The 57,671-nt window shown below is 40.1% G+C and carries 57 protein-coding genes, 2 pseudogenes and 1 riboswitch (1 of these 60 running past the window's edge); of the genes and pseudogenes, 52 read left to right on the forward strand and 7 right to left on the reverse strand.

Features of this window, described 5'->3' with window-relative positions; all coding sequences use genetic code 11:
- Positions 1-200: 200 nt before the first annotated feature.
- From D5F11_RS15685 to D5F11_RS15705, 6 genes are all read left to right on the forward strand, one after another.
- Positions 201-1,028: a CPBP family intramembrane glutamic endopeptidase gene (locus D5F11_RS15685; RefSeq protein ID WP_120117076.1), complete on the forward strand. Its 828-nt coding sequence runs from the start codon at positions 201-203 to the stop codon at positions 1,026-1,028.
- Between the two features lie 78 nt (positions 1,029-1,106).
- Positions 1,107-1,343 carry a hypothetical protein gene (locus D5F11_RS15690; protein WP_120117077.1) on the forward strand — a complete coding sequence of 79 codons (237 nt, stop codon included), beginning with the start codon at positions 1,107-1,109 and terminating at the stop codon, positions 1,341-1,343.
- A 240-nt stretch (positions 1,344-1,583) separates the two neighbouring features.
- Positions 1,584-1,745 carry a hypothetical protein gene (locus tag D5F11_RS26605; protein ID WP_185830736.1) on the forward strand — a complete coding sequence of 54 codons (162 nt, stop codon included), beginning with the start codon at positions 1,584-1,586 and terminating at the stop codon, positions 1,743-1,745.
- A 219-nt stretch (positions 1,746-1,964) separates the two neighbouring features.
- Positions 1,965-2,672, forward strand: coding sequence for a cytochrome c biogenesis CcdA family protein (locus tag D5F11_RS15695; RefSeq protein ID WP_120117078.1), 708 nt, complete (start codon positions 1,965-1,967; stop codon positions 2,670-2,672).
- A gap of 41 nt (positions 2,673-2,713) precedes the next feature.
- Positions 2,714-3,244 (forward strand): thiol-disulfide oxidoreductase ResA, encoded by a 531-nt coding sequence (gene resA / locus D5F11_RS15700; RefSeq protein WP_120117079.1) that lies wholly within the window; start codon positions 2,714-2,716, stop codon positions 3,242-3,244.
- Between the two features lie 40 nt (positions 3,245-3,284).
- Entirely contained in the window at positions 3,285-4,013 is a 729-nt protein-coding gene (locus D5F11_RS15705; RefSeq protein WP_120117080.1) for a cytochrome c biogenesis CcdA family protein, read from the forward strand.
- A 78-nt stretch (positions 4,014-4,091) separates the two neighbouring features.
- Here D5F11_RS15705 and D5F11_RS15710 read toward each other — a convergent pair.
- Positions 4,092-4,264, reverse strand: a pseudogene (locus D5F11_RS15710) (four-helix bundle copper-binding protein); the annotation flags it as partial.
- A gap of 200 nt (positions 4,265-4,464) precedes the next feature.
- Between D5F11_RS15710 and D5F11_RS15715 the strand changes: the two are divergent.
- Positions 4,465-5,040: a hypothetical protein gene (locus tag D5F11_RS15715; RefSeq protein ID WP_120117081.1), complete on the forward strand. Its 576-nt coding sequence runs from the start codon at positions 4,465-4,467 to the stop codon at positions 5,038-5,040.
- 450 nt (positions 5,041-5,490) lie between these two features.
- On the opposite strand, the gene D5F11_RS15720 is transcribed toward D5F11_RS15715, so the two are convergent.
- Both D5F11_RS15720 and D5F11_RS15725 read right to left on the reverse strand, forming a co-directional pair.
- Positions 5,491-6,168, reverse strand: coding sequence for a response regulator transcription factor (locus D5F11_RS15720; RefSeq protein ID WP_120117082.1), 678 nt, complete (start codon positions 6,166-6,168; stop codon positions 5,491-5,493).
- Positions 6,161-7,546 (reverse strand): HAMP domain-containing sensor histidine kinase, encoded by a 1,386-nt coding sequence (locus D5F11_RS15725; RefSeq protein ID WP_425470832.1) that lies wholly within the window; start codon positions 7,544-7,546, stop codon positions 6,161-6,163. The genes D5F11_RS15720 and D5F11_RS15725 overlap by 8 nt, the downstream gene beginning before the upstream one ends.
- 146 nt (positions 7,547-7,692) lie before the next feature.
- Here D5F11_RS15725 and D5F11_RS15730 point away from each other — a divergent pair, with 146 nt between their 5' ends.
- From D5F11_RS15730 to D5F11_RS15765, 8 genes are all read left to right on the forward strand, one after another.
- The gene (locus tag D5F11_RS15730; RefSeq protein WP_120117084.1) at positions 7,693-7,887 is read left to right on the forward strand and encodes a hypothetical protein; all 195 of its coding nucleotides are present in this window, start codon (positions 7,693-7,695) and stop codon (positions 7,885-7,887) included.
- A gap of 227 nt (positions 7,888-8,114) precedes the next feature.
- Positions 8,115-8,555, forward strand: a complete 441-nt coding sequence (locus D5F11_RS15735; protein WP_120117085.1) for an NUDIX domain-containing protein — start codon at positions 8,115-8,117, stop codon at positions 8,553-8,555.
- A 571-nt stretch (positions 8,556-9,126) separates the two neighbouring features.
- Positions 9,127-10,041: a DoxX-like family protein gene (locus D5F11_RS15740; RefSeq protein WP_120117086.1), complete on the forward strand. Its 915-nt coding sequence runs from the start codon at positions 9,127-9,129 to the stop codon at positions 10,039-10,041.
- The gene (locus D5F11_RS15745) at positions 10,041-10,652 is read left to right on the forward strand and encodes a DUF4166 domain-containing protein (protein WP_120117087.1); all 612 of its coding nucleotides are present in this window, start codon (positions 10,041-10,043) and stop codon (positions 10,650-10,652) included. The genes D5F11_RS15740 and D5F11_RS15745 overlap by 1 nt, the downstream gene beginning before the upstream one ends.
- Complete coding sequence (locus tag D5F11_RS27460; RefSeq protein WP_245998230.1) at positions 10,621-11,424, forward strand: YndJ family protein; 804 nt, start codon at positions 10,621-10,623, stop codon at positions 11,422-11,424. Before D5F11_RS15745 ends, D5F11_RS27460 begins: the two co-directional genes overlap by 32 nt.
- Positions 11,425-11,478: 54 nt before the next feature.
- On the forward strand, positions 11,479-12,186 hold the full coding sequence (locus D5F11_RS27465) for a hypothetical protein (protein ID WP_245998231.1): 708 nt from the start codon (positions 11,479-11,481) through the stop codon (positions 12,184-12,186).
- Positions 12,187-12,878: 692 nt separating this feature from the next.
- A complete protein-coding gene (locus tag D5F11_RS15760) occupies positions 12,879-13,259 on the forward strand; it encodes a P-loop NTPase family protein (RefSeq protein WP_120117088.1) in 381 nt (126 codons plus the stop codon).
- A gap of 117 nt (positions 13,260-13,376) precedes the next feature.
- Positions 13,377-13,820: a hypothetical protein gene (locus tag D5F11_RS15765; RefSeq protein ID WP_126646613.1), complete on the forward strand. Its 444-nt coding sequence runs from the start codon at positions 13,377-13,379 to the stop codon at positions 13,818-13,820.
- Positions 13,821-13,947: 127 nt separating this feature from the next.
- On the opposite strand, the gene D5F11_RS15770 is transcribed toward D5F11_RS15765, so the two are convergent.
- Genes D5F11_RS15770 through D5F11_RS15780 form a run of 3 tightly spaced genes read right to left on the reverse strand, consistent with a single transcriptional unit; the run spans position 13,948 to position 15,088 of the window.
- Positions 13,948-14,292 carry a hypothetical protein gene (locus D5F11_RS15770; protein ID WP_120117090.1) on the reverse strand — a complete coding sequence of 115 codons (345 nt, stop codon included), beginning with the start codon at positions 14,290-14,292 and terminating at the stop codon, positions 13,948-13,950.
- Between the two features lie 6 nt (positions 14,293-14,298).
- Entirely contained in the window at positions 14,299-14,709 is a 411-nt protein-coding gene (locus tag D5F11_RS15775) for an SHOCT-like domain-containing protein (RefSeq protein ID WP_120117091.1), read from the reverse strand.
- Between the two features lie 13 nt (positions 14,710-14,722).
- The gene (locus D5F11_RS15780; protein WP_120117092.1) at positions 14,723-15,088 is read right to left on the reverse strand and encodes a DUF2089 domain-containing protein; all 366 of its coding nucleotides are present in this window, start codon (positions 15,086-15,088) and stop codon (positions 14,723-14,725) included.
- Positions 15,089-15,647: 559 nt separating this feature from the next.
- On the opposite strand from D5F11_RS15780, the gene D5F11_RS15785 reads away from it, so the two are divergent.
- The 28 genes and pseudogenes from D5F11_RS15785 to D5F11_RS15910 all read left to right on the forward strand — a co-directional run bounded on the left by D5F11_RS15785 (position 15,648) and on the right by D5F11_RS15910 (position 47,572).
- Positions 15,648-16,295 (forward strand): TetR/AcrR family transcriptional regulator, encoded by a 648-nt coding sequence (locus D5F11_RS15785; protein ID WP_120117094.1) that lies wholly within the window; start codon positions 15,648-15,650, stop codon positions 16,293-16,295.
- Positions 16,296-16,452: 157 nt separating this feature from the next.
- The gene (locus D5F11_RS15790) at positions 16,453-18,771 is read left to right on the forward strand and encodes an ABC transporter permease (RefSeq protein WP_120117095.1); all 2,319 of its coding nucleotides are present in this window, start codon (positions 16,453-16,455) and stop codon (positions 18,769-18,771) included.
- A gap of 3 nt (positions 18,772-18,774) precedes the next feature.
- Positions 18,775-19,533, forward strand: a complete 759-nt coding sequence (locus tag D5F11_RS15795) for an ABC transporter ATP-binding protein (protein WP_120117096.1) — start codon at positions 18,775-18,777, stop codon at positions 19,531-19,533.
- 274 nt (positions 19,534-19,807) lie between these two features.
- Positions 19,808-20,500, forward strand: a pseudogene (locus tag D5F11_RS15800) (DUF3885 domain-containing protein).
- Positions 20,501-20,616: 116 nt separating this feature from the next.
- The gene (locus D5F11_RS26610) at positions 20,617-20,772 is read left to right on the forward strand and encodes a hypothetical protein (RefSeq protein WP_185830737.1); all 156 of its coding nucleotides are present in this window, start codon (positions 20,617-20,619) and stop codon (positions 20,770-20,772) included.
- Between the two features lie 338 nt (positions 20,773-21,110).
- On the forward strand, positions 21,111-22,061 hold the full coding sequence (locus tag D5F11_RS15805) for a cation diffusion facilitator family transporter (RefSeq protein ID WP_120117097.1): 951 nt from the start codon (positions 21,111-21,113) through the stop codon (positions 22,059-22,061).
- A 975-nt stretch (positions 22,062-23,036) separates the two neighbouring features.
- Entirely contained in the window at positions 23,037-23,306 is a 270-nt protein-coding gene (locus tag D5F11_RS15810; protein WP_126646614.1) for a hypothetical protein, read from the forward strand.
- Positions 23,224-24,132 carry an EamA family transporter gene (locus D5F11_RS15815; RefSeq protein ID WP_120117098.1) on the forward strand — a complete coding sequence of 303 codons (909 nt, stop codon included), beginning with the start codon at positions 23,224-23,226 and terminating at the stop codon, positions 24,130-24,132. Before D5F11_RS15810 ends, D5F11_RS15815 begins: the two co-directional genes overlap by 83 nt.
- 63 nt (positions 24,133-24,195) lie before the next feature.
- Positions 24,196-24,924: an oxygen-insensitive NADPH nitroreductase gene (nfsA, locus tag D5F11_RS15820; protein ID WP_120117099.1), complete on the forward strand. Its 729-nt coding sequence runs from the start codon at positions 24,196-24,198 to the stop codon at positions 24,922-24,924.
- Between the two features lie 237 nt (positions 24,925-25,161).
- Positions 25,162-25,245: riboswitch (cyclic di-GMP riboswitch) on the forward strand.
- A gap of 74 nt (positions 25,246-25,319) precedes the next feature.
- Complete coding sequence (locus D5F11_RS15825) at positions 25,320-26,039, forward strand: EAL domain-containing protein (RefSeq protein ID WP_120117100.1); 720 nt, start codon at positions 25,320-25,322, stop codon at positions 26,037-26,039.
- A 43-nt stretch (positions 26,040-26,082) separates the two neighbouring features.
- Positions 26,083-26,421 (forward strand): hypothetical protein, encoded by a 339-nt coding sequence (locus tag D5F11_RS15830; protein WP_120117101.1) that lies wholly within the window; start codon positions 26,083-26,085, stop codon positions 26,419-26,421.
- 229 nt (positions 26,422-26,650) lie between these two features.
- Positions 26,651-27,958 (forward strand): globin-coupled sensor protein, encoded by a 1,308-nt coding sequence (locus tag D5F11_RS27815; protein WP_120117102.1) that lies wholly within the window; start codon positions 26,651-26,653, stop codon positions 27,956-27,958.
- A gap of 135 nt (positions 27,959-28,093) precedes the next feature.
- Positions 28,094-29,689, forward strand: coding sequence for a methyl-accepting chemotaxis protein (locus D5F11_RS15840; RefSeq protein ID WP_120117103.1), 1,596 nt, complete (start codon positions 28,094-28,096; stop codon positions 29,687-29,689).
- Positions 29,690-29,766: 77 nt separating this feature from the next.
- Positions 29,767-31,368: a methyl-accepting chemotaxis protein gene (locus D5F11_RS15845; protein WP_120117104.1), complete on the forward strand. Its 1,602-nt coding sequence runs from the start codon at positions 29,767-29,769 to the stop codon at positions 31,366-31,368.
- A 184-nt stretch (positions 31,369-31,552) separates the two neighbouring features.
- The gene (locus tag D5F11_RS15850) at positions 31,553-33,154 is read left to right on the forward strand and encodes a methyl-accepting chemotaxis protein (RefSeq protein WP_120117105.1); all 1,602 of its coding nucleotides are present in this window, start codon (positions 31,553-31,555) and stop codon (positions 33,152-33,154) included.
- A 504-nt stretch (positions 33,155-33,658) separates the two neighbouring features.
- On the forward strand, positions 33,659-35,260 hold the full coding sequence (locus D5F11_RS15855) for a methyl-accepting chemotaxis protein (protein WP_120117106.1): 1,602 nt from the start codon (positions 33,659-33,661) through the stop codon (positions 35,258-35,260).
- A gap of 304 nt (positions 35,261-35,564) precedes the next feature.
- The gene (locus tag D5F11_RS15860) at positions 35,565-36,008 is read left to right on the forward strand and encodes a chemotaxis protein CheW (protein WP_120117107.1); all 444 of its coding nucleotides are present in this window, start codon (positions 35,565-35,567) and stop codon (positions 36,006-36,008) included.
- Between the two features lie 31 nt (positions 36,009-36,039).
- Positions 36,040-37,629: a methyl-accepting chemotaxis protein gene (locus D5F11_RS15865; RefSeq protein ID WP_120117108.1), complete on the forward strand. Its 1,590-nt coding sequence runs from the start codon at positions 36,040-36,042 to the stop codon at positions 37,627-37,629.
- A gap of 360 nt (positions 37,630-37,989) precedes the next feature.
- The gene (locus tag D5F11_RS15870; RefSeq protein ID WP_120117109.1) at positions 37,990-38,415 is read left to right on the forward strand and encodes a chemotaxis protein CheW; all 426 of its coding nucleotides are present in this window, start codon (positions 37,990-37,992) and stop codon (positions 38,413-38,415) included.
- 14 nt (positions 38,416-38,429) lie between these two features.
- The gene (locus D5F11_RS15875) at positions 38,430-40,523 is read left to right on the forward strand and encodes a chemotaxis protein CheA (protein ID WP_120117110.1); all 2,094 of its coding nucleotides are present in this window, start codon (positions 38,430-38,432) and stop codon (positions 40,521-40,523) included.
- A gap of 25 nt (positions 40,524-40,548) precedes the next feature.
- Entirely contained in the window at positions 40,549-40,908 is a 360-nt protein-coding gene (locus tag D5F11_RS15880) for a response regulator (RefSeq protein ID WP_120117111.1), read from the forward strand.
- A 287-nt stretch (positions 40,909-41,195) separates the two neighbouring features.
- Positions 41,196-41,987, forward strand: a complete 792-nt coding sequence (locus tag D5F11_RS15885; RefSeq protein ID WP_120117112.1) for a CheR family methyltransferase — start codon at positions 41,196-41,198, stop codon at positions 41,985-41,987.
- A gap of 11 nt (positions 41,988-41,998) precedes the next feature.
- The gene (locus D5F11_RS15890) at positions 41,999-43,075 is read left to right on the forward strand and encodes a protein-glutamate methylesterase/protein-glutamine glutaminase (protein ID WP_120117113.1); all 1,077 of its coding nucleotides are present in this window, start codon (positions 41,999-42,001) and stop codon (positions 43,073-43,075) included.
- Between the two features lie 147 nt (positions 43,076-43,222).
- Positions 43,223-43,384, forward strand: coding sequence for a hypothetical protein (locus tag D5F11_RS26615; RefSeq protein ID WP_185830738.1), 162 nt, complete (start codon positions 43,223-43,225; stop codon positions 43,382-43,384).
- Positions 43,385-43,387: 3 nt separating this feature from the next.
- The gene (locus D5F11_RS15895; protein ID WP_120117115.1) at positions 43,388-44,980 is read left to right on the forward strand and encodes a methyl-accepting chemotaxis protein; all 1,593 of its coding nucleotides are present in this window, start codon (positions 43,388-43,390) and stop codon (positions 44,978-44,980) included.
- A 125-nt stretch (positions 44,981-45,105) separates the two neighbouring features.
- Positions 45,106-46,176 (forward strand): tartrate dehydrogenase, encoded by a 1,071-nt coding sequence (locus tag D5F11_RS15900; protein WP_120117116.1) that lies wholly within the window; start codon positions 45,106-45,108, stop codon positions 46,174-46,176.
- A 40-nt stretch (positions 46,177-46,216) separates the two neighbouring features.
- Positions 46,217-46,729, forward strand: coding sequence for a flavin reductase family protein (locus tag D5F11_RS15905; RefSeq protein ID WP_120117117.1), 513 nt, complete (start codon positions 46,217-46,219; stop codon positions 46,727-46,729).
- 90 nt (positions 46,730-46,819) lie between these two features.
- A complete protein-coding gene (locus D5F11_RS15910) occupies positions 46,820-47,572 on the forward strand; it encodes a (S)-benzoin forming benzil reductase (RefSeq protein ID WP_120117118.1) in 753 nt (250 codons plus the stop codon).
- A gap of 543 nt (positions 47,573-48,115) precedes the next feature.
- Here the strand turns inward: D5F11_RS15910 and shc are convergent.
- Entirely contained in the window at positions 48,116-49,996 is a 1,881-nt protein-coding gene (shc, locus tag D5F11_RS15915; RefSeq protein WP_120117119.1) for a squalene--hopene cyclase, read from the reverse strand.
- Between the two features lie 138 nt (positions 49,997-50,134).
- Here shc and D5F11_RS15920 point away from each other — a divergent pair, with 138 nt between their 5' ends.
- The 9 genes from D5F11_RS15920 to xsc all read left to right on the forward strand — a co-directional run.
- Positions 50,135-51,211 (forward strand): DUF2515 family protein, encoded by a 1,077-nt coding sequence (locus tag D5F11_RS15920; protein WP_245998234.1) that lies wholly within the window; start codon positions 50,135-50,137, stop codon positions 51,209-51,211.
- A gap of 34 nt (positions 51,212-51,245) precedes the next feature.
- Positions 51,246-51,608 (forward strand): CBO0543 family protein, encoded by a 363-nt coding sequence (locus D5F11_RS28165; protein ID WP_120117170.1) that lies wholly within the window; start codon positions 51,246-51,248, stop codon positions 51,606-51,608.
- A gap of 38 nt (positions 51,609-51,646) precedes the next feature.
- Positions 51,647-52,057, forward strand: coding sequence for an RDD family protein (locus D5F11_RS15930; RefSeq protein ID WP_120117121.1), 411 nt, complete (start codon positions 51,647-51,649; stop codon positions 52,055-52,057).
- 77 nt (positions 52,058-52,134) lie between these two features.
- Positions 52,135-53,046 carry a DMT family transporter gene (locus D5F11_RS15935; protein WP_120117122.1) on the forward strand — a complete coding sequence of 304 codons (912 nt, stop codon included), beginning with the start codon at positions 52,135-52,137 and terminating at the stop codon, positions 53,044-53,046.
- 118 nt (positions 53,047-53,164) lie between these two features.
- On the forward strand, positions 53,165-53,887 hold the full coding sequence (locus D5F11_RS15940) for a GntR family transcriptional regulator (protein ID WP_185830739.1): 723 nt from the start codon (positions 53,165-53,167) through the stop codon (positions 53,885-53,887).
- Between the two features lie 186 nt (positions 53,888-54,073).
- Complete coding sequence (locus D5F11_RS15945; protein WP_120117124.1) at positions 54,074-55,429, forward strand: aminotransferase; 1,356 nt, start codon at positions 54,074-54,076, stop codon at positions 55,427-55,429.
- Positions 55,430-55,492: 63 nt separating this feature from the next.
- Positions 55,493-55,618, forward strand: a complete 126-nt coding sequence (locus D5F11_RS27820; protein WP_280519744.1) for a hypothetical protein — start codon at positions 55,493-55,495, stop codon at positions 55,616-55,618.
- A 41-nt stretch (positions 55,619-55,659) separates the two neighbouring features.
- Positions 55,660-56,574, forward strand: coding sequence for a selenium metabolism-associated LysR family transcriptional regulator (locus tag D5F11_RS15950; RefSeq protein ID WP_120117125.1), 915 nt, complete (start codon positions 55,660-55,662; stop codon positions 56,572-56,574).
- A 73-nt stretch (positions 56,575-56,647) separates the two neighbouring features.
- Positions 56,648-57,671: the 5' portion of a sulfoacetaldehyde acetyltransferase gene (gene xsc / locus D5F11_RS15955; protein WP_120117126.1), read on the forward strand. 755 nt of this gene lie beyond the right edge of the window; the window shows 1,024 of its 1,779 coding nt (coding positions 1-1,024); the start codon lies at positions 56,648-56,650; its stop codon lies off the right edge, out of view.

Here is a 57,671-nt window from a genome sequence, read left to right on the forward strand (position 1 = left end):
TTAGGAATCTCCCACTTCAAACAGACCATAAGTATGTTAAGTGGGAGTAGTTCAATGATCTACTTCTGAGTCATTTGCGGGATAAAGTGAATACGGGATAAAATTATGCAAACATGTATTGACCTGTGAGTAACCCCTAGGTTTAAGCTGAAGGTATTCGGTAAAATGACGAAATACTTAGTTTGAAGCGGGGGGTATTTTTGAGTAGAGAAAAGAAGTTAAAAAAACCAATAGCAAGTTTTATTTTACTAACCAATATCATTTTTTTGCCACTTTTTCTTCTTGTAGGAGCTATACGCATATTTGGATTTCCCACATGGGTTTTTGATGTTGTGCACTGTATATCAGCATGGTCCTCAACCTTTGCTTTTGCCATCCTATTTAAAAAAATCTATCCTGGGCAGAGTTTTACACAATTTGTAAAAGAGAAATTCAAGCATAAACTTAAATTTTCTGTCATTCTTACTGCGATTATGATTCAAGCTTTCATATTTTTGATGATTTTGTTTATTGTATCTAATAATAGTGAAGTAGACTCTATTTTTACTATATCTTCATGGGGAATGCTGATCTATTTCTTTTTTAAAAATCTTTTGGCAGGGCCACTAGGAGAAGAAATAGGGTGGAGAGGTTTCGCTCAAATTGAGCTCCAAAAGAAGCACTCGCCACTAAAAGCTTCCATAATCATAGGGTTTTGGTGGGGGCTATGGCATCTCCCCATCTGGTTTACTACAGGGTTTATGGGCATTGATTTAATCAAATATATACTATTCTTTATGATTGCAATCATATCTACTAAGATCGTCATGACGGCCTTTTATAACTTAAATCAGAATTTAATCATCCCAATCATCATTCACCAATTCTTTAATTTTTTTATTGGCTTAATAAACGGCAACTTAATCGATTTAATCATGTATAACGCAATTTTTTATTTAGTAGTAGCAGTTTTAATCATCGTTATCAATCCAAAGAAAGTATTGTATGGAAAAGAAGATGCAAGCGTTATTAATTGTAATTTTCAGTAAGAATTAAAAGAGTAAATCGAAAGTAGTACATAATTTAACTTCATTCAGCAGAAGTCTCCCACTTCAGTAAGTGGTGAGATGAATGCATGTAGGGATTCCATTCAGCGGGGGGGCAAACCCCGGCTGAATAAAGTTAAAGCCTCCGGCGGATGGCACAGATTTTTAGAGGAAATTTATCGAGCGGAGCTCGATAAAATCTGGGCGCAAATACGCCAAGGCGCATTGATTGATAGTTTGAACAGCTATATGCTTAAACTATCAAGACGTTCGTTGAATAGGGTTGATAAAATTATCAAATTTTTTATAAAAAAATGAATAGATTACATTAAATAAGAGCATGTTTTGATTATTTTTTCAAAACATGCTCTTTATTTCAAGGTTATTAATAATAATTTAATCAAACTTTATTCCAAAGCTACGGACTTTAGTTTATTTACAACTTACTCGTGACCGAAAATTTTCTATATAAGCTTAGTAAAAATATGTGATCTGTTCTCATTAAGCTGATTAACTTCATTCAGCAGAAGTCTCCCACTTCTGTAAGTGGTGAGATGAATGCATATTGGGGTATTCCATTCAGTGGGGTTCAAACCCCGGCTGAATAAAGTCAAAGCCTCCGGCGGATGCCACAGATTTTCAGAGGAAATTTATCGAGCGAAGCTCGATAAAATCTGGGCGCAAATACGCCAAGGCGCATTTGATTTCCGTCATATTTAAGACCTTGGCGTCTTTTTTCTCTTACCTTATTCATGATAAGGATAAACTTTCTCCTACCCCCCACACAAAGATCTAGTGTATAATTTCAATCTTTTTTTAATGTTTTCTAACTTATTTTTGTCATTTATAAGTTTTGATGATAACTGCATAGTTTCTTCACATTCATGTCTTATCTTAATGATGCGTATGTTTATAAACCTTGGGAGGAGCACAGAGTTAATGGAGCAAGTCAATCTGTTTTTGGTTTTTGGCGCCGGCTTTTTATCATTTTTATCACCTTGCGCGCTCCCTTTATATCCAGCTTTCCTTTCTTATATAACGGGCATGTCCATCAGCGAAATAAAGGAAAGACAAGGGCTATTAAGAAAAAAAGCGTTTATCCATACCATCCTATTTTTACTGGGGTTTTCAATTATCTTTTTGGCACTCGGATTATCCACTTCCTTCATAGGATCTTTTTTTGCAGAATATCAAGATCTGTTAAGACAATTAGGCGCGATATTGATGGTATTTTTTGGATTGGCTCTTGCTGGTGTGCTCCGAGTTAATTTTTTGCTTTCGGATAAGAAAATTCAGCTTCGAAACCGGCCTTCTGGTTATTTTGGGTCGGTTTTGATCGGCCTCGGGTTTGCTGCAGGCTGGACTCCTTGTACAGGACCAATTTTGGCAGGCGTTATTGCTCTTGGCATTGCTAATCCTAGTATGGGTCTGGTCTATATGATGTTTTATGTACTGGGTTTTTCTATTCCTTTTTTAATCATGACCTTTTTCCTCGACAAGATGACCTTCTTAAAAAAACACGGAAACCGTTTTATGGTTTTTGGAGGGATTTTAATGGTTGTAATGGGGGTCCTCTTATATTTTGATTGGATGACGGTCATTATTTCATTGCTGATTCCTTTATTTGGCGGCTTTACTGGATTCTAGTATTTGGGGACAACTGGCTTTACACAAATTGGAGGTAAAAAATGAAGAAAAAGAAACGGTTGATGATGCGTAGCGTGATTTTAGCCATTATGCTGCTTGCTATTGTCTACACACTTTATGCTAATTTCACTAAGGAAACAAGAGGGCAAATGGCTGTAGGGGATAAAGCACCGGATTTTAATCTTATTGATATGAATGGAAATAAACATAAACTATCTGACTATAAAGGAAAAGGTGTGTTTTTGAATTTTTGGGGCACTTGGTGCAAGCCATGTGAAAGGGAAATGCCTTATATGAACAATCAATATCAAGTGTACAAAGATCAAGGGGTGGAGATATTGGCTGTTAACGTGGGGGAACCTGAATTCGCCATAAATAAATTTGTTCAAAAACACGGTTTGGACTTTTCTATTTTGAAAGATACCAATAAAGATGTCCTCAATTTGTACAAAATCAAACCTCTACCTACTACAATACTGATTGATTCAGAAGGTATAATGACGGCAATAGAATCAGGAGAACTTTCAGAAGCAAAAATTAAAGGAATGATGGAGAGCATCAAGCCTCGTTAAGAGATATAAAATGTAAAATTAAAAATATGAGGTTGATGATATGTATCAAGAGATCAGCAAAATTAGTCAATTTTTAAGTGAACCATTTATGTATTTTTATGATGGAACAGAAGCACCGATTGTTGTTGCTTTTGTACTTGGAGTGATAGGTGCACTGGCCCCTTGCCAGTTAACAGGAAATATAGGTGCCATTACACTCTATGGTAATAGAAGTTTGCAAATATCTCGTTACTGGGACGATGTGATTTGTTTTGTACTGGGAAAAATCGTGGTATTCAGCGGTTTAGGCCTCCTGGTTTGGGTATTGGGCCAAAGCTTTGAAGAGAAAATTACTCTTCTATTTCCTGTTTTCCGCAAAGCAATTGGCCCCTTTCTCATGTTCGTGGGATTCTTTTTACTTGGGTGGATCAAACTAAATATAATCAATAAAATCACAAATAAAATACCGGTAAGACTACGCAGCGGAAAAACGGGATCTTTCTTAATGGGAGCAGGTTTCTCTGTTGCTTTTTGCCCGACTATGTTTGTCATATTTTTCGTTATGCTCATGCCTGTTGTACTAACCTCTTCGTATGGTATGATTCTCCCTACAGTATTCGGCATTGGGACATCTATTCCAGTACTGATTGTTATTGGTGTGATTTCATTTTTAGGATTAAGTGGTTCCCTACTAAAAAGGAGTAGAAAAGTAGGTATTGCGATTCAACGAATTGCTGGAGCAACTCTTATTTTGATGGGTATATTAGATACGGCTACTTATTGGGCTTAGAAAAATCTAACCATCAATATATGCTAAAATAAATTCCCTTTGCTCATAAGTATACTGGCAAAAGGGAATTCTTTGTTTTTACGCAGCGATTTTCTTGCACTCCTCCGCACACTTGATACAAGCCTCTGCACATTTTTGACAGTGACCATGGTCTGTTTTTTACATTCGTTTCCGCATTTCTCACAGATTTCAGCGCATAATTGGCAGATTTGCCTTGCAAAGAGGCTACCGGACTGCATGGATTTGGCTGCAAGTCTATAAAAACACAAGGATAATCAAAAATAAGCCCTTGCCATTGGAATAACAAGGGGGGCTAACATCATGATGTTGAATGGAATATTTTATGCAGAATTTATGCATTTTATATGACAATTTATAAGTAAATGAGTATTCTGTGATAATTTCTATTTTGCAGCCCATATACATGTACAAAAATATGGAGCTGATTATGATGACTATGGGTTTAGTCTTTCTAGTTTCAATACTATTGCTATGTTTGGCAGGTGTTTCAGTGTCCGCATTTTTAGTTAGAAAACTGGTAACGATTATGCATGGAATGCTTTTCGCCATGTCAACAGCCATGGGAATCGGTTTATTTGCTGGAACGCTGTTCGGGATTTTATTTCAAGGTCATTTATTGCAATCAACAGTTATTGGAATATGTATAGGTTTAGTAACAGGAGCTATTGTCGGCTCTTATTACTCTTTTCTTGCCCTTTTAGAAGGGATGTTATCAGGTGTGATGGCTGGTATGATGGGGGCTATGCTCGGAGAGATGATAAAGCCAGTAGATTGGGACAAGGCCATTATGACCATGTTTACGCTTGCCCTCTCTATTTGCTTTTTCATCACCTATGAGGTTTTCACCCATCTGAAAAAACAACCAAAATGGATTCATCTTTTCCAAAATCCTTTTATTATTGGTTTGATTTTTATCCTGCTTTGTTTATTCCTCTATTCTCAAACGCCGTTTATTTTAAAACCCTTTAGCTTTGCCCTGCACACTCTCTGGACAAATTACATGTGAAATGTGTAAACCATAAAGAAGGGAGGGGAAACAGTATGATAATCATAATCACGAACATTCTCACCATTATAAAACATCTTCCACGTGCGTCTGACCATCACGAGCATCCAACATGGTGAGTAACTTAGGGCAGGATTTTTAACCGCATAACGGGAACGAAGGAGATCATGAAGATCATTCCCACGGGGGCTACAGGGAAAACATGATCATCGCACTCACATGTGGGGCATTGCTGTTGGTACGGAAACCGATGCAGCCATTGAAACAGAAGATGTTGTCTTTTTAAAAATCAATCCCATGAACTCTCAATAGTCACCTACAACAAGATGTTGCAAAGCTTATGGCGAGGTGCAGGATCCAATATTGTTGTCATTCCCCAATAGGAATATGGACGCTAGTCCCAAAACGTTCATTTTTGTTAATTTCATTGCTATCCTCCTACATCATCTATTATTCATTCTCCCATTTATAGCCTACCCCCCATACTGTGGTAAGGTGATAGTCAATCGGGAATCCGGCATTTCTTAATTTGTCTCGTATATTCCGGATATGTGAATCAATTGTTCTGTCTTCAGTTCCTGCTTCAAGTCCCCAAATGATTGTTAGAAGCTGGTCCCTTGTGAAGACACGGTTAGGATTTTTTAATAACAAACCAATCAGGGAAAATTCTTTAGGTGTGATCTGAATCGGTTTGTTTTGATAGTTCAGTGAATAGGAATCCGGATTCCATGTCAGGCCATTAAAGCTGATCTTAGTGTCTTCTTGAAGTTTAGCACGTCTAAAGATGGCTTCTATTCGAGCTAACAGTTCACCTGAGTCAAAGGGTTTTGTAATATAGTCGTCTGCTCCCGCACCTAAGCCTTTCACGATATCGGATTTATCTGTTCTTGCTGTCAGCATGATAATCGGAACATCCGAAATCTCTCTAATTCTTTTACAAGTTTCCCAGCCATCCATGTCTGGCATCATCACATCCAGAATGATGAGTGCACACGATTTCTTTGATAAATAACTTACAGCCTCGGCTCCCGATGCTTTAGGGACACATTCATATCCTGCCGGAGATAAATAAAGTGAGATCAAGTTTCGCATCCGTTCTTCATCGTCTACAATCAATATTTTACGCATAATCACGATCTCCTCTTGCTATGATGGTAAAAGTTGTTCCTTTATTGATCTCACTGGAAACTTCTATTTGCCAATTATGGGCGTCTATTAATTCTTTTACGATGGACAACCCAAGCCCTGTGCCCCCCAATTCTCTGGAGCGTGATTTATCCACCCGGTAAAACCGTTCAAAGATGAACGGAATATCATTATCTGGAATACCTTTTCCCTTATCGTGTATGGAGATCTTTATCTCGGTATCTTTTTTAGATATTTCTGTAGTCGTTATGGTTCCTTTGGAAGAGTACTTTCTTGCATTCTCCAACAAATTGAGGATGATTTGCTCAAACCGAATAGGGTCGGCATAAATCTGAATGTTCTCTGGACAAATAATAAGTAATTTTTTGGCTTCTTGCTTGAATGCTGGTAAGATTTTTTGCGAAATTTTTTTTAATGAGTCAGAGACATAAAACATTTCTTTCTGGATAGTGAAAGTATTATTATCCAATTGTGCCAGCTCCATTAGTTCGGTTACTAGCGTGGTCAATTTTGTTGCTTCTTCGGTAATGACAATTAAGTAATCCAAACGTTCATCTAAACTAAGGTGCTCTCTTTTGGCGACCTCTGCATATCCCTTGATATAAGTCAACGGTGTTCTCAATTCATGTGATATGCTCGCCAAAAACTCATTCCGTTCCGTTTTTAAATGGTTTAGTTCATTTGATAGAAGCTGTATGGATTCGGCAAGTTCTCCCAATTCATCGTTGCTTTTATTTTCAAGTTGAATGGAAAAGTTCCCTTGGCTTAACTCTTTGGTCGCTTCCTTCATTTTTATAAGAGGCCTGGCGATAATTCTTGAAAGGATTAATATGATAATGGCTGTAACAAAAGCAGTTGCTATACCGGCAATTAGGAAATGTCTATTTAACTGATTGATTAATTCCTTTAACTGGCTTGTATCCTGAAACATATAAACATATCCTTTATCGACACCTCCTTTAAAAGGGGTGACGGTTGCAATATATGGCTCAGACTTCCAATTATCCTCGATCACTTTTCCACTTCTGGGTACATCTTTTTTTTCTACATTTAACAAACTTTGAAATTGGTTTATTTCTGCAGAAGAAATGATCACCTTTCCTTGTTTGTTTGTGATCACTACCTCTGTATCAGATTTTACTTCCATTAATGCGATATGGTGGATTGTTTCCTCATTGTAGTATGTTTCCAATACGTCACGATGATTGTTTCCTCTGGTGACTAACGAAGAGAGTTGCTCGTCAATTCTAGAGTGAGCTATTTTCTGGTGCAATAAAAAAAATAGGCACACTTCCATTGTGAAAATTAAACAAAAAAAGAGAAGACCGATTTTTATAGAGATTTTCCTCAAACGAGACACCACCTACTCGATATTCTACAAATAGAATATCGAGAATTTATGCAGAAAGAAAGACGATTATTGGTATAGGGCTTATGTCAACATCTTGATTGAAAAAGTTATTTAACTTCATTCAGCAGAAATCTCCCACTTCTCTAAGTGGTGAGATGAAAGCTTATTGGTATTCCATTCAGTGGGGATTCAAACCCCGGCTGAATAAAGTCAAAGCCTTCGACGGATGCCACAGATTTTCAGAGGAAATTTATCGAGCGGAGCTCGATAAAATCTGGGTGCAAATACGCCAAGGCGCATTTGATTCTATTTGGTCCAAGAAACTCTCTTTTGAACTTTTTGAATGTTAGTTGTATAATAATGAAGTGTACAAAAAAATTAATAGTCGTTTATGAACTGGAAAACTGTAGCTAGGGTTCCGCTATTTATTAAGGTCTGTGACCGAGGGCTACATCTTTTACAAAATGTAAAAGGCACCTATTGACATAAAAGGTCCGAGGGGAAAGGTTCAACGTATTTGGTATGCGTTGAAATCTTTCCTTTCGGACTTTTTCTATTTTAAAGGAGGTTTTATGGTATGAAGAGAATTGATGAATTAAAAGCTGGAGTTGCTGTTATTATTTTCAATGAACAGAATCAAGTTTTGTTACAGAAAAGAGCTGATGTAGGGCTATGGGGTATTCCTTCAGGACATATCGAAATTGGAGAAACAGTTTCTGAGGCAGCCATCAGGGAAGTCAAAGAGGAAACTAATTTAGATATAAGAATTAAAAAGCTGATTGGTGTTTATTCTGATGTTAATTCACAAATTTTTACTTATCCCAATGGTAAAATAGTACATTTTATAACATCTTGTTTTCTAGCTGAAATTACAGGTGGAGAACTTAGATGCAATTCAGATGAATCACTTGAAATTAATTTTTTTGGACTAGAAGACCTACCGAAAGACCTATTGAAAATGCATCCTAAATGGTTAGAGGATGCTCTTGCTAAACGAGATTTGGCTTTCATTCGGTAGAATCCCCATTGAGATGGAGATAGCTTTTCTATCATTAGCTGGATAAAGGGTAATAATGTCGTGAACAATTTATTTTGGGTAGACAAGATAGGGTTATTGTACTCTAAAATCGGATTAACCCCCAAATTTTGGACATAAGCTCACTTATTCTCTGATTATCTTACTTTATAGCTTTTACGATCTTCTTTTCGTGTTTCGGCAAAACGCCCGAGTGGCTTGACATGGAGCCTCTGCGGACATGATTCTGCTGCCAAGAGACCCCCTTATAAGGTTGGCTGCACTGAACGAGGTATCATGCCCGCCACTCCATATAAAGCCGTGAAGTAGTGGATGACTTGTTGAAAGGACGAGAAAAAAGGGATGTTTAGTGATGTATGAAATAGTATCACTTTTTATACATAATCGGGCGCGTTTATATTGGAACGGCGTCTTTTCGATGTTGGGCTAATAATTGAATAATAAAATAAGATAATAAATGGATTTAAAACTCCAATATTTTTAACAACAATTTCACGAATTCCGACAATAGGTATGGAGGGATATGTTACTTTATTAGTAGAGGTGACAATTTATGCTAGCCAAACCCATTTATGTGGAAATACCCATTCAGGCAACTATAGACGAAGTATGGGAGATGACTCAAAATCCTAAATTGCACGAACAATGGGATTTACGTTTTTCTTCTATTACCTATTTGCCGAAGAATTCAAATGATGAGCCGCAATCTTTTTTATATGAGACGAAATTGGGATGTGGGGTAAAAGTTGCGGGCTGGGGTAAAAGCATCGGTATGCATAGTAAGAAGGATGGTACCAAAACATCTTCTCTTCACTTTGGTACTGATCAAAAAATTTCTCCCATTTCTGAAGGGAAAGGATATTGGCAGTATATACCGACAAATAAAGGTACTAAATTTCTCACTCAGTATGACTATGATGTACGTTTTGGTTCATTTGGGCGCCTTTTAGACCTCGTATTTCGCCCCGTGATGGGGTGGGCGACGGCTCTTAGTTTTGATGTCCTGAAACGCTGGATTGAAAAAGGGGAGTTGCCACGAACACAATATATACGTGTCTTTATTAATGTTATAGTAACGATGCTTTTTTTCTTTGTTTGGCTTTATCATGGACTAGTTCCAAAAATCATTGTTAAAAGCCCTGAGGAAGTATCAATGCTGTCTAGTTTAACTTCCTTGGAGGGGACTGCTGTTATAAAGGGTGTAGAAATAATAGGCTTTCTTGAGATTGTATTTGCGGGGGTTTGGGTTTTTTATCGAAAGAAAAGACATTTACATGCTCTGCAGATCATTGTTTTTCCGATATTAACGATTAGTGCATTAATCGCCAGTCCTTCGATTTCATTACATCCGTTTAATCCTGTGACCTTTAATGCAAGTCTTTGGATCCTTTCCATTATTGGTTTCTTAATATCAAGGGATTTGCCATCGGCAACCAGTTGCAAGAGGACAAGAAAGGGTGTTACATAGTGACAATTTATAAAGATCTCTTGGGGGAGGATTTTCAAAGGCTTCATCCAAAGCTGCAATCCCGTTATTCATTTCCGATAGGTGAGTCGTTTGATGGGATTGGAACGATGACAAAAATTGAAACGGGTGGTATCTGGCTAAAACCCTTTTTAAAATTAGCAGCCCGCTGGCAATTTCTGTTTCCCGAAAACGGAAAGGATGTGCCGTTTACAATCAAAAATACCTGTCGATCATTGCCGACCGGTGAAGCGGAATTATATTGGGAACGTACTTTTTATTTTGAAAAGGTTACTCGTCATTTTAATGCATTTATGACCCTTGATCCAAAGCGTAGGGTCGTGAAGGATTATTTAGGGGAACCGAGCTTATTCTATTCCGATTTAACATTTAGGGTGACACCTGAGGGTCGAATGCGTATTTCCTCTGGTGCTCAACGTGTTGTGATGGGCAACTTAGAAATCCCAATTTTTCGCTTGTTAGAAGGCGTGGTGACTGTTGAGGAAGGATATGATGATGTCCGGGGAGCATTTACGATCCAAGTCGACATACATAACCGAATCATAGGAAGGTTGATGGCTTATGAAGGCGAATTTAAAGAGCAGTCTCTTTAATTCAATCACCCTTGTAGGTATGTTCTTTTTCATAGCAAGCAGCATTTTAACAGCAAAACCTTACTTGTTAATGCTGACGGTTGCACAGTTGGTTTTCGTTCCAATTATGCTCCAGTTACTATTTGAAACAAAAAGGAAACATATTATTTTCACTTGGATTGCTATGCTCTCCATCTTTTTATTGCAAGTTGTTCCGTCAAGTACAGGGCAAATGGTCCTCGCTTTTATTTATGTAATCTTTACCTTTTTTGTAGCATTTTATGGGCTAAAGCGATTTTTCAACCGTGGGTTTACAAATTGGGCTGAAATTTCAATCGACATAGGCATGATGTATCTATTTTTAGGAGGACTATGGTTCTTTGCATATGTTGCAAAAATTGATACAGGTTTCAGTCCTTTGATCACTTGGTTAACAGCTATACACTTTCATTACTCCGCCTTTTTACTACCCATATCTCTTGGGTTTTTTGGACGCTTACACGATTCAAAATGGTACCGTTTGATTGTACCAATTATCTTAGCGGGTCCTATGCTCGTCGCGATCGGCATCACAGCATGGCCTTTACTTGAATTCATCTCCGTATTGCTATACATCTTTGCCATTTTCAGCTTGATCGTACTTGCATACCGAACTTGTTTTGCTTCAACCGTGCAGGCAGTTTTGATAAGGATCTCATACAGTGTACTTGGGATTACAATCATTTTTTCATTGCTTTATGCGACACAAAACGCGTTTGGACATTGGTTTGTTAGTATTGATTTTATGCTATGATTCCATGGCTTATTTAACAGTATACTATTTGGCATGTTAGGCGTAGCCGGCTGGATGCTGGCACCACCTGAAACGAAGCAGAAGGTCTATAACTTTCCAGTGAGCCAAATGCGAGGAACGCTAAAAGGAGCAGGCAGGTCACAACCAGGACTAGTGGATGATTTAAGTGTTTTCGTAAATACAAAAGCATTACCTAAAACAATCGTTGATTTTTATGAGCAAACCGATCAATATCAATTATTTGCTTCTGTAAAATGGGCAACCTGGTTTAAACCGTTAGCAAGTTGCTACAAAATAATAAGTACGCAACTTCAGCAGTTAAATTTGCCCATATCGAGTAACCTTACTGAGATGACATTCAAAATACAAGCTGTTGATCCAACAGTTGATGGAAGGAAAAATCCACGTGCATGGATTCGCCGGGTGAAGAATAATATCGTATTTGTAGCCATTTACTCTCAGCATGAAACGAAGGGCAGGACGTATATGAATATAGCACTTCCTCTGCCCTATTCATCAATGATAGGTATTTTGCAGCTTGAAGTTGTTGATGGTATTCTGATCCTCTCGAGTGAGGGAAAAGGGGACCCAGGTATTTATTTAGCAGTTGGCAAAACTCTTTTCAAGCTACCGTTGTCTGAGAACTTCTTGATAAAAGAGACAGGTGCGGGATCACTTATAGCACAACACAAAATGCGAATTTTTGGGATCCCTTTCTTACAAATTGAATACACTATAATTCAAAATATACGTGCCAGCTAGTTAAGGACATGAATGATTAAAGGTTATATGAAGTAGACCGGATGATTACATACTTAAAGACTCTCCATCCTTTAAGAGGCGTATTTACACCACCTCAAATGAAACATTTAAAAAGAAATCTTGGGTAAAATTTGATTTGGGAATCATCTTTGAAACAATGATCAAGCATGTTCAACGATTCAGATGGCCAAGGATAAAAAAGAGAAATTAAATCATTTTTTTATGTCTAAAAAGGGTGTTTTCAATGAGAAAAGTAAAAAATTAAAAAACACAGTGCGTTTCAATAAAGATGAGTCAATATTTATATGTCCACGCTGTAAAAATTCAGTCAACGTTGTTATGAGCTAGTAACCATATATTTTGTTTTGAAAAATAGGGATAAATGATGTTACAAAAATGGGGTATTCGGATTATCGTGTGGAATATAACTAAGCAGTTTTTTGATGTACCGCTTACCTATCTTTAAAAACTAGATAGTAAAGGAAAATTAAAAAAATGCTAATAGCATGAAAAGAAATCAATACAAATTCTAATAACTCCCCGCACTTCAAGAAATTAGCCAATTTACAGTTTTAAACCATGCTTACAGTAGAGTTTATTTATTTTTCAAACCCTGACATAGTGTTGTCAGGGTACTTCTGTATAATGACCTTTAATATTATATAATGCTAACTTTACAGGAGTGGTTAATTATGGTTGAGAATCAATATATTAAACTTGTTGGCTTAAAGGAAAATAACTTAAAAAATGTAACACTAACTATTCCAAAAAAGAAAATCACTGTATTTACGGGCGTTTCTGGATCTGGAAAATCATCAATCGTATTTGACACAATCAGTAAGGAAGCCCAACGTCAATTAAATCAGACATTTACGACGTATATTCAAAATCGGTTACCAACATACAGTCAACCAGACGCATTGTCCATTGAGAACCTTTCTCCCGCCGTGGTGATTGATCAAAGACACTTAGGGGGGAAATGTACGTTCAACGCTTGGTACGGTCACAGATATTTACTCATTATTGCGATTATTATTCTCGCGTATTGGAAAGCCATTTATTGGCGAATCTGATGTTTTTTTTACAATCCGAAAGGGATGTGTCCGGAGTGCCAGGGAATTGGACGAAAGGTTGAGCCCGATATAGAGAAACTATTCGATAAAACAAAATCACTTAATGAAGGAGCGATTTTGTTTTCCACGTTCACCGTCGAGACTTGGTATTGGCAAAAACATTTAGTCTCAGGCATATTCAATCCGGATAAAAAATTGATGGGATACACGAATACAGAGTGGGAAACGTTACTACATGGAAAAGACAAGAAAATCGTATTACCTTTAAAAAACGAACCCGTCAAGTATTTTGAAGGCGTTGTAGACAGATTTAGACGCATGTACTTGAAAAAAAAAATCAATCAATTATCGAATAATGTTAAGAAATTTATCACCATAACACATTGTAAGGCTTGCAATAGAGCTCGGTTAAGTCAACAGGTATTAAATTGCGAAATAAATGGTTATAACATTGCTCAATTCGCAGCTATAGAAGTAGGAGAATTGATAAAGGTAATCGAAACAATAAAAGACCCAATAGCAAAACCGATCATTTCCAACATAAAGACTGAAAGCTGTTGAAGGAACGAACGGATTTTCGTATCTTTTAATCTCTAAGGGTCTAATTCCCCGCGGCTAGCCGCGGGGAACTTCATTCTGACTCTAATCCGCTTTTAATCATCTTGAGATACTGTAAATAAAAGCTTCCCTACAATTTAATCAATACTTCCGTGCCGTCCTGAGCCTGGACATCGACCAGTACTGTCCCTTTGCAATGTTGCAACTCTCTGATGAGCTGTCTGATCGCTTGCTTCGTGCTTCGATTTTCGAGAATTGACAGCACGATATCACTCCCAAACCGGTTGCTGTTCGAATCAAAATCATGCTTTCGGCTCGAGTGCCCATCTGCATGTCTGTCTTGCTTGTTTAGCCAACCCTTCACTTTGCGCTGAACTAAATTGGATGTCAGGATGCCGCTCCCCATGCGCAATACGGCATAAGGGATCGGAATTGTAAAAGCGTGCTCCTTGCTCTTAACCTTCACAATCATCATGATCTATCACTCAATCACTACGGTGACGTTATCATTTTCACCGGAGCGGATGTCAATGATTTGCCCGTCAAGCTCGTTCTCGATTGCATCGATCAACAGATCGATATCGATATCCTTCACATATTTCGCAGCTTGTGGAATATTGGACGCGATGCTGTGCCCCGCTCCGAGAACAGCCTTCACCAGTTTAATTGGTAAATTGATGTTGACATTATCATTTTCTTGGGATGTTACCCGTATTTTCAACATTTTGTCTAAATAACCGCCGGATGTTGATGATAGGCTCTTTGAATAATCGGGTTTCGAAGTATGGGCCGTTTGCTTCTCCTTTAGTGCGTCAATCAACTCTGAAGCCTTGTCTGAATCAATTTTGCTTTCCTGCAACATGGACAGTACTTTGCTGATTTCTTCTTTCATGGTTTCTTCCTCCTTATTCATCCTTCAACAATTTGACCGCTTCATCCGCGGTGATTTCGCCATTCTCCAGCATAGAAATGACCTTCATCTCATCGACTCCCGGCTTCTTCCGCGTATCGTATCCGAGGGCCGTAATGATATCATTGAGCTTGCCGCGCACCGTCGGGTAAGATATGCCGAGCTCTTTCTCCACTTCCTTTATGTTGCCTCTGCTCACTAGAAAGGTGATTACAAAATGGAGCTGTTCAGGCGAGAGTAAAGCCAGCTTTGATAATTCAAACGTGTTCTCAATCGTCGTCCGGCAATGTCCGCATTCCAGCTTGACAGCGTGCAGCGGATGTTCGCATACAGGACATTGTGTGATGATGGGATATTTCATACTCTACTCCTTTCTCTTTTTGCATTATAAATCAATATATTCAATTTGTAAATGTGAACAATTAATTATTTTAACCTAATAATTAATTTTATTAATTTTTATGGTTATTTTACTGAAAAATTTGAAGCGATCTGTTTAAAAAAGAAAGCCCCAACGAATCCATCGGAATGGGGCCCAGCTTCAACCAGGTTCATTCCTATCGAAACGATGAGACTCTTTTCAATTTAGCTTGCTTAGTTAGGAAAAATGCATATTGGCAAATTGCTTGATTCAAGTTGTGTCAATGCCACTCGAAAGTGATGATAAGCTGAAGTTAAATTTTAAGAATTCAATTGTGCAAACAGGATATTTTATGTTTATACGATGGTTCGGAAGCCTGGTAAAAGGAAGGATAGCTGTTCCAGTAACCAGGAAATATGAGAACCCCGGAAATACGAACGCTCCTCTTGGAATTCTAATTTTTCGTTTATTTCAAGTCGAACTTTATTTTAAAGCAACAGTATGATAGTATATTAGCATAGAATGACCGACAGTCGGTCTGTTATGGGGAGTTGTAAAAATGAGAGTGACAAAAAAAGCCGAGGAGCGCAGAAACGAAATACTTGATGCAGCGGATGAGCTTTTTGGTCAGAAGGGTTTTGACGGGACAACTACAAAAGATATTCTCGAAAAGGTAGGTATTGCGCGCGGAACATTGTATCACCATTTTAAGTCGAAAGAGGACATTATGGACGCGCTGATTGAGCGATTCAATGTCCGTCTTTTGGGAGCAGCCCAGGAAATTGCTGCAGACAAGAGCATACCTGTAGTTGAGCGTATTATCCGCGTTGTTACGGCACTGAACATAAATGGTGGAAGCAGCACGGAAATTATGGAGCACATTCATCAGCCGCAGAACGCGCTTATGCATCAAAAAATACAAAAAGTAATCATCAGTGAAGTCCCACCGATATTGACGGAGATTATTCGAGAGGGAATTGAGCAGGGAATGTTCAACACACCGTTTCCGTATGAGTGCATGGAAATGGTTGTGATTTATGCAACGGCTGTTTTTGATGGCGATATGGTTGCTATGACAAACGAGGAACGCTTTTCACGAATGCTTGCCTTTATCTGCAATGTAGAAAGGCTGCTTGGTGCTGAAAGCGGAAGTTTGATGGATACTTTGAAGATGTTTGGTATGGGAGAAGGAGACAACAATGAATAACTCGGTGAGATCTTTCAAAGAATTTCTTCTGCTATGGTCGGGTCAGCGGCAGGGGAACGGGATTTATCATTATGATCGCTGGGGTTTTGTTATGTGTTACTTCAGTCATTCTATACAACTTGAAGTCAGTGAAAAAGCTTGAACATAGAGGTGAATTATGTATAACAGAATAATCAGAAATGATATTTCGAAAAGCAAACTGATAACATTGACAACTACGATATTTGTTGCTGTCGCGGCTGCACTTGTTGCTCTCTCAGGGATACTTGTTGTAAATCTTTCGGGTGCGATAGATACACTTATGAAGCAGGCGAAAACTCCGCATTTTATGCAGATGCATTCGGGTGATATTGATACTGTACGGCTTGCGGATTTCGCGGAGCAGAACAGCCATGTCGATGAATTTCAGGTGAGTGAATTTCTCAATGTTGACGGTGCGAAGATTGTAATTGACGGAACTTCGCTTGCAGATAATATTCAAGACAATGGCTTCAGCACACAAAGCGAAAAATTTGATTATCTCCTTGATCTTGACGGAAACGTTATAAATGTATCCGACGGGGAGATTTATGTTCCGGTAGGTTATTTGAAGGACGGCACTGCAAAAGCTGGTGACACTCTAGTAATAGACGGAAAGAAATTTACCGTTGCAGGGTTCTTGCGCGATTCACAGATGAATTCATTGCTTGCCTCCTCAAAAAGGTTTCTTGTGAGCAAAAATGATTATGCAGCGATTAAGGGTTTTGGAAACACGGAATATTTGATTGAGTTCAGATTAAAGGACCTGTCTGAAATTAGCACATTTGAGACTGCATACACCTCTGCAGGGCTTGAAGCAAACGGACCGACCATCACGTATCCGCTTTTTAAAATGCTTAATGCCATTTCCGATGGATTGATGATTGCCGTCATCCTTCTTCTAAGTGCACTTGTCGTAGCAATCGCATTGATGTGCATACGTTTTACCCTCTTAGCGAAAATCGAAGACGACTACCGCGAAATAGGTGTTATGAAAGCAATGGGTCTGCGTGTTTCTGACATAAAAAAGATTTATCTGGCAAAATACGCCGTGATTGCGGCAGCTGGTTCTGTTCTTGGATTGGCACTTTCGTTTGTGTTCAGAGGTATGCTTCTTGAAAATATACGGCTTTATATGGGAGAAAGTGATCATTCTTCTTTTGCCTTTCTATTCGGAATAATCGGCATATTGCTTGTGTTCTTTGCAATTATTGCATATGTAAACGCAGTACTGAGACGCTTTCGAAAAATATCTGCTACTGAAGCTATTCGCTTTGGCACTTCACAAGAGAAAACCGTGGGAGCCAAGCGTTTTACATTGAGTGGAAACAGGCTGTTTAACACGAATATTTTTCTCGGTATCAAAGATGTTCTTGCAAGGAAAAAACTGTACGCCACAATGCTTGTGGTGCTGATGATTTCTGCATTCATCATTATTGTTCCGCAAAACTTGTATAACACCATTTCCTCAAAAAGCTTCACCACATATATGGGGATAGGGAATAGTGATATGCGTATTGACATCCAGCAGACAGACAATATGTCTAAAAAGGCTGAGGAAATAATTAAAACATTGAACAGCGATCATGCGATTTCAAAGTATGCTGTGCTGACAACAAAGACATTTAACATAAGGCTGGAGGACGGTACGGAGGAAAGATTAAAAATAGAGCTTGGCGACCATTCCATATTTCCAGTTGATTATTCCGAGGGCGCTGCCCCCGGCTCAGAAGATGAAATTGCGCTTTCGGTAATGAACGCTGATGAGCTAAACAAAAAAGTCGGTGAAATCATTACTCTGGTGAATGAGGGGGAGGAAAGGAATTTCACGGTCAGCGGCATTTATTCCGACATAACCAATGGGGGTAAAACAGCAAAAGCTGTTTTTACCGATAATTCGGCCGATATTATGTGGTATGTGATCTGTGCAGAGCTTTCAGATCAATCTCTTATCGGCAGTAAGGTTTCGGAATATACAGATAGATTTGATTATGCGAAGATTTCGGATATTGATGAATATATTGAACAGACGTACGGCTCAACAATCAACTCCGTTGGAAAGGCCTCTTTTGCCTCAATTGTCGTTGCGCTAATGATTACGGTATTGGTTACACTTTTGTTTATGAGAATGCTTCTCGCAAAGGACAGATACTCCATTGCTGTAATGAAATCGTTGGGTTTTACTAATTTTGATATTACAGTGCAGTATATTTCGCGTTCGGTCTTTATTCTGGTTGTAGGAGTTGTTTTTGGAACGCTACTTGCTAACACACTAGGAGAGGTACTTGCAGGAGCGGTGATTTCATCATTTGGGGCGTCGACATTTAAGTTTGTTGTGGATCCACTTTCTGCATATCTGTTAAGTCCATTAATGATGATGTGTTCAGTGCTTATCGCAACCATTATCGGTACATCAAACGCGGGAGAAATAAAAATAGCCCAAAATATGAAGGAGTAAATGATGAAGAAGATGATTATCGGTGAAAATATAGTAAAATCTTTTGGTGTAGGTAATGAAAAGCACCTTGTTTTAAATGGCGTGTCCGTTGAAATAAACGAAGGAGAGTTCGTTTCAATTATGGGTCCTTCGGGTTCAGGTAAATCAACACTAATGTATGCGCTGAGTGGGATGGACGGAATTGACAGTGGAAAGGTATCTTTTGATCGCAGGGATCTATCAAAGCTGAGTGAAAATGAACTTGCTGATGTACGCAGAACCAAAATGGGCTTTATTTTCCAGCAGCCGACTTTGCTTAAAAACCTGAACATTCTCGATAACATCATTCTTCCTTCCATGCGGGATAACCGAAAAAATGCTGCGGAGATTATTAAAAAAGCAAGAGCGCTTATGAATAAGGTTGGGATTGCGGAACTGGAAAAGCGTGATATTACTCAGGTATCAGGGGGGCAGCTTCAGCGAGCAGGGATCTGCCGTGCACTGATTAGTAATCCAAAAATCATTTTCGGTGACGAACCGACTGGGGCGCTTAACTCAAAATCCGCACAGGAAATAATGGACATCATTTCTGGAATTAACACGGAAGGTACTACGGTTATACTTGTCACTCACGACCCAAAGATTGCAGCTAGGACTGAGCGTATCATGTTTATGGGCGATGGAAAAATCGTGAACGAAATGCGTTTTAAGAAATTCAGTGGCACAGATATTGATGACAGGATGGAAAAAGTCACGGAAAAAATGCGGGAAATCGGAATATAGGAGGCTGTTTTATGGACAGAATGTTTTTGTTCAAGTGAGAAAAAACGAGAGACTGGTAGAATAATGGTTTCTTGTTGACAAAAACACAATAGCAGTCTAATTTTAAATTCAAGAAGAGGACGCAATTCCGTAACAGGAATTGTGTCTATTTATTGAAGAGCCGCAAAAGATTAATCCTCTCATTCAAAGAATAAACTCGAAGTAATTGGAGTTATTCTTTTAGAAGTGATTTTTCTTAAGAAAAGCCGTCAGGATTAATTCACGGAGGAATGGAATGAGCGAAATTCTACATTCATTTATCAAAAAGAATTTTACAGGTTTAACGTTAAGGCCATCTTTATTTTATTTATGGAAATACGGTATTCATTTTGAAATTTCAAAACCGGGCAGACCGCATTTTGAAAAGGACAATCTTAAGCAAATTTTTCATCGGACAAATACCTTATTTGATAAGGTGTTTGGAGAAGAGGATGAACTTTTGTTTGTTACAGATGTATATACTGCTAAACACAGTCCTTTGCTTCAGCGAAAACCTTTAAATGTATATCGAAAATACGTAAAAGATAAGCAAAAGTTATACCAATTACAGCATCATCTTTTACCATATCTTTTTGAGGATGATGAAGAGGAAACTGAACAATCTGTCACTCATCGTTTTGTGCTCTCTTTCAAGAAAATGGAAATAAAGTATCATCACGTTTTAAAAGCAATTAGTCATAAAGATTTTACACCTACCATTTTGAAAAATAATCTGGAAAGTTGATACGATATCTATTTTGTTAACCTTACGAATAAGATCATTTTTCATTTATACGATGATCGCGGTTGCGATATCATCGCGTCAGATAACGAAGCAATACGGTTCCTTTATGATGAATATAATGAGTGGATTTTGGATTATGATCGAGAAGAGATCAACAGAGTGTTTAGGTCAAAACCAACGAGCGCTATCCTGTCACAAGGATAAGCGCTCATTTTTTATTTAAGGGCCGTCTAAACAAAACAAGTTAAATTCATAGTTTAATTTTGAAGAATTAGATTAACTTCATTCAGCAGAAGTCTCCCACTACTGTAAGTGGTGAGATGAAAGCATATTGGTATTCCATACAGTGGGGGGGCAAACCCCGGCTGAATAAAGTTAAAGCCTCCGGCAGATGCTACAGATTTTCAGAGGAAATTTATCGAGCGGAGCTAGATAAAATCTGGGCGCAAATACGCCAAGGCGCATTTGATAGCTAACCAGATCTCTAGAGTGAGGTCAGAGCGTTATTTGGCAGGACCGACAACAAGGGGAATCTACTGACGTGGAGGAGATGAGTGTCCGTTAGTCAGGAAATAGGAGGGATTTTTATTGACACTTAATCCATTATATTATAATATGTACATATGCTCATATAATCAATTAAAGGGGTTTTGCGGGGGTTTTAGATGGAGATACGTTGCTCGATATATCATAAAAGTTGAGTAGAATGGATACAAAACATTCCCATCATAAGGGAGATCAACATGTTCTGAAGTTTTTGAAACAGACAATTGAACATACGACTTACAATTGATTACATAGAGGAGGTATTCATATGTCACATGACCATGGGCACGACCATACACATGGTGCAAATAAAAAAGTATTATTGATTTCGTTTCTGATCATCACGATTTATATGATTGTGGAAGCGGTCGGGGGGGTTTTGACGAACAGTCTCGCCCTCTTAGCAGATGCCGGTCATATGTTGAGCGATTCCATTTCGTTGGCAGTTGCATTGATAGCATTTAAATTAGGAGAAAAGGTAACTAGTAAAAGTAAGACATTTGGCTACAAGCGTTTTGAAATCTTAGCAGCGGTATTAAATGGAATCACGTTAATCATCATTGCGATGTACATTTTCTATGAAGCCATAAAACGGTTCGCGAATCCTCCTGAAGTTGCTACAACTGGGATGCTAATTGTCAGCAGCATTGGGTTAGCGGTTAATATTTTTGTCGCATGGATCATGATGCGAGGGAGTGATGTTGAAGAGAATTTGAATATGCGAGGGGCTTATCTTCATGTCATTAGTGATATGCTTGGTTCCATAGGAGCAATCGCTGCCGCATTACTCATGATGTTATTCGGCTGGGGCTGGGCAGATCCATTGGCGAGCGTCGTTGTTGCAATACTTGTATTGCGAAGCGGTTATTTTGTTTCTAAGTCCGGACTTCATGTATTGATGGAAGGTACACCTCAAAACGTGAACATAACCGAAGTCATTGGAACAATCGAGAGGGAAAATGGAATTCAAAGTATACATGATCTACATGTTTGGTCCATTACGAGCGGCTTAAACGCACTTTCCTGCCATGCAGTCGTGGATGATGAAGTGACGATAGCTGAAAGTGAACAATTACTTCGTAATATCGAACATAATCTTGGACACATAAATATTCATCATGTGACAATTCAATTGGAAACATCGGCGCATCTGCATGACGACTCCCTACTATGCCAAATGAAACCCGAATCATCTGGGCATCATCACCATCATCATTAATACTGTCATAATGATCAGCAATGCACTCGGTTTAACTTCATTCAGCAGAAGTCACCCATTTCTGTAAGTGGTGAGATGAATGCATATTGGTAGTCCATTCAGTGGGGGTTCAACCCCCGGCTGAATAAAGTCAAAGCCTCCGGCGGATGCTACAGATTTTCAGAGGAAATTTATCGAGCGGACCTCGATAAATTCTGGGCGCAAATACGCCAAGGCGCATTTGATTGATAATGAATTTCTAAGCTTGTCAGAACGATATTTTTTGCTTGATTATTAACACTCCTTTTAATAATATTATGCATAGATAAGTGTTTGAGCGTCTTCCAGCAGGAGACGATATAAAGGGTAGCCAGTTTAAAATAGGTAAGAGAACTCGCCCAATGAGACGGGCTAAGCTGAGGATGTTTGCTTTTTCGTGTGTAAAGAAAGTATGACTTGTTATGGAAAGTTTTATTCAAAGGAAGCTTTTTCTTTGTCTAGCTACGACGTACAGGAAGTACTAGTGCAAGCGAAGCGACAGGACGTCGCGTTCTGAGCCTGCCAGCGCCTAGCCCCGCAAGGATCAAGCCGATTCCCTGTGGTGGCTGAAAGAACTGCCTCCTCGGGAATCTTCTTGTTTGCCCGCGCTGACCAAGGCGCTTGCGCTTCTCTTATTGCATTTTGGTTCGGATAAAATATGATCATAATAGATAACGCTCAGAAACAAAGCCTTGTTGTATAAGGGCTTGAAAATGTTCTCGGTAATTAGAGATGACAGTGAGATGTCCCTTTCCACCTCGACAGGGAAGAGGCGGTCGCTGGTTCGAACTCAGTTGGAATCAGTACTGTTAAAGAAGCGTTTAACCTAAATACAAGGGTTAAACGCTTCTTTTTTAAGGCTGCGTTTATCTTCCAATCATCGGAAAATATCATTTTCAATGGCCGGGCGGTTTTAACTTCATTCAGCAGAAGTCTCCCACTTCTGTAAGTGGTGAGATGAATGCATATTGTTATTCCATTCAGTGGGGGGGCAAACCCCGGCTGAATAAAGTCAAAGCCTCCAGCGGATGCCACAGATTTTCAGAGGAAATTTATCGAGCCAAGCTCGATAAAATCTGGATGCAAATACGTCAAGGCGCATTTGATCAAAAATTTAATAACAGACGGGTGAGATCAAGACATTATGTGGTTTATTTTCTCTATTTTAGCAGCTGTCTCTTGGGGAGCAGCAAATCTCTTTTACAAAAAAGGTTCAGACAGCAGTGACAAGTATAGTCATCTTAAGATTGTAACAATGGTTGGTTTTGTCATGGGAATTCATGCAGTTTTATATATGTTGGTTAAAGGGGTAAGTTTTGATCCTTTTGATATGATCAGATATTTTCCGGTTTCGGCCATGTATATTTTGTCAATGACGATCGGGTATATAGGATTGAGATATATTGAATTATCAATAGCTGCACCAGTTCAAAACTCTTCCGGAGCCGTAAGTGCGATATTATTATTTATATTTTTTCCGAGGGAAATGAGTTTCATAGAGATTTCAGGAATTGTCTTTGTCACGGTTGGTGTGATCGGGCTGGCTATATTCGAGAAACAGGCAGAAGATATGGCTTTGAAAGCAAGTAATGAAGTTATCGACAAAAAGTATCAAATTGGAGTATTGGCCATCACGTTTCCAATCCTATACAGCCTAATTGATGGACTAGGGACATTTGCTGATGGAATATATTTGGATGAGTTGAAGCTTATCAGTGAAGATTCAGCTTTATTGGCATATGAATTCACTTTCCTCATTGCAGCAGTCATCTCATATTTTTATGTAAAAATCATCAAGAAGGAATCATTTGTCATTTTTAAAGAGCGTGATAAAGGATTAGCTGCCATACTTGAAACGATCGGTCAGTTCTTTTATGTATTCGCGATGGCAGGTAATGCAATTATTGCAGCACCACTTATAGCAGCGCATGGAATTTTTTCGGTGATATTATCCCGTATTTTTTTGAAAGAAGTACTGAGCTTTCGTCAGTACCTCATGATAGCAATCGTCATGCTGGGAATCATATTATTGGGGATAATGGAAGGCGGATGATTGTTCAATGTATTTGTTTATTTGATATGATGAAAAAAATGTGTTTTTTGAAAGGAAGATATCATGCTGGATTTGTTAAGATCACATGCTTCAGTCCGGAAGTATAAAGATGTGCCGATTTCGGATGAAACGTTCCATGAAATGCTGCATGCTGCTCAGCATGCAGCTAGCTCCAATTTTGTCCAAGCTTATTCCGTCATACGAGTGAAGGATCAGGTTAAAAGGAACAAGCTGGCAGAACTGTCGAAAAACCTAAAACAATATGATTCAGCTGCGTTAGCGCTTGTTTTTTGTGCAGATTTAAAGAGAGTTGAGCATGCAGCCGCCCTTTATGGAAAAAAAATATTGGCTGGTGCAACGGAAAATTTCCTTGTTGCAGCTATTGATACTGCACTGTTTGCCCAAAATTTTGTTGTGGCGGCAGAGTCGAAAGGATACGGCATTTGTTACATAGGAGGCGTTCGTAATAATCCGGGGCCGATCAGTGATTTATTGGAGCTGCCTGATCATGTCATCCCTTTGTTTGGCATGACAGTCGGTGTACCTGAAGAAGCAAATGAAGTGAAGCCGCGTCTTCCAGTTGAAGCGATTTTACATGAAGATACATATGACGAAAATAAATACGCTGAAATTCTTAAACAGTATGATTCCGTCATGGAAGAATACTACCGCAAGCGTTCCACCAATAATAAAAGCAATGGGTGGACAGATGTTATGGCAGCCTTCCTGTCTGAGCCGCGCAGGACATACATGCTTGATTTTCTGCAATCAAAAGGATTTCTAAAACACTAAATGAAGAAGATCCTCTCTCAGTCTGTATGGGCTGAGAGTTCTTTATTTTCACTTGAATTTTTTTGTGTCTTTAGTCACGATGAAATTTGTTTGTTTTCTTAATTTTAAAGACTAAATGCTGGTATATTTGTTAATGGGATATAGGTATTAAGAATCAAACATAAGCTTATGAACATTAAAATGCTAGGAATTTTGTCATGATTTGCTATAATGACAATTGTAATCATTTAATTTTAATCCAGATAAAGGCAAACTTATTGAAAAGTAAGGACGCAAAGCTACGGACCTAAAGCTCTTTGCTATGGTGGCCGAGTTGCCAAAGGAAATTGGACACTACAGGTGGGCCCTTTTTTCTTGGGCGCACCTTTTTTTCTTTCGAAGGGAGGTATGAATTTTTGTCTGCTGAAAGCTTTATTCAAATGGACCAGTTTTATCATTTTTTTCAACCGATTTACGATATAAAAAGTAGTAAAAAAGTAGGGTATGAGGCGCTTTTAAGACATGAAACATACCCAAACCCTGAAGCAGCTTTTCAAACGGCCAAACAAGAAAATTGTCTTTATGATTTGGATTCCCAGTCCATTTATAAAGCTCTTTCAAGTTTTTATTCAGTAGATTCAAGGGAAGAACTCGGAGTCCTGTTTTTAAATATTTTCCCGTCGACCATTCTAAATCCGAATTTTCCAGATTTCGTTCAACAAATAATTGCCGACAATGACTCAGCTAATCAACAAATAGTCTTGGAGATATCTGAATCAGAGGCAATTTCGGACTTGGATAGTTTAAAATATCGGTTATTTGGACTCCGGCAGGATGGATTTTTAATAGCAATTGATGACATTGGGAGAGGATACTCAAGTGCAGAAACCATTATTGAATTAGAACCCGATTACTTAAAATTGGATCGTTACCTTGCTCAAGATTTACATATATTTCAAAAAAAACAGGAGTATATCTCAGTTTTTAAAAATTTTTGTGAGAAAACCGGAAGCAAACTTATATTAGAAGGCGTCGAAACAGAAGAGGAACTTCAAATGGCAAAAGCATTGGGAATTTCAGGAGCCCAAGGATATTATCTTGGGAAACCAGCTTTATTACAATCTGTATTCATTTAAACCTTGGATTAAACAATATTCGCCAGTATAAGGAGCATTATAAATGTCAGCAATTCAAGAAATTAGTAGATATGATGTATTGTTATCGCAATTCCCTTTTAAAAAAATACCAGTTAATTCTATAGATTATGATTCGCTAAAGAGGATGTTTGATTTTCTGTATGAGTATACAGATATCTACCAACTTGCCTTTTTAAGAGGGGAAACGATGTTCCAGTATCTTAAGTATCATCAAACCATGCAATTCGAAATCATTTCTTTTACTCAAGCGATACAAGATATTAAAATTTTTACTTTCTATCTCAAAAATGAAAGAGCGATAAATAATGATTTAAGGCTTGACTTTTCATTGCAAAATTACCATTTATGGCAAAGTTTGTAAATCCTTGATTTCCTAGGAACGAAAAAATTCAAATGGTTTTGCGGTTTGCGTTTTTGTGAAACTTTTTTACTACATTTTGAAGACGGTATGCCCAATCTACTAAAGATTGCTAGAAAGAAGCCGATACATAATTTGTAGAATAAATGTCGATGAAATAGGAATTAAGACCTATTGTGAAATGAATAAAAAATAATGTTGAAAACGCAAACGGCAAAGAGGAGGACGAAACATGAGTTTTTTGGGGATTGGGAAATCAACCAGCAAAAAAGAAGATGGAATTAATCATAGTGAAAAAGTAAATACGAAAGTTGGCACAAAAATAGAGGATACTTCTATATTGGATAAAATCAATATGATCAACCTTACCGAAAAAGATTTGAAGCTCCTCAAAAGTATTCAGCCATTAGTTAAGGAAAATATCGAACGATTAGTTGATGAGTTCTATTCGGTTGTTCTGAAGGTTGCAAGTTTAAAAAAGATTATTCAGAAGAACTCCACTGTCGAGCGCCTTAAGAAAACCTTAAGAGTTCACATTATAGAAATGTTCGATGGGAACATAGATCAAAGCTTTATAGATAAACGTTTGAAAATCGCGAAGGTTCACTATGTAATCGGATTGGAACCAGCATGGTATATGGGATCGTTTCAAGGCATTCACGATACGATCACTCATCTAGCATTTAAGAATATAAAAGATAAGAGAAAGCTGCAATCGCTCCTTTCAGCTGTCAATAAAATCCTAAGCTTGGAGCAGCAAATCGTTCTTGAAGCATATGATCGGGAAAACATGCTAAAGTTAAATGCTCAATTTGAAGAGGGGAAAATCTATCTGAAAAACCAAATGACTTCCGTAAGTGAAGGACTGGTTGCCCTTGCCGAACAGACTCAGGCATCTGTTGCCGCTTTGAGTAAAAATATCCGTGAAGTAAATGAAACGACTACAGAGAACAATGAGCAGTCTATTTTAGCAAAAAATTATGCACAAGATGGACAGCACAAACTGAAGGAATTATTAGAAAAAATAAGTGTCATGGATAATTACTCAAGGGATATGATTGAAAGCATCCATCGCCTGGGTGAGTCTTCTGATCAAATTTCCAGTGTCATTCACATTGTTCAAGATATCGCTGAGCAAACGAATATCCTAGCTTTGAATTCCGCTATAGAAGCGGCAAGGGCCGGCGAACACGGAAGAGGATTTGCCGTACTTTCCCAAGAGGTGCAAAGCCTTGCTGAACAAACAAAGAATTCCATCTCACAAATTCACGAACTGATTTCTAACTCCAACCTATACAAGGAACAGGTGATAAAGTCATTGAAGCATGTGGAAGAAGCGTTGATGTCCGGTATTGCAACGTCTGAACATACTCATGAAGCATTTCAGAATATTGCCCAGTCCATCCAGCAAAACAGCATGACGAATATGAAAGTACAGGAGCAGATGGACCAGCTCGTTGCGGTTGTCAATGAAATTGAAAATGCTTCAGCAATTGTGACGTCGTCAGCAGAACAATTGAATGAAGCCGCGATGGTTTAGATTTTTTTGAGGTGCGAAAATAACCGGATTGAATCAGAATGAACAATCATATTATTTCCCCCTCTTAGGGGGTTTTTTTGTGAAACAGCTTAAAAGGAATGGAGAAGACAGCATGATTAAGAAGGTGAGTTATGAATGAAATTATTAAATTGGTTTTTAAATCTAAAAACAGCGACGAAGCTTTTATCGGCTTTTATATTTATCGCATTACTACAAGCTGGTTCCGGATACTTTGGGTTATCCAGCTTGGACAAGGTCAGCGATGATGTCGATCTTATTTATGAAAAGAGCCTGAAACCGATTGAATACATGTCGCAAGCTCGAAATAATTTCCAAGTATTAAGCTTGAAATGGCGTGATATTAATTTAATCGACTCGCCGAACGAAAGGGCCGGCTTGCTGATGGATGTCAACACACTCAGAAAAGAAATTACATATTATTTTGAATTGTATAGAGACAGGCCTTTAAATGTAAACCAGGAAAGGCTGCTTGAAACCTATGATAAGGTGTGGGAGGAATATAATACGAAATACGACGAATCCGTTCAGCAGATTGTCAATGGAACAGGCGATTATAAAGCTTATATGAGTGGAGACTTTAACAACCTCCAGCTTCAATTGGTCAGCATTATGAACCAATTGGTGGAATTAGATATGAAAAGAGCTGACAAAGCCAAAGAGAGGGCTGACAATGTACATGCTACATCTACAATCATCACATTATCTAGTGTAGTCATTACGCTAGTCATCAGTGTTGCTTTCGGAGTATTCATTTCCCAAATCATTTCTCGTCCACTAAAACGTATGGTTGGTCTCGTAGAAAAGGTCGCTGATGGGGATTTAACGGAAACGGCAAATATAAACACAAGGGATGAGGTGGGCATTCTTGCGCAATCTGTCAACCGTATGGTGATCAATATTAAGGGAATGATCCAAAATATATTAAGCGCTGCAGAAAATTTATCGGCGTCATCTGAACAGGTATCAGCGAGTACCGAGGAAATTGCCAGCGCAAGTGCCAATCAAGCAAACGCTGCGCAAACAATGAATGAATTATTTTTGGAATTGTCTGAAGCAATTAATGCGGTAGCACGAAACACAGAGCAAGCAGCTGAGCTATCAAACAAGACGATCCAGATTGCCCATGATGGAGAACAAGTCGTTTTATCATCTGTAGAGGGCGCTAACCTTGTAAGCGACAATATATCAAGTTTAGAAGAAGATTCGAACAAAATTGGTGAAATTATTGGAGTGATTGATGATATTGCAGATCAGACAAATCTTTTGGCGCTAAATGCTGCTATTGAAGCAGCACGAGCAGGAGACCAAGGAAGGGGATTCGCTGTCGTGGCAGAAGAAGTCCGCAAGCTGGCCGAAAGAAGCGGAGAAGCTACAAAGCAGATCACGATGATTATAAAAAGCATGCAGGAAAACACAGCACACAGTGTAAAATCGGTGCAAGACGGGCTGGTATATACGAAACAGTCGGGAGAGGCCTTTGAAAATATTATTCAGATGATCAATGAAACAGGCAACAAAGTGACGGAAATTGCAAGTGCCAGTGAGGAACAAGCGGCTCAATCGGAAGAAGTGCTGTCTTTCATCGAGAGCATTTCTGCTGCAACTGAAGAGGCAACGGCAAGCAGCCAGGAAACAGCGTTGACATCGCAAAGCCTGATTGACTTGGCCGAAGAGTTGAATGCATCCGTATCAGCTTTTAAAACATCATGAATAAGTAGAGTACAATATATAAATTACTGTTTTGGAGGTACAGGGAAAGAAAAATACGAAATAAAAGGATGTCAAAAATGCGTTGGTTCATCAATCGGAAAACATCATTCAAACTAATATCTTCATTTATTATAATTGCTGTTATTCTTACAGGCGTATGTGCTTATGCAATATCAAACATGAAGAAAATTAATGTAAATGTTGGAAGCCTTTATATTGGATCGATCATTCCAATGAAGGACTTGAATGAATCGAAGTTTGAACTCCAGAAATTAAGAAATGCATGGTTGGATATTGTATTATTTGATCCCGAAACTGACAATAAAACGAAAATGGAAGAAATAAAAATACTTAGAGAAGATATTGTGAAAAATTTCAAAAGTTACACTGATTCCTACTTGGGTTACGGAGAAGCGGCAGAGCGAGAGGCGCAACAGATTTATGAACAGTTCACCGCGGAATTTAAGGCTTACAATCAATCTTATGATGAGGCAATCCGGTCGGTTTCTGACGGCCGGAGTGGCTTCGAACAATTGGATCCTGGATTGAAAGAGTATAATGAACGTTTAATCAGCTATATTGACGAAATCTGGGCTGTAGATATGTCTATGTCGACAGAGGAATATCATGATTCGGAGAATATGTATTCTACTTCGTTAGTCGTCATGTTCGTAGTAGCTGTACTAACATTCGCTCTATGTATCTTTGTAGGGCTTTTGCTGACAAAGATGATTGCCCGTCCACTCCAAGATATGGCAGGGTTGATGGAAAACGTGGCTTCAGGAGATTTGACTGAAATCGCTGAGATTCGGTCAAAGGATGAAGTTGGAATGCTGGCTCAGTCAGCCAATAAGATGATTATCAATTTAAAAGGCATGATCAGAAATGTTTTAAGTGCAGCTGAAAGCCTGTCAGCTTCCTCAGAACAGGTGTCAGCAAGTACCGAGGAGATAGCAAGTGTCAACGTCAATCAAGCAAATGCATCTCAAAAAATGAATGAGCTGTTAAAGGAACTGTCAGGAGCAATCCAAGCTATAGCCCAAAACACAGAGCAGGCTGCAAAGCTTGCTAATGATACGATCCAAATTGCTAAAGATGGAGAAAAAGTAGTACTATCTTCAGTTGATGGCACCAATGTCGTAGGCGATCAGATGAAAAGGTTAGAGAAGGATTCTAACAGGATTGGTGATATCATCGAGGTCATCGATGACATTGCAGATCAGACGAATTTATTGGCATTAAATGCAGCGATTGAAGCTGCCCGTGCCGGAGAACAGGGCCGAGGATTTGCTGTGGTGGCCGAGGAAGTTCGCAAGCTTGCAAAAAGAAGCGGTGAAGCGACAGACAAGATCACAACGATTATCAAGGACATGCAGGAAAATACAGCGCTTAGCGTGAAATCTGTGCAAGAGGGGCTTGCTTTTACAAGGCAATCTGGTGAAGCCTTTGAAAATATTATTCGCATGGTTAATGATACAGGCAATAAAGTGACGGAAATAGCGGGTGCTAGTGAAGAGCAGGCAGCCCAGTCGGCAGAGGTCCTCACGTTTATCGAAAGTATTTCTGCTGCGACGGAGGAAGCGACGGCAAGCAGCAGCGAAACAGCAGCTACCTCCCAGAACTTAATAGAATTAGCAGAGGAACTGAATTCATCAGTTGCTGCATTCAAATTATCCTAGGTTACCAATATTTTCTTTAATTGGAAGGAATAAGAAAATGGGATTTTATAGAGATTAACCAAATCCGTTCATTATCTGCCTTTAGCCATTATTGTGAACGGCATACAGATTGGGAGCTTGCAATAGAGCAAGGGCTTCCTAAGTGTAGGCTAAGAAGATTTTTAAGTAAGGGGTGTTTTATAGAATGAGTTGGTTCGTTAATAGAAAAACTTCATTCAAGCTTTTATCATCTTTTATTTTCATTTCGATCATACTTGCAGGGGTAAGTATCTTTGCAATAATCAATATGAAAAAAATTAATACAATTGGCGCAGAGATGTACACTGCTGCACTAAAGCCAATGGAAAATATGGCTAATGCCCAGAATGAGCTTCTGCAATTAAGGATTGGCTGGCGCGATGTTACACTGGCCAAATCAGAAGCTTCCATTGATTCAAAGATGGAAGAAATAAAGAAAACTAGGGAAGATATCGCCGAAAATATTACAATTTATAAAAATTCCTATGAGACTGAAGGCGTGGAGGCCCAGCAGGAGGCTCAGGAATTCCATGATAAGTTTATGTCAGACTTTGAAGCATACAACAAAGCATATGATGAAGCAGTTCAATCAGTAAAAAAAGACAGCAATAGCTTCAAAAAACTCGATGCTGAGTTGAATGGATACCATGATCGCTTAACAACATATTTAGAAGAGATCTGGGATGTGGATATGTCCATTTCTGAAGAAGAATATCAAAACTCTGAAAAGATGTTTTCCACCACGATGAAAATCATGATTACCATCGTTATATTGACACTAGGAATTTGCATCGCCCTCGGTTTCTTCCTGACAAAGATTATTGCACGCCCTCTTCATGAGATGGCAGAAATAATGGAGAAGGTTGCTGAAGGGGATCTGACTGAAAAGGCTCATATTCAAACGAAGGACGAAGTTGGAATACTTGCGCAATCCGTCAATCATATGATTGACAATTTAAAGGGCATGATCAAAAATATTGTAATTGCTGCGGAAAACCTATCGGCGTCTTCCGAACAGGTTTCTGCCAGCACAGAAGAGATTGCCAGTGCAAGTACCAATCAAGCAACCTCTGCGCAGACAATGAATGAATTGTTCAGGGAATTATCAGAAGCAATTAATGCGGTGGCACAGAACACAGAACAGGCCGCTATGCTTGCGAATAAAACAATGGAGATTGCGCAGGATGGAGAAAAAGTGGTCCTGTCTTCTGTGGAAGGAGCTAATCTTGTTAGTGACCAGATGTCCCTCTTGGAGCAAGATTCCAATAAAATTGGAGAAATTATCGAGGTTATTGATGATATTGCAGATCAAACGAATCTTCTGGCTTTAAATGCAGCGATTGAAGCTGCACGTGCAGGTGAGCAAGGTAAAGGATTTGCGGTTGTGGCCGACGAGGTCCGCAACCTTGCTGAAAGAAGCGGCGAAGCGACTAAGCAGATCTCTGCCATTATCAAGGAAATGCAGGAAGCTACATTATTAAGCGTTAAATCAGTGGCTGAGGGTGTAACCTCTACCCAACGCTCCGGTGAAGCTTTCGAAAATATTATTCAGCTCATTAATGAAACTGGAAATAAGGTGACGGAAATTGCCGGTGCCAGTGAGGAACAAGCGGCTCAGTCGGCTGAAGTGCTCACGTTTATTGAAAACATATCTGCTACAACTGAGGAAACGTCGGCAAGCAGTGAAGAAACAGCTTCTACAGCACAATCGCTCACCGATCTGGCAGAAGAGTTAAATGCATCGGTGGCTTCCTTCAAGGTAAATTAAATAATGGCTGGGGAAACTTAGAAAATGATGATTGATATCCCCACATGAGTCAAGTCCTTGGGAATGGATTTCCCGAGGACTTTTGTCCTTTGTATCGTAACGAGTCTTTGAATTTCAACCTCCATATTACTCTTATTTTTGACTAAAACGAATGTTTGAAAAAACGCATATTAAAAACAGTTTACATTTACCGATAAAAAAAATAATAGTAAGGACATTCTTTAGTATTGAAATTTTGCCAAAAATTAACAAACTTAAAGCTATATAGAAGATATACATAGTTATTAATTACTAAGGGGCATAATTGTTCTACTATTATGAGAAAAAGCAGGGAAGGAGGGCTTTTATGAGGAAAGGATGCTCTTATTGAAACTGAATTTGAAAAACAAATAAAAATGCTAGAAATTGGCTGCTTCTATATATGAATGGTTGGTCTGCTTTTAAGAATAGCCGTTTGATGATAGAATGCACGACGAAATTTCAAAATAAGGGGATGTTGAGAATATGCGTTGGTTTCTAAATAGAAAAACATCATTCAAATTATTATCGACTTTTGTACTAATTGCTGTGATACTTGCAGGTGTAAGTATATATTCCATGTCAACCATGAAGACGCTTCGTGGAAATGTCTGGATGACATATGAAAAAACGTTAGTCCCTATGAGTCATCTTACTCAAGCCCAGATAGATCTGTATAAATTAAAAATTATGTGGCAAGAAATTGCATTGTCTGATTTGAAAGCGGATAACTCAAAGAAATTGGAAGAAATAAAGACTATGAGGCAGGACATCGAAAAAAATGTCAATATTTACGCAGATGTCTATTTGGATTTTGGAGAAGAGATTCAGCAGAAGGGAGAGAGGTTTCGAGAGGAGTTTACTTTAAATTTTGATTATTATAACAAAGTTTATGATGATGCAATCAAATCGGTTTCTGCGAATCGAAGCAGCTTTCAGCAAAAGAATGAAGAATTGAATAAATTACATGAAGGGGTAACCAACTATATCGAGCAGATCAAGGCTGTTGATATGGAGATCAATGGAGAAGAATACATTGCTACCGGAAAGTCCTATTCCACCTCAATAACCATTTTGATTATCATTTCAATACTTACGTTCGCGATGTGTATCGCTCTTGGACTCTTGCTTACTAGGGTTATTGCCCGTCCACTTAATGAAATGGCAAATCTGGTGGAGAAGGTAGCTGATGGGGATTTGACCGAAACTACCAATATCAAGACGAAAGATGAGGTCGGGAAACTGGCTCAATCCTTCAATACGATGACTTTAAACTTAAGGGCTACCGTTCAAAACATATTAAGTGCGGCAGAAAACCTATCTGCATCCTCTGAACAGGTTTCAGCCAGCACGGATGAAATTGCCAGTGCCAGCGCTAATCAGGCAAATGCTGCACAAACGATGAATGAGCTGTTCAGGGAATTGTCGGAAGCCATCAATGCTGTAGCGCAAAATACGGAGCAAGCGGCGGAGCTTGCCGGCAAGACAATTAAAATTGCACAGGATGGGGAAAAAGTGCTTCTTTCTTCAGTAGAAGGGACTAACCATGTCAGTGATCAGATGGCAAAGCTAGAGGAGGATTCTCATAAAATCGGAGAAATTATCGAAGTGATTGACGACATCGCAGATCAAACTAATTTATTGGCGCTCAATGCAGCCATAGAGGCGGCTCGTGCTGGGGAACAAGGACGCGGATTTGCCGTTGTTGCTGACGAAGTACGCAAACTGGCGGAACGAAGCGGAGAAGCGACGAAGCAGATTACAACTATCATAAAGGGGATGCAGCACCACACAACACTCAGCGTTCAATCCGTCCAGGAAGGACTTGTTTATACGCAGCAATCAAGTGAAGCCTTCGAAAGTATTATCAACATGGTTCATGACACGGGCAACAAAGTGACAGAAATAGCCGGCGCGAGTGAAGAGCAGGCAGCACAGTCGGAAGAGGTGCTTACGTTCATCGAGAGTATTTCTGCTGCAACCGAGGAGGCTTCCGCAAGCAGCGAGGAAACAGCAACAACAGCCAATGCATTAACGGAACTAGCAGAGGAATTAAATGCTTCGGTAGCAGCTTTTAAAATAGATTAATTTAACCCTAGTAAGCTCTGGTCTTGGACCGGAGCTTTCGTATTGACTAACCTTAAAAAGGCTGAAAAGTGAATTTTCAATGACGTATATAAAAAATATCATGAATATGCCGATAAAAAGGATAGCAGTTATTATATTAAATTAGTAATAAAAGATTCCCAATTTTTAACTGGAAATGAACTGGTAGTGAATCAAAAAAGTTCCGCGTGAGACCTGACTGATTTTCGATAACAATGTCTTTTATCCACTTGATGCAGGATAACGGGGGGATCACTACTACAGTATATTGCGAGGAGGTATATCATTGAGTACACAAGATGAACAATATGTAGTATTTGCTATAAATGAAAATTTTTACGCCATCTCGATTCACGATGTTGCGGAAATTATCCGGATGCAGACTGTCAAATGGGTGCCGAATTCGCGTGAGGAGTTTCTAGGCGTCATTCATCTTAGAGAGCATATTATTCCTATCATCAGTCTTCATCGGATTTTTTCTGAAGATGAAAAGACAATAGATTCCAAAACAAGAATGATTGTTTTACAGACTAATGACCAGGAGTTTGGATTTGTGGTGGATGAGGTTGACCATGTCATGTTTTTATCAGATGAACATATCAGCCCTGCACCGCACATGTCACAAAGTGAATGGATTACTGGGGTATATCACCATGATTCCAAGACAATCGCTTTGTTGAATCTACAGACTTTACTGCAGCAGGTGGATATTCAAAAGGTTTTGGATTAGTATCACTTAAAATTTGAGGAAGTGTCCAAATATGAAGTTTTCTAGTTGGTTTTATAATTTAAAAATAAGGACCAAAATACTATCAGTCTTTATTCTTGTTGCCATTCTTCAAATAGGTATTAATTTTTTTGGCTTGATCAATATGGGCAAGATGAATGACGGAATGGAAGAAATGTATAATGAGAGGCTTAAGCTTATTGAAATCATGTCGGATAACAAGGTTCTCCTTCAGGAAATCAGGGTTAAATGGCGCGACGTATATGTAGCGGATTCCAGCGCTGAACTGATGGATTCTGTGAATAAAATCAGGTCACAAATACGAGAAAATATGGAGCTATACAGCAAAAATCCATCTTTAACAGATGAACAGAAAAATCTAGTGGAAGATTTTGATCCTACATTCCAAGCGTTCAACAGTGCATACGATGAATCCATTACAGCGATAATTGACAAAAAGTCAGACTATAAAAGCTATATTGGCGGAGATTTGCTGAATCAGCAAAATAAATTGCTTGGAATCGTCAATCAATTGACAGAGATCGATTCTGCCAAAGCCCAAGAAACATATAAAGGGGCTGAAGATACATATGATTCGACCAAACTTCTAGCTAGCTTAATTATCATCATTGTATTGGCGATCAGTGTAGGAATGGGGCTATTGATTTCGAATGCAATCGCTCGTCCGCTGAACCAAGTAGTTGGACTCGTTGAAAAGGTGGCAGACGGAGACCTAACTGAAACGACAGATATCCAAACAAAGAATGAGATCGGAATACTAGCTCGGTCTGTCAATACGATGGTGCTAAATTCGAGGGCCACGGTGCAAAGTATTCTGAGGGCATCGGAAAATTTATCGGCGTCCTCTGAACAGGTGTCGGCCAGTATCGAGGAAATTGCCAGTGCGAGCACTAATCAAGCGAATGCCGCCCAGACAATGAACGAGTTGTTCAGGGAATTGTCTGAAGCAATCAATGCCGTTGCTGATAATACTGAGCATGCTGCGGAGCTGGCGAACAAGACGGTTCAAATTGCACAGGCAGGGGAACAGGTAGTGCTTTCTTCAGTGGAGGGCGCCAACGCAGTCGATGAACAGATATCTAGTCTGGAGCTGGAGTCAAACAGAATTGGAGAAATTATAGGGGTCATTGATGACATTGCAGACCAGACGAATCTACTGGCCTTGAATGCAGCGATCGAAGCGGCCCGTGCAGGAGATCAGGGCAGAGGTTTTGCTGTAGTTGCAGAGGAAGTTCGCAAGCTTGCGGAAAGAAGCAGTGAGGCAACGAAACAAATCACTGTGATTATTAAAGAGATGCAACAAAATACAGCGCTAAGCGTTAAATCTGTAAGGGAAGGAAGATCCTTCACTGAGCAGTCAGGCGTAGCATTTGAAAATATCATTCAAATGGTGAATGACACGGGCAATAAAGTAACAGAAATAGCGGGTGCGAGTGAGGAGCAGGCGGCCCAATCAGCAGAAGTACTAACATTTATTGAAAGCATATCTGCAGCGACGGAAGAAGCGACTGCAAGCAGTGAAGAAACAGCTTCTGCAGCACAATCACTCAACGATTTGGCAGAGGAATTAAATGCATCTGTCTCCTTTTTTAAATTAAACTAAATGTATAAAAAACGACTCGGCATCCAAAGTGCTAGGCCTTCTAACATCACACTGTGGTGCAGTTTGAATAATGGATTATCTACATTATTTAACTTCATTCAGCAGAAGTCTCCCACTTTTGTAAGTGGTGAGATGAATGCATATTGGTATTCCATTTAGTGGGGGTTCAAACCCCGGCTGAATAAAGTTAAAGCCTCCGGCGGATGCCACAGATTTTCAGAGGAAATTTATCGAGCGGGGCTCGATAAAATCTGGGCGCAAATACGCCAAGGCGCATTTGATAATACTTGAGTTCACCCCCAATGGATTAATTGGGGGTGAAGTATAAATGAAGAAAAATATAAAAAACAGGTGATCAATATGGGGAAAGCAAGGCAGGAACAATATGTTGCCATCGGTATTGGAACTGAGAAATACGCAATTAGGATACATGATATTGAAGAAATTATACGAATGCAGGAAGTTACAAAAATACCAAATGTCCAAGCTCATATTAAAGGGGTTATTAACCTGAGGGGAAGGATCATCCCAATCGTCAGCCTTCGCCATCGCTTTGGGCTGATTGAAGAGGAATATACAAAAGACACTCGGATTGTGGTTGTAAAATATGCAGATGAGATGATCGGTATTGTTGTGGACAGTGTAAGTCAGGTGACTACGTTTAGCGAAATTCAGCCTCCACCAGAAACGTTCGGAGATGTAAAAGGTTCGTTCTTCTCCGGTATCGGGCATGAGAATGAGGAACTGGTCAGCATACTAAATTTGGATAAAGTTCTCCAACAATAGGCGGTGAAACGGAAATGGATACATTTGATTTAAGCGAGTTTTTAGGAGTTTTCATAGATGAAGTCGATGAGCAGTTGGATATTATTGACCAGGAGATTCTTGTGCTGGAACAAGAGGGGGAATCCCCTGAAGTCATACAAAGGCTTTTTCGAGCTGCACATACATTAAAAGGTTCGTCGGCGACAATGGGTTTTGAGGATATGACAAAGCTGACTCACGAAATGGAGCATTTGCTTGATCATGTCCGCAATGGTAGATTGTCAGTCACTCATGATTTGATCAACCTTTTATTCAAGTGCCTGGATGAATTGAAGCAACTAAAGGAAGAAATTGTTTCGGGTCAAGATCCAAGAACGGACATAACACCGCTTATTGAAGAAGTGGAGAATTTTTCCATCCAAAAACAACCGGAGCAAGAAGAGGAAAAAGCTTCTGGTGAAGCATATTCATTAGAAATTCAAGGACACATTGATTCATATAGGGGACAGGGGCTGAACATTTATAAACTGTCTATCCAGATTTCCGCAGAATGTGAAATGAAATCAGTACGGGCTTTTTTAATTAAAAACCAACTGGAATCAAGCGGGGCAGACATAATTCAAACATCACCAGATTTTGAAAATCCCGATAATCAGGAAACGGATTATGAAGAAGTACAATTTCTCATTGCGACGCAACAGAGCCAGTCGGAAATTTCTGACCTTGTAAAAATGATGACGGATGTCGATGAGGTAGCAGTAGAGGATTTAGGGCAGCAAGCTGCGGAAAAAGAAACAGCTGTTGCTGCTGAAGTAGAAACTGTGGAAAAAGCCCAAGAGCCTGCTGAAGAGGATAAAAAGGCGAAGGGAAAAGAAGTACATTCCTCACCTAAGGCTGAACCACAAAAGCCTAAAGAGAAAAAGCCTGCTAAAGGACGGCAGGCGTCTCAAACGATCCGGGTGGATGTGGAACGTTTGGAGCATCTCATGAATTTGGTAGGGGAACTTGTTATTGATCAAACAAGAATCAGTCAGGTAAGCGGATTGCTACATAATCGCTACACGGAAGATGATACTGTTGATGATCTCGTTCAGGTTTCCGATCATGTTGCCCGTGTGATCGGAGAGCTTCAGGAAAGTGTTATGAAAGTACGGATGCTGCCAATTGGGCAGTTGTTCAGCAGGTTCCCGAGAATGGTTCGCGATTTAGCACAAACTCTGGATAAGGACATTGATCTTGTCATTGAAGGTCAAGAAACGGAATTGGACAGAACAGTCATTGAAAAAATTGGAGATCCTTTGATTCACTTGATTCGGAATGCTGTTGACCACGGCCTGGAATCAAAAGAGGACAGGGCAAAGACTAATAAGCCTCCAAAAGGTGTTTTGCGTATTACTGCTAGTCATGAAGAGAATCAGGTAGTCATCACGGTGGGAGATGACGGCGCAGGAATAGATCCTGAAAAAATGAAAAAATCGGCGATGAAAAAAGGCGTCATTACTGCCGAGGAAGCTGAGAAGCTGACCGATGATGAAGCAGCCTACCTCATTTTCCGTCCAGGTTTCTCCACAGCTAAAGAAGTGAGCGATGTCTCTGGACGGGGAGTTGGGATGGATATCGTCCGTAGCCATATTGAAAGCTTGAATGGAATCATTGAACTGGATACAAAACTGGGTCAAGGTACTTCTTTTAAAATCAAGCTGCCATTGACATTGGCTATCATTACAGGGTTGATTATTAGATTGGCAGACAGGACCTTTATTTTGCCAATGAGCAATGTCGTTGAAATTGTTCGGATTCATCCAGATACGATTCAGACAATCAAAGGCAAATCGATTGTGGTTGTCCGAGAACAAGTGTTACCTGTTGTCTGGCTTCACGATTTGCTCCAAATTCCACGGGGAGCTTCGGAAAATAGGCAGCTTCCGGTTGTAATTGTAGGTGTAGGTGAGAAAAAGATTGCTTTGATAGTTGATGAACTCCAAGGCAATCAGGAGATTGTTGTTAAGTCTTTGGGGAAATATGTTGGAAAAATCAACGGAATCTCCGGGGCTACAATTTTAGGGGACGGCCGGGTGGAACTGATACTGGAAGTGGCCGGTATTAACAGAATGATTAATAACGTATAAATCTATGGACTGGAAGTGAGATTATATGAAAATTTTAATAGTAGATGATGCAGCATTTATGAGAATGACTTTACGGAAGATGTTGGAAGAGTTTGGCCATGAGGTAATAGGAGAGGCTGTTGACGGGAATGATGCGGTAGAAAAATATAAAGAGCTGAAACCGGATTTGGTTACAATGGATATCACCATGCCGAATAAAGACGGAATTACGGCTACGAAAGAAATCAAGCAATATGACCCAAATGCAAAAGTTCTTATCTCTTCCGCTATGGGGCAGGAATCGATGGTAAAAGAAGCAATCATCGCAGGGGCCGTCGATTTCATTGTCAAGCCGATCAATCCACAAAGGATGATGAACGCGGTAGCCAAGGTAGGAAAGAACTGAATTGACGGAAGGTTGAGCTTTAGTAGTCAGATCATGTTCAGGATGCCAGTAAATACTGGTATGAAAAACACCTCTGCCACGATGAAGCAACTCTATGAAATCAAATGCATTACTGGACTAACCATTGGCTAATACAAGAGCCATTCTCTAGATTTTTTTTGATTATCATGCTTCCTGCTTTTCTCGCAGGGAATCTGTTGAAGTAAAGGAGCTGTTATCCTCAGCATTAACGATAGGTGGCATGGATACAGCAGAAGTTTGAAAAGTAAAGAGCTGAAGGTGAAGTAATGCTTGAAGTATTGGACCAAAACCAAGATTACGATTTGTTTATCCAGAGAATCAAGAGACAGACAAACATAGACTTGCATTCTTACAAAGAAGACCAGATGAAGAGAAGATTGACAGCCTTAAAAAGTAGAAAAGGTTTTCGGACGTTTGATGAATTCTATAAAGCTATGATGCAGGATGAGATGCTTTATGAAGAATTTTTAGATCATATGACGATCAATGTCACAGAATTTTTTCGCAATCCTTCCCGGTGGGATGTTTTGGAAAAGAAAATTATACCTGAACTCCTGAAGGAAAAGAAAAGGATTAAATGCTGGAGTGCCGCCTGTTCTACGGGGGAAGAACCATACAGTCTGGCCATGCTGCTTTCTTCATTCCTTGACTGGAAAGATATACGGATATTGGCGACAGACATCAATCAAAAGATCATTGATCAAGCGAAATCCGGCACTTTTAACACAGGGACGCTGAAAAATCTCTCCCCTTATTACCGGGATCAATTTTTTATCAATCAAGGAAGGCAGCATGTGATTTCAGAAAAGGTAAGAAAAAGCGTCCATTTTAGACGGCAGGATCTCTTGTCTGATCCTTTTGAACAAGGGTTTGATTTAATCATCTGCCGCAATGTCCTAATTTATTTTACCGACGAGGCGAAAGATCTTCTGTTTCAGAAATTCAGCCGCGCATTGAATAAAGGCGGATATCTTTTCGTCGGCGGATCCGAGCAGATTTTTCAGCCACAAAAGTACCAGTTGAAAGAAGCGGACACGTTTTTTTACAAAAAGATGTAGGTGAGATTGTTATGGGAAAAATTAAGGTCCTTATCGTAGATGATTCCATTTTTATGCGGAAGCTTATTTCTGATTTCGTATCAAAGGATGATCGTTTAGAAGTAGCTGGGACTGCAAAGAATGGCTTGGAGGCTATCGAGCTGACAGAAAAGTTGAAGCCGGATGTCATCACGATGGATGTGGAAATGCCTGAAATGGATGGGTTGACGGCGTTAAAGCATATTATGCAAAGATTCCCGACTCCTGTTCTCATGGTCAGTTCTTTGACCGAAAAAGGGGCTTATGAGACGATTAAGGCTTTGCAGCTTGGTGCAGTGGATTTTATTCAAAAACCATCCGGATCTGTCTCTCTGGATTTGTTCCGAGTAAGGGAAGAACTGATTCTCAAAATCAAGGCAGTTGCAAAAGCGCGGCTGGCGAAGATTGAAGCTCCAGTTCGCAGAGAATCAGTACAGCTTAAAACAAAGCCAGTCATTCAAAAAATAGAAAAGCCACAGAGGGTTATGACCGGTTTTAAACAGCTGTTTGCTGTTGGGACATCAACAGGAGGGCCGAAAGCACTCGAAACTGTCATCACAGGTTTGCCTGCTGGTTTCAAAGATCCTCTTCTCGTCGTACAGCACATGCCTCCAAAATTTACGGAATACCTGGCTAAAAGACTTGATAGCATTTCAAATATGAATGTGGTCGAAGCGCAGAACAATCAGGTCATCAGCGGAGGAACTGTTTATATTGCTCCTGGTGATTATCACATGGGGGTACGCCAAAGAGGTAATGAATACAGAATTGTGTTAAATAAAGAAGCACATTGCAACGGACATCGTCCTTCCGTTGATGTCTTATATGATTCTGTCAGCAAACTGACCGGATTAAAACGCCATTATATTATCATGACAGGTATGGGCGGAGATGGAGCTGCAGGAATGAAAAGAGCAAAAGATTCCGGAGCGGCTGTTACGACGGTTGCGGAATCCGAGGAGACGTGTATCGTGTACGGGATGCCAAAAACAGCAGTCAATCTTGGCTGCGTCGATCACATTCTGCCGCTAACTCGAATTTCTGCCAAAATGATCGAGTTATCTAAATAAATGTACATAACTGAATCTGCTCTCGGTACTAACCGGGAGCTTCTCTTTATCGGGAATTTTTTCACTTTTAATTTTGTTTTGAATTGTTTGGTGGATTGGAGTTTTAACTTCATTCAGCAGAAGTCTCCCACTTCTGTAAGTGGAGAGATGAATGCCTATTGGTATTCCATTCAGTGGGGGTTCAAACCCGGGCTGAATAAAGTTAAAGCCTCCGGCGGATGCCACAGATTTTCAGAGGGAATTTATCGAGCGAAGCTCGATAAAATCTGGGCGCAAATACGCCAAGGCGCATTTGATAAGGGGGAATGAAGAATGAAGTTTTTCTTGAGATTTTTGAATTTAAAAACATCATTGAAGTTAATATTCGCTTTTATTTTCATTGCCTGCATCCAGATAGGCGGCGGTTTTTTTGCAGTCTATAACATGGGGAAACTGAATGAGAACACAGAAAATATGTATGGTGAAAGCCTTCAGCCTATTCAATACTTGAATGAGACCAGATACCTTTTTCAAGAGTTAAAAGTGAACTGGCGCGATATTTTTATTAGTGCCTCCAATAAAGAAAGGGAGAAGCTCTTGGAAGATGTCAAAGAAGCCAGAGCCGAAATCGACCGGAATATTGAGTTGTACAGCAAAACATCACTGAATAAAGAACAGAAAGAATTGCTTAATAGATTTGAAACGGAATTGACCCAATATAACCGAGAGTATGACAGATCGATAGAAGTCATTATTAAAAATGACACCAAATACTTTAATCAAATGAACTTGAGCAAATTGCAAATCGAATTGGGGATTATTATCAATAAACTGATTGAAATCAATACTGTTGAAGCAGAAAATGAGAATATGGATTCTAAAAAAACCTATACAATGGTGAAAGCGATCACTCTATTTAACATTACGCTAACTTTTATACTTTGTATCTTTTTCGGGTTTCTTATCTCACGGGTCATCTCTAAACCGCTTAATCGAGTCGTCCGTCTTGTTGAAAAAGTGGCCGATGGAGATTTGACGGAAACGACGGACATCCAAACGAGGGACGAAATCGGAGTGCTGGCGCAGTCTGTTAACCGCATGGTAGTCAACTTAAGGGAGATGATTCAAAAGATATTGAATGCAGCTGAAAACCTGTCGGCATCCTCAGAGCAGGTGTCCGCAAGCACTGTTGAAATTGCCAGTGCCAGCGCCAATCAGGCGAATGCTGCGCAAACGATGAATGAGCTGTTCGCTGAATTGTCAGATACGATCCATTCTGTAGCAAAAAATACGGAACAGGCGGCTAAACTGGCGAATGAAACCATCAAAATTGCACAGGACGGAGAAAAAGTCGTGCTATCCTCTGTGGAGGGAGCTAATGTTGTCAGTGGTCAGATGGCCAATTTGGAACAGAATTCAAATAGGATTGGCGAAATTATCGAAGTCATTGACGACATTGCAGATCAGACAAATCTATTGGCTTTGAATGCGGCCATTGAAGCAGCTCGTGCCGGGGAACAGGGAAAGGGTTTCGCTGTTGTGGCTGATGAGGTCCGCAAACTTGCTGAAAGAAGCGGACAGGCAACCAAACAAATCACCTCCATCATCAAAGAGATGCAGGACAACACGGAGCTGAGTGTAACATCAGTACAAGAAGGACTTCTTTACACGCAAAAGTCTGGGGATGCCTTTGAACGAATAATTAAAATGGTAAAAGATACAGGACATAAAGTGACGGAAATAGCTGGTGCCAGTGAACAGCAGGCTGCTCAGTCGTCCGAGGTGTTGCATTTCATCGAAAACATATCTGCAGCAACAGAAGAAGCAACTGCAAGCAGTGAAGAAACCGCTTCGACGGCCCATTCCTTGACTGAATTGGCAGAAGAATTGAATGTGTCAGTCGCCAATTTCAAGCTGACTGACTGATTTTCCTATCTATTTAGTGGGAATTGAAAGAAGGCTTGTTTGCAAAAAACAAGTCTTTCTCACTTTATTTTGATAAAATAGATATGATTGTAAAACTCAAATATAAGACGAAAGAGTTGAAGTGAATGGAGACACTTAAAATAGCTGTCATTCCAGGGGACGGAATCGGTCCTGAAGTCATTGCAGAAGGAATCAAAGCTCTGGAAAAAGCTGCTCAGTTAGATGGAAGGGTTCAATTTGAATTTACCCATTTTCCGTGGGGCTGCGAATATTATCTTGAGCATGGCAGAATGATGGATGAAGACGGAATAGATCGGCTAAAGGATTTCGACGCAATATATTTGGGCGCTGTCGGATATCCTGGCGTTCCTGACCATATTTCTCTTTGGGACTTGCTGTTGCGAATCCGAAAAAGCTTTGATCAATACGTGAATATTCGTCCTATTCAGCTTTTGAATGGAGCGCCTTGTCCATTGAAAAACAGCAGCAAGGAAAAAATAGATATGTTATTTATCCGGGAGAATAGCGAAGGTGAATATTCTGGGGCAGGGGACTGGCTCTTTAAAGGGAAACCTGAAGAGGTAGTTCTGCAGACAGGTGTTTTTTCCAGAAAAGGAACAGAGCGGATTATTCGTTACGCTTTTGAAACAGCAAAAGAAGCTGGAAAAACAGTAACAAGCATCAGTAAGGCAAACGCACTCAATTACTCTATGGTTTTTTGGGATGAAGTATTTGAAGAAGTAAGCAAAGAATACCCGGAAATCCAAACTTATTCGTATCTGGTTGATGCTGCGGCCATGCATATGATCACTGACCCGGAACGTTTCGAAGTTGTAGTCACTTCAAACCTATTCGGGGATATTTTAACTGATGTAGGCGCCGCACTTGCAGGTGGGATGGGGCTCGCTGCTGGTGCAAATATCAATCCGGAAAGGGAATATCCTTCCATGTTCGAACCGGTGCACGGTTCAGCTCCTGATATTGCCGGGAAGGGCGTTGCCAACCCGTTAGCAACAGTTTGGTCAGCCAGTCAAATGTTTGACTTTTTCGGCTATAATGATTTGGGAGAGAAGCTTTTGAAAGCGATAGAAATACTTCTGGAAGAAAATAAGGTACTTACCCCTGATTTAGGCGGCAGCGCCTCTACTTCGGAAGTCGGAGATCGAATTTCTGAAATTTTAAATGATCTTTTTTAGAAAACATTGAGGATATAGGGAAAAAGGAGAGACAATTTTCATGCTAAAAGAAGAGAAACAGCAGTTATTTAAAGAGGCGCTCGGAAATTATCCAACGGGTGTTACAATTGTGACTGCCGTTGCAGAAGACGGAACCCCAGTAGGGCTTACTGTTAATTCATTTGCTTCCGTATCATTGGATCCTTTACTTATTTTATGGTCAGTCGACCATCGCGTATCATCCAAGGATGCTTTTATCAATGGGGAGACGTTTGCAGTACATATTTTGGCTGCGGATCAAGTGGAGCTTTGCAAGACGTTTGCTACACCTAATGTCGACCGTTTTAGCAAATGCAGCTGGAACATGTCTGAGCATAATGTACCTGTTATTGATGGAGCGTTTGCTGTCCTTCAATGCAAGCTGCATCAAGCCGTGGAAGCAGGTGACCATACAATTATCATCGGGGAAGTGGTAGATATCGACATCGAGAAACGCGATCCCATGTTGTATCACAGAAGAAATTTCGGATCTATTCCGGCCCAATTTTATACAAACATTGATGAGAAAAAATAAAGAATATGCATGTTGTGAAGGTTAAACAGTAACGATCGCGAAAACACTGATCCAATCAACGCAGTACAATTAAGAAAGGATGATCTCTAGATGGATGTCTTTTTTATAACAGGTGCTTCCAGAGGAATCGGCCTTGCTTTAAGTAAAGAGCTTATAGGTTCAAATAACGTGCTTATTTGCACGGCGCGCTCAAAGAACCAAGAGCTTGAGCAGCTTGCAAAAGAACAAAATTGCAAACTGGCGTTCCTTGAGTTCGATTTGGCTGAAACATCCCGTCTGGAAGAGCTGATGGATGCTATGATTTCTCATGTACCGGAGTTTCCAAGTTCCATTACGCTCGTCAATAATGCTGGTGTTATCGAACCAATCGGCCATACTGAGGACAATTCTCAGGCTGCTATTGAAAAGAGTATTACTGTCAACCTGACTGCTCCGATGATATTGACATCTGCCTTTATCCGAAAGCTCAAGGACAAGCATGTCCCAAAACGAGTTCTTAATATTTCATCCGGTGCCGGACGTCATGCATATTCAGGGTGGAGCAGTTATTGTGCGGGTAAGGCAGGACTTGACCATTACTCAAATACTGTGGCGTTGGAACAGAAAAAAGAACCTTTTGGTGTGAAGATCGTGTCTGTTGCTCCAGGGATTATTGATACAGATATGCAAAAAGAGATACGGGCAACCGATACCCAAAAGTTTGAACTAGTAAAGCAGTTTATCGAATATAAGGAAAAAGGGCTGCTCAGTACACCAGAAGAGACGGCGTCCAAGCTTGCGGCCTTGATCCAAAGTGATAATTTTTCCGAGTTGGATGTCCTGCTTGATTTGAGCAATGTATAAGTCTTTTGTTTAGATAATAAGAAAATCGCCTGCATTTGTATATGCTGGCGATTTTTCTTATGAGTAAAGAAAGTATAACTTGTTATGGAAAATTTTATTCAGAGGAAGCTTTATCTTTGTCCAGCTACGACGTACAGGACGTACTAGTGCAAGCGAAGCGACAGGACGTCGCGTACTGAGCCTGCCGACGTACAGGAAGTACAAGTGCAACCGAAGCGACAGGACGTCGCGGCTTGAGGCGGCCGACGTACAGGAAGTACAAGTGCCACCGAAGCGCCAGGATGTCGCGCACTGAGCCTGCCAGGCGCCATCGGCGCAAGGATCAAGTCACGCGGAAGATTATACAGGAAGAATGTGCTTCTGCGGCACAGCTTATTCAAGGAAGCATATGTTTCCATCGTCGCAAAGCTGCATGAAGCAACTCACGGAAGCTTTTCACGATTTAATTGAAATTAGCAGCTTTGCTGTGGTGGCTGAGGAACTCCCTCATCAAAATTCTCCTTGAGCTTGTCACCTAAGACTGCGCGCCTTTCGCTTTTCTTATCATCTATGAAACTTTTTCTCGTAATTGGCGATTGCAAGCAGAGGAAAAATGTATTGGTAGCTATGATAATGGATGTAAAAAGATCCTCCCATTCCTTGGCCAACTGGATAGTACCAAGTCCAATCTTTATGATCATACGATTGGAGCAAATAGCGGACTCCCGCCTCAATTTCTGGTGTTGGCAGATTTTCTGAGGCAATCAGTGCATCTAAAGCCCAAGCCGTTTGAGTAATATGGCTTTTTTGCAGCGGCACGTATTTATTTTCAAGGTCACTGTTGCATGATTCACCCCACCCGCCATCTTTGTTTTGAATTTTTTTAAGCCAAGAGGTTGCCTTTTGAATACTTTTATGTTGTCGGTCAATGCCTGTGGCCATTAGCCCAGTCACAGCCGCCCATGTTCCATATATATAACAGATTCCCCACCGCCCGTACCAGGATCCGTCCTTTTTCTGGTCAGCAGTAAGCCATTTCACACCATCTCTAATCTTCTTACTCTTTTTGGGCATGTTTGTATAATTACCTAAAAACTCTAGGGTCCTTCCGGTCAAGTCGGCGCTGCTTGCGTCTGAAACAAGGAATCTGACCCTGTCGATCGGCAGCAGATTCATAATCTTTTTATCAACGTTTCTTTCAAAAGCGGGCCACCCACCATCATCATTTTGCATGGAAATGGCCCAGTTCGTTCCGCGATCCCATGACGAGAGTATGGCTGAATTCTCAGTTACTAATGGGGAAAATGCCCGTAAAGCTGCAGTTGTATCATCAACATCAGGGTTAAAAGTATTGATGTCTGAAAAACCCCATCCACCTGGCAATACGCCAGGATTGTTGATGACCCAGTCACCATATTTGTAATGTTTTCTTTCCAACAGATATTCATTGGCTGCGATGATCGTCGGATCTGATGGTGGAAGTCCTGCATTTTGCAGTGTAAACGAAATCAAGGTGGTATTCCAGACATTGGCTGTCGTATATTGCATGTGAGGATATCCGTCAATCGTACATTCCATCGCTTTCAGACCGTCGACTGCTTTCAAAATGACCGGATCGTCCTTCTTGTAACCGAGGGACATGAGAGCGAATATCATCAGAAAGGTGGCGCTGAAATAACTGTAAAATGTCCCGTCGGATTCCAGATGGTTGAACATGTATTGCTTTGCCCGCTCGATGGCATATGAATGGATTTGTTGGGGAGCCATTAAGATGCTTTTGATCCCGTGTTCAATGATAGAAAAGATATTTTCAAAGCCACGCTTTTCCCCCTCTGAAAAAAATTCGTTTGTCCTCTTGACAAAAAGGTCGGAAAGGTCAGGACTACCCTTGGTCTTTCTGCTGTATTTCTTTGCGGATAAAATCATAATCGGAGCAAGATTTGCCCTTCCAAATACGGAAAAATCGTAGAAATTGATTGGAAAAGAAAGGGGAAGAAGGATTAGTTCAACTGGCAGCGGAAAGAACGCTGGCCACTTGTATTGACCGGTCAATGCTAGCAGGATTTTTGTGAACATCTCCGCTTTTTCCATCCCGCCGTTTTTTAATATGAAGCTTTTCGCCATACGGATGCGGGAGCTGTGTTTTGAATAGAAGCCTGAATACAGCAGGGCATAGTAAGCTTCAAGCGTATAGGATAAGTTACCGTCTTTTTCATCGTTATAAAGCTTCCAGGAGCCGTTTTTTTCTTGTTTACTGAGAATTCGTTCCGTTAGCTTCCGAATCAAATCTTCATCATTTATTTCCAAAGTCCTTAATAATATGATCATATAGGCGTCGGTTTTGACGCCTGTGTCAAATGGATAATCCCAGGAACCGTTGTCTGTCTGCTCATCTTTCAGAATCTCTGTAATCTTATTGATCAATTCTCTCGTACTGTCTGTCATTCTGAATCATCTCCCTGACAAATATTTATTCAAAAATGGTAAAAGAATTCTTGGCGGGGGTGAGGAAAGATTTTCTTTTGCAAAAAGAAGAAAAAAACAGAGCCGCTTTCCCACCAGCTCCATGAAATAAAGGGGAAATTGAAGAAAAGCTTGTTAAATCCCTGCCATTTGAATATCGAACATATATCATCAGAGGATCAAATGATTGTGGGACAGATCAGACAAACAACGAAAATGCTGAATATCAACAACGTAACAAGGACAAAAGCGTATCTTGATTTTTATCTGCGATATCCGGAAATTCACTGGGCATTCCTGGGGCATCTCGTTTCAAGAAACGGCGGATGGAACATGACGGATTTGAAAGGAGATTTACTCTCAAGACTGATGAGTGAAAAAAAGCAGGAAGAATTCTTCGAATTTCTGGAACGCGGGAACTGGCTGATTTTTCAGGATGCATTTCCGCAATTTTTACTTTATGAAGAGAGTATAAGGCGGGGACGGAGTTTGTTTTATTTGCTTCCCTATTTGGAAATATCCAGATACATGGAGGTGATTTGGAACGATTTTTGGCTGCGGGGAGATTCTTATACACTAGCCATGGCGCAAGTTGTGAATGAACAAAGTTATCTGGAAGCGAGAATGATTCAGAATCCTTTTTACAAGGAAAAAGTTCTTCACACGTTGGAGTTTGTTTTACAAGATCTGCTTTCGTTTAATCAAATATTGTTTCCATCACGCAATGGAGCAAAGGCTGTACTGACAGGCATGACGATTCATCAATTTGGATCGCTGCATGAGCGGATCATCCTTGGAAGAAGATTGTATCAATTGCTTTTTAAAGACTGGAGACGGCACAAGAAAATTTTGAACTGGTGCATGTCTCATACTCATTCAGGGTCCAGAAAGGACTACTGGCCTCATATTTTTAATGATGTCAATGAGGGGGTGCCTGGTCCGCTTCAAATTCGAAGACTCAAAAATTGCCGTTTGATCAAAGGTTCACCCAAATTGTATAGTCCTTTACTTGAGTATGCATGGCCAAATATGAAGCACCGTCCCGCTGAACCCGGTGACTGGTTTGATGATCCTAACGTTGTCGTCTATTTAAAAAAGAATGATGAAGCGATAGATGGAGAAATAACAGGTGATTATTGTGAAACCCTTCAAAATCTCGAACTCGCAGTTCTTGCGAAAAAAGCAATATTTATATAGAAATCCTGGTAGCTTCCCGGCTATTGTATTCGCCATGCTTTTGGGGACGTATCTGGACTTATATTTTACGGGAATAGGCATGTATTCTTTTCCGATCCGGCCCTTTGCCGATGTTTTTGATATTCATATCGTTTTTAATCTTGCAGGGATTCCTGTCTTTATCTGGATTTTTTTATGGGTTGGGAGTAGAATATCCAAAGCCGGATGGGGCTTTTTAATCATTTTTTTTAGTCTGGCCGGCCCTGTCTTGGAGATTTTTTCGGAATCAAAAGGTTTATTCGTACATTCAAAAGAATGGAAGCACTGGTATTCTTTTTTGGGGTATTTCTTATTTTTGTTATCGGTATGGGCTATCTTCACATGGACAAACGGGCGAAAGAGCTGGCAGGACGTATAAAATCGGTAGGATTTTTTCAAAAAAGAGGGAGTGGGGTCATGATTCAACACCCGGGCGGATTTTGGAGAAGGTTGCTTGGAAATCTGCTGGATGCCATCATTATCGGGATTCCGATTGGTATATTAGGATACATTTTGACAGGAGATACGGAAGGCAATGTATTTACTAATCTGCTGAACTTCCTATACTATCTGATTCTTCCAGTAGCTTGGTTGGGGTATACGGTAGGAAAAAGAATTGTAGGTGTCCGCATTGTAAAGGTTGGCGGCGGCAATGTAGGGATAGGGGTTATGTTTCTTAGAACTTTCGTGTCGGGCTTGGTCTATGTTGTGACATTGGGAATTGCCTTGATCGTCAGTGCTTTTATGGTCGGGTTACGTGAGGATAAAAGAGCGATACATGACTTGATCGCCGGCACTTATGTTACCACGGATAGACCTCAGCCATAACAAATCAAAGTTGAAATTCCCCTCTATGTGTTACAATATGATTAATTTTGAATGCGTTCGGCAATGAGGGGGATTCAATGAAAAATTGGCATTTATATATTCTAATTACAACGGTCATGGTGGTTTGGGGCTTCAATGTGATCGCCATTAAGATCATTGTCACTCATTTTGCTCCAGTAACCATTACATCATTGCGGATTTTCATTGCTTTCCTTACACTCGCACCTATGCTGTTTTATCGCAGTGAAATCCAAAAGCTGGCGAAAAAAGATATATTGTTCATAGGTTTGGTGGCTGTATTCGGGGTCCTAGGACACCATTATTTCCTTTCAGTGGGTCTCAGCAAGACAAGCGCCGCCAATGGCGGGCTGATACTTGGCTCAGTTCCAGTCGTTACGACGGTGGCGGCAGCACTTTTCCTTGGAGACCGATTGACTATTTTCCGTATTTTCGGGCTGGTATTCGGATTCTCTGGTGTCGCATTAATCATGCTCATGAAACCGGGTGCTTCATTCAATTTTGCTGTCGGTGATATTTTCATATTTTGTGCGGTGTTATCACAGGCCATTAGTTTTATTTTAATAAACAAAATGTCAAACACTGCAGGAACACAGGCAGTAACGGGACTTTCTCTCATGATGGGCTCGGTGATGCTTTTTTCCGTCAGCCTTGCAATAGAACCAGCTGGTTTGGCAACGTTAAAAACTGGTAATCTTACAGCCTGGCTTGTATTCTTCGCTTCTGGCGTCATTGCAACGGCTTTTGGCCACCTTATCTACAATCATGCCATACAGAAAATCGGAGCAGGGCAGGCGTCGTTGTTTTTAAACTTATCTCCGTTCTTCTCGCTTGTTGGAGCCTTTTTATTTTTGGGCGAGAAAATATATTCTATTCAATGGCTGGGATTTATCTTTATTGTGGCAGGGGTTGTGTTGGGGACGGGATTTTTGGAACAAGGGAACTTAATCCGTACAAAAAAATCGGCATAATAGTTTATAAAACTATTTTATAAGAGGCGGAGTAACCACGATTTGAGGTTTCTTCGCCTTTACTTTTTACATGGATTTGATATTCTTTTATTAATTAATAAACGGGAGGGGGATGCATATGAATATTGATTATAATCATCCAATTCCGCTGCATATCCAATTGAAAGATCTTATAGAGCAGCAAATAGCGGAGGGCGTATATTCTGAACAAATTCCAAGTGAACGGCAGTTTATGGAAAAGTTTAATGTAAGCCGAAGTACTGTTCGGGAAGCCATTAGCTTATTGGTGAGGGAAGGAATACTTGAAAAGAGGCACGGCAAAGGCACCTTCGTTTCCTTGAAACCAATTCAGGATTGGCTTGGTCATTTAAGTAGCACAACTGAGGTCATCCTTGGAATGGGAATGAAGCCAGGAGCCAAACTGATTACCCATTACAAAACAACACCGGATCCTTACATACAGGGCCTAACTGGATTCAGGGAAGCCTATTTTATCAAGAGAGTACGCTTTGCAGACGATATTCCAATTGGAGTTGAGCGTCATTATTATCCGGTGGAAATCGGGCAGAAGCTGGTTAAGTATGACTTGGACAACGCAACTTTATACGATTTAGTTCAGAATGAGCTCGGAATCCAGTTCGCAGAAGCCGATCAATCAATTTCCTGCGGGCCGTTATTGGAAGAGGACCGTGAGTATCTGGGAATACCGTCCGGTGCCTGTGTAATGACAGTAAGACGCGTGATTAAAAATGAGGCCGGGCGGATCATTGAGCTGGAGACCGCTTTTTACAGGAGTGATATGTATACATTTAAAGTGAATCTCTCGAGAAAATTTGGCTAGGCAAGACATTTATAAATAAAGGTGATAAATGTAATAGAATTAACAAATATCTGAATAAAGAAAATTTATTGAAATGTAAAACTTCATGTTTTATACTAAGTTCAACTTCGACTAAAAAACTGGTACGGACATCATAACGTCATTATAAGTTTAAAGATCAAAATATATGAAATGGAGGTCTAGAGGATGAAAACTGAAGTTGAATTGAAGAAAGGGCTGCCAACAAATGAAACACATCTTTGGAATGCGATCACACGCTATAATCCCGACGCGGAGCCGACAGTGGCCGTATCCGGTGAAGGCTCTTGGTTTACAGATGAAAATGGCAACCGCTACCTTGATGGGGTTTCCGGTTTGTGGTGTTTAAACCTTGGTCATGGGAGACAGGAAATCGTTGACGCAGCAGCTGAACAAATGAAAGCCCTGTCATATTTTCCATTGACAATGAATCATAAGCCTGCTGTACAATTGGCTGGAAAAATCAGCGAACTGCTGGGAGCTGATTATCAGGTGTTCTTTTCCAACAGTGGCTCTGAAGCAAATGAAACCGCTTTTAAAGTGATCAGACAGTACCATATTCAGACTGGCAATCCAGGAAAATATAAAATTATATCTCGATATAGGGGGTACCATGGGGCTACGCTTGGAGCGCTCAGCGCTACGGCACAGGCCAACCGGCGCGTAAAATATGATCCGGGTGTTCCGGGTTTCCTTCATGTACATCCCCCATACAGCTATCGGTCGCTGTTTGAGGGGACACCTGAAGAAACTGATTTGAAAGCGGCAGATCTTTTGGAAAGTACAATCCAGCATGAGGGTGAAGAGTCGGTGGCAGCGTTCATCATGGAGCCGTTCATTTCAGGCGGTGGAGTTATCGTACCTTCTGTGAAGTATATTCAACGTGTTCAGGAGATTTGTAAAAAATACAATGTGCTGCTTGTCATGGATGAAGTGGTTTCGGGATATGGAAGAACCGGAGAAATGTTCGGTTTCCAGCATGCCGAAGGAGTTCAGCCGGACATTGTGACAATGGCTAAAGGGTTGACGAGTGGATATTTACCTCTTGGAGCCACAGCTGTTAAATCAGAGATCTATGAAGTGTTCAAAAAACAGGGGAAAGACAATCACTTCAGACATGTTTCCACTTATGGCGGGCATCCGGCTGCATGTGCGGTTGCCCTAGCAAATATAACAATAATTGAAAAAGAAAATATTGTCGAGCGGGTGAAGGAGTTGGGAGAATCCAAGATTGGAAGACTCCATCTGTTAAGTGATCACAAAAATGTTGGAGAGGTAAGACAGGCAGGCTTCCTAGTGGGGATGGAAATGGTTGCTGACAAGGAGACGAAAGAACCGCTTGATGATGAAAAAATGGGAAGCATTTTGGCTGAATGCAGGAAGTGCGGATTGATGATCGGCAGAAATGGAGATACAGTGCCGGGTTTAAATAATGTAATCATCATTGCACCGCCGCTAACAAGTACTGAAGAAGATTTGGACTTTCTAGTTGAAACAGTAGAATCGGTGATTCGTAGTCTTTAAAATTTTTCCTTAAATTTAACTTCATTCAGCAGAAGTCTCCTACTTCTGTAAGTGGTGAGATGAATGCATGTTTGTATTCCATTCAGCGGGAGGTTCAAACCCCAGCTGAATAAAGTTAAAGCCTCCGGCGGATGCCACAGATTTTTAGAGGAAATTTATCGAGCGAAGCTCGATAAAATCTGGGCATAAATACGCCAAGGCGCATTTGATAACTCGGGAGGAAAGCAGCAATGGATTACGAAAGGTTGAAAACATTTATAGCAGTTGCTGAAAAGAAGAGTTTTTCCGAGGCGGCCAAAATATTGTATGTAACGCAGCCAACCATTTCGGCACAAATCAAGGCGCTGGAGGAAGAGGTTGGGACAAAGTTGTTTGAACGTACAACAAAAAAGGTGGAAATGACTCAATCCGCTGCAATTTTATTGAAATATGCTAAAAAAATCATTCATTTGAGCGACTCCGCTCAGAAGGAGATTTTGAAATTTGAGGACTGCATGTATGGGGATTTGAAAATAGGCTGCAGCTTCACAATAGGAGAATATGTCCTTCCTGAGTTCTTGAAATTATTTAAAGGTGATTATCCACTCATTCAGATGAGTGTTGATATCACCAATTCCAATAACATTGTATCGAACATTAAGGATCAATTTATTGATGTGGGATTGATTGAAACGCCGATTGATGATGATCAGATTGTTGTGGAGCCTTTTATGGAAGATCAATTGATTCTAATTGCTGCGCCAGGCTATTTCCCCGATAACGAAATTACCATCTCGGCAGGACGTTTAAAGGATATTCCCTTAATAGTAAGGGAGAAGGGTTCGGGGACCAGAGCTGTTGTGAACCAGTATTTGCGTCAGACAGGAATTACGGAGGATGACTTAAACCTGGTAATGGAGCTTGGAAGTACTGAAGCAGTCAAATCCACTGTATCGGCTAGACTTGGGGTTTCGATCATATCAAAAAGTGCAATCAAAAAAGAGCTCAAACTCAAACTTTTGAAAGCTTATCCGATTAAAGACCTTTCCTTTTACCGGCATTTTTACATCGCTTGTAGAAAGGATGTAGTTTTAAAACAAACCACAGAATTATTTATGGGACAATTGAAAAACAGCATGGTAAAAAGTGAAAAAGGTGTTTCATAATCTGTTTCAGGCAACATATGTTGTTGGTGATAAATTTTTAAAAGACATATGACATATTAAAGGAGGAAGTGAAATGGTCCAACAAGAAACGGTAAAACAAAAAATTGCAACAGGTCAAAAATTGAAAATGACGCCGAGTGAGGCAATAGTTGAAACACTTGTACAGGAAAATGTAAAGGAAATTTACGGGATTGTAGGATCTGCTTTTATGGATATGCTTGACTTGTTTCCGACAGCAGGTATCAGATTTATCCCAGTCCGTCATGAACAAAGTGCTGCGCATATGGCTGATGCTTTTACAAGAGTATCAGGTACAGCAGGTGTCGTTATTGGGCAGAATGGGCCGGGGATTACAAATATGGTGACATCTGTGGCAGCCGCATACCAGGCGCATACTCCGATGGTTGTCATTTCTCCTTCCGCAGGAACTCCGACGATCGGGTGGGATGGATTCCAGGAGGCGGATCAGGTATCGATCTTTAAATCGATAACTAAAGAAACAGTTCGAGTGACACATACAAGCCGCGTAGCCGACTGCCTGCGTACGGCCTTCAGAATCGCTTATGCTGAACGCGGTCCGGTTTTATACGATATTCCTCGAGATCTTTTTTATGGAGAGCTGGAAGACCAAATCCTTGAGCCGCATCAATACCGTACGGATGCTAGAGGAAGCGGTGACCCTGCATTGATTCAAAAAGCAGTTGAACTACTGAAGGACGCGAAAAACCCGGTCATCATTTCGGGACGTGGTGCCGTTGATGCCGATGGAGTAGAAACAGTTGTAAAAATAGCTGAACATTTATCTGCGCCAGCTGCAGTATCTTACATGCATAATGACGGATTCCCAGCAGATCACCCATTGGCTGTTGGGCCGATTGGCTACATGGGAGCAAAATCAGCTATGCGTACATTGAAAGATGCTGATGTATTGCTCGCCATCGGAACACGTTTGTCTGTATTCGGAACGCTGCCTTGCTATGATATCGATTACTTTCCTAAAAATGCGAAAATCATTCAAATTGATATCAACCCTCGAAATATTGCAAGAACGCACCCGGTTGAGGTGGGAATCATCGGAGACGCCAAAGCAGCCAGTG

This window comes from Siminovitchia terrae, assembly GCF_003605405.2.
GTDB classification, from domain to species: domain Bacteria; phylum Bacillota; class Bacilli; order Bacillales; family Bacillaceae_C; genus Siminovitchia; species Siminovitchia terrae.

Excerpts from the sequence above, each read along its gene's own strand:
- D5F11_RS15895 (WP_120117115.1), top strand. The coding sequence starts at position 43,388 with ATGAAGTTTTTCTTGAGATTTTTGAATTTAAAAACATCATTGAAGTTA.
- D5F11_RS15740 (WP_120117086.1), top strand. The coding sequence starts at position 9,127 with ATGCTAGCCAAACCCATTTATGTGGAAATACCCATTCAGGCAACTATA.
- D5F11_RS15940 (WP_185830739.1), top strand. The coding sequence starts at position 53,165 with ATGAATATTGATTATAATCATCCAATTCCGCTGCATATCCAATTGAAA.
- D5F11_RS15890 (WP_120117113.1), top strand. The coding sequence starts at position 41,999 with ATGGGAAAAATTAAGGTCCTTATCGTAGATGATTCCATTTTTATGCGG.
- D5F11_RS15910 (WP_120117118.1), top strand. The coding sequence starts at position 46,820 with ATGGATGTCTTTTTTATAACAGGTGCTTCCAGAGGAATCGGCCTTGCT.
- D5F11_RS26605 (WP_185830736.1), top strand. The coding sequence starts at position 1,584 with ATGCATATTGGGGTATTCCATTCAGTGGGGTTCAAACCCCGGCTGAAT.
- D5F11_RS15780 (WP_120117092.1), bottom strand. The coding sequence starts at position 15,088 with ATGAAATATCCCATCATCACACAATGTCCTGTATGCGAACATCCGCTG.
- D5F11_RS15770 (WP_120117090.1), bottom strand. The coding sequence starts at position 14,292 with ATGATGATTGTGAAGGTTAAGAGCAAGGAGCACGCTTTTACAATTCCG.
- D5F11_RS15935 (WP_120117122.1), top strand. The coding sequence starts at position 52,135 with ATGAAAAATTGGCATTTATATATTCTAATTACAACGGTCATGGTGGTT.
- D5F11_RS15930 (WP_120117121.1), top strand. The coding sequence starts at position 51,647 with ATGATTCAACACCCGGGCGGATTTTGGAGAAGGTTGCTTGGAAATCTG.
- D5F11_RS15830 (WP_120117101.1), top strand. The coding sequence starts at position 26,083 with ATGTCAGCAATTCAAGAAATTAGTAGATATGATGTATTGTTATCGCAA.
- D5F11_RS15945 (WP_120117124.1), top strand. The coding sequence starts at position 54,074 with ATGAAAACTGAAGTTGAATTGAAGAAAGGGCTGCCAACAAATGAAACA.
- D5F11_RS15815 (WP_120117098.1), top strand. The coding sequence starts at position 23,224 with ATGTGGTTTATTTTCTCTATTTTAGCAGCTGTCTCTTGGGGAGCAGCA.
- D5F11_RS15810 (WP_126646614.1), top strand. The coding sequence starts at position 23,037 with ATGAATGCATATTGTTATTCCATTCAGTGGGGGGGCAAACCCCGGCTG.
- D5F11_RS15950 (WP_120117125.1), top strand. The coding sequence starts at position 55,660 with ATGGATTACGAAAGGTTGAAAACATTTATAGCAGTTGCTGAAAAGAAG.
- shc (WP_120117119.1), bottom strand. The coding sequence starts at position 49,996 with ATGACAGACAGTACGAGAGAATTGATCAATAAGATTACAGAGATTCTG.
- D5F11_RS26615 (WP_185830738.1), top strand. The coding sequence starts at position 43,223 with ATGAATGCCTATTGGTATTCCATTCAGTGGGGGTTCAAACCCGGGCTG.
- D5F11_RS15795 (WP_120117096.1), top strand. The coding sequence starts at position 18,775 with ATGAAGAAGATGATTATCGGTGAAAATATAGTAAAATCTTTTGGTGTA.
- D5F11_RS15885 (WP_120117112.1), top strand. The coding sequence starts at position 41,196 with ATGCTTGAAGTATTGGACCAAAACCAAGATTACGATTTGTTTATCCAG.
- D5F11_RS15785 (WP_120117094.1), top strand. The coding sequence starts at position 15,648 with ATGAGAGTGACAAAAAAAGCCGAGGAGCGCAGAAACGAAATACTTGAT.
- D5F11_RS27815 (WP_120117102.1), top strand. The coding sequence starts at position 26,651 with ATGAGTTTTTTGGGGATTGGGAAATCAACCAGCAAAAAAGAAGATGGA.
- D5F11_RS15805 (WP_120117097.1), top strand. The coding sequence starts at position 21,111 with ATGTCACATGACCATGGGCACGACCATACACATGGTGCAAATAAAAAA.
- D5F11_RS15900 (WP_120117116.1), top strand. The coding sequence starts at position 45,106 with ATGGAGACACTTAAAATAGCTGTCATTCCAGGGGACGGAATCGGTCCT.
- D5F11_RS15845 (WP_120117104.1), top strand. The coding sequence starts at position 29,767 with ATGCGTTGGTTCATCAATCGGAAAACATCATTCAAACTAATATCTTCA.
- D5F11_RS15790 (WP_120117095.1), top strand. The coding sequence starts at position 16,453 with ATGTATAACAGAATAATCAGAAATGATATTTCGAAAAGCAAACTGATA.
- D5F11_RS27820 (WP_280519744.1), top strand. The coding sequence starts at position 55,493 with ATGCATGTTTGTATTCCATTCAGCGGGAGGTTCAAACCCCAGCTGAAT.
- D5F11_RS15705 (WP_120117080.1), top strand. The coding sequence starts at position 3,285 with ATGTATCAAGAGATCAGCAAAATTAGTCAATTTTTAAGTGAACCATTT.
- D5F11_RS15715 (WP_120117081.1), top strand. The coding sequence starts at position 4,465 with ATGACTATGGGTTTAGTCTTTCTAGTTTCAATACTATTGCTATGTTTG.
- D5F11_RS15880 (WP_120117111.1), top strand. The coding sequence starts at position 40,549 with ATGAAAATTTTAATAGTAGATGATGCAGCATTTATGAGAATGACTTTA.
- D5F11_RS27465 (WP_245998231.1), top strand. The coding sequence starts at position 11,479 with ATGCTGGCACCACCTGAAACGAAGCAGAAGGTCTATAACTTTCCAGTG.
- D5F11_RS15875 (WP_120117110.1), top strand. The coding sequence starts at position 38,430 with ATGGATACATTTGATTTAAGCGAGTTTTTAGGAGTTTTCATAGATGAA.
- D5F11_RS27460 (WP_245998230.1), top strand. The coding sequence starts at position 10,621 with ATGAAGGCGAATTTAAAGAGCAGTCTCTTTAATTCAATCACCCTTGTA.
- D5F11_RS15695 (WP_120117078.1), top strand. The coding sequence starts at position 1,965 with ATGGAGCAAGTCAATCTGTTTTTGGTTTTTGGCGCCGGCTTTTTATCA.
- D5F11_RS28165 (WP_120117170.1), top strand. The coding sequence starts at position 51,246 with ATGCTTTTGGGGACGTATCTGGACTTATATTTTACGGGAATAGGCATG.
- D5F11_RS15730 (WP_120117084.1), top strand. The coding sequence starts at position 7,693 with ATGAAAGCTTATTGGTATTCCATTCAGTGGGGATTCAAACCCCGGCTG.
- resA (WP_120117079.1), top strand. The coding sequence starts at position 2,714 with ATGAAGAAAAAGAAACGGTTGATGATGCGTAGCGTGATTTTAGCCATT.
- D5F11_RS15760 (WP_120117088.1), top strand. The coding sequence starts at position 12,879 with ATGGTTGAGAATCAATATATTAAACTTGTTGGCTTAAAGGAAAATAAC.
- D5F11_RS15720 (WP_120117082.1), bottom strand. The coding sequence starts at position 6,168 with ATGCGTAAAATATTGATTGTAGACGATGAAGAACGGATGCGAAACTTG.
- D5F11_RS15690 (WP_120117077.1), top strand. The coding sequence starts at position 1,107 with ATGAATGCATGTAGGGATTCCATTCAGCGGGGGGGCAAACCCCGGCTG.
- D5F11_RS15905 (WP_120117117.1), top strand. The coding sequence starts at position 46,217 with ATGCTAAAAGAAGAGAAACAGCAGTTATTTAAAGAGGCGCTCGGAAAT.
- D5F11_RS15850 (WP_120117105.1), top strand. The coding sequence starts at position 31,553 with ATGAGTTGGTTCGTTAATAGAAAAACTTCATTCAAGCTTTTATCATCT.
- D5F11_RS15865 (WP_120117108.1), top strand. The coding sequence starts at position 36,040 with ATGAAGTTTTCTAGTTGGTTTTATAATTTAAAAATAAGGACCAAAATA.
- D5F11_RS15735 (WP_120117085.1), top strand. The coding sequence starts at position 8,115 with ATGAAGAGAATTGATGAATTAAAAGCTGGAGTTGCTGTTATTATTTTC.
- D5F11_RS26610 (WP_185830737.1), top strand. The coding sequence starts at position 20,617 with ATGAAAGCATATTGGTATTCCATACAGTGGGGGGGCAAACCCCGGCTG.
- D5F11_RS15840 (WP_120117103.1), top strand. The coding sequence starts at position 28,094 with ATGAAATTATTAAATTGGTTTTTAAATCTAAAAACAGCGACGAAGCTT.
- D5F11_RS15775 (WP_120117091.1), bottom strand. The coding sequence starts at position 14,709 with ATGAAAGAAGAAATCAGCAAAGTACTGTCCATGTTGCAGGAAAGCAAA.
- D5F11_RS15870 (WP_120117109.1), top strand. The coding sequence starts at position 37,990 with ATGGGGAAAGCAAGGCAGGAACAATATGTTGCCATCGGTATTGGAACT.
- D5F11_RS15855 (WP_120117106.1), top strand. The coding sequence starts at position 33,659 with ATGCGTTGGTTTCTAAATAGAAAAACATCATTCAAATTATTATCGACT.
- nfsA (WP_120117099.1), top strand. The coding sequence starts at position 24,196 with ATGCTGGATTTGTTAAGATCACATGCTTCAGTCCGGAAGTATAAAGAT.